Origin of the sequence: Candidatus Pantoea formicae, assembly GCF_011752625.1 — a bacterium.
In the GTDB taxonomy this organism is placed as follows: domain Bacteria; phylum Pseudomonadota; class Gammaproteobacteria; order Enterobacterales; family Enterobacteriaceae; genus Pantoea; species Pantoea formicae.
Map to the genome: position 1 here is coordinate 57,672 of NZ_VWXD01000002.1, position 56,761 is coordinate 114,432.

A 56,761-nucleotide genomic window follows, 5' to 3' on the forward strand; every position below is an offset into this window, starting at 1 on the left:
TGCGATGCCAGCGCCTCACCGGCTTCTTTACCGTAGCCGTGCACCACGTTAATCACGCCTGGTGGCACCAAATCTTTGATCACTTCCATAAACAGCGTAATCGACAGCGGCGTTTGCTCTGCCGGTTTCAACACCACGCAGTTACCGGCACCTAATGCTGGCGCCAGCTTCCACGCCGCCATTAACAGTGGGAAGTTCCACGGGATGATTTGCCCCACCACGCCCAGCGGTTCGTGGAAGTGGTAAGCCGCAGTGAATTCATCGATCTCAGCCGCCGTCCCCTCTTGCGCACGCACGCAGCCAGCGAAATAGCGGAAGTGATCGACGGCCAGCGGCAGGTCTGCAGCCAGCGTTTCACGTACCGGCTTGCCGTTATCCCAGGTTTCGTTGACCGCGATATATTCCAGTTTTTCTTCCAGACGATCGGCGATTTTCAGCAGCACCAGCGAGCGAGCCTGCGGTGAGGTTTTGCCCCAGGCATCAGCGGCCGCCTGTGCGGCCGCTACGGCGTTATCGATATCGGCCTTATCGGAACGCGGAAACTCACCAATGGTGGAGCCATTGATCGGTGTGGTGTTGACGAAGTAGTTACCGTTCACCGGCGCAACAAATTCGCCGTTGATAAAGTTGCCATAACGCGATTGCAGAGTGATGAGAGAACCTTGTTCTCCCGGAGCAGCGTAACGCATGGTGTTTCTCCTTGCGGGACAGAGTGGCGAATAACAACTATGAAACCTGTTATTAACATTGATCGATCAATGTCAGCCTGTCAGATCGCACGGTTGGAAACTGTGACCGCGCCGAAGGAAAATCCTGGGATTGTAGGTTTGAGATTTAGCAGAGGTGTTAAACCAAGGTTGTCATTGAAAGAAAAGCATTCGTCAGAACAGTTTTCGGTCATACATAAATGGCAACCCTTCGACGATCGTGCGGCATTTTCGGTCGCCATAAATGGCAACCCTACGACCATTGTGCGGGACTTTCGGTCACCATAAATGGTAACCCTACGACTAACGTGCACGGTTTCGGTTGTCATACATGCCAACCCGAACGTCCTCGTGCACGATTTTCGTAGGGTGCGCATTTATGCGCATCTGAAATACGCGAGAACCTCCCGCTTCGCTGCGGATAATTCCGAGTTTTAGCCCGAATGAAGCGAAAAGCGAAACAACCGCGCTGAATAAGGTCAATATGAAACAGGACACTAATCAGGAGAAAGAGATGTTGGCTTCAGCCCTGACGTTAATGCGCGCCAAAGCGAACTTTGTTCAACAATTTATTCGGAACCCGCGCAAGATGGGCAGCATCACGCCCTCTTCTGCCGCGCTATGCCGTACCATGTGCGATGCCGTCAATTGGGACCACAGCCTGCGCGTGGCTGAACTAGGAGCAGGTGACGGTGTGCTGACGCGTCACATCCTGGCGAGGATGTCTCCACAGGCTCAGTTAGACGTGTTTGAAATTAGCCCGGAACTGGTTAAGAACCTGCGCGGCTGGACTGATCCGCGCATGCAGGTACGCGCCTGCTCCGCCGAGTATCTGTCCGGCGAATATGATGTGATTTTTTCCGGGTTACCGCTGTTATCCCTGCCACCGGATACCCGCGAAGCCATCCTCAGTGCGGTGCATGATGTGCTGGGCCCGCGTGGTGTATTTGTGCAGTTCCAGTACACCTCGCTCACCCAGCCGACACTGTCACGCTACTTCACCTGGCAGCGTCAACGGGTGCTTAAAAACATGCCGCCCGCGTGGGTTTATCGCTGCACCCGGCACTACGCGCCCTGAGCTTGCACGCGCGGCTGCGGCCGCGTTTGCCGCCAGAATCGGCGCAACAGTTCGCGCGACCAATCCTCTCCACTCACTTCTGCACCATCATCACCGATGCCAGCCGGTAAGCAGGCTGTCATGATGTCACGGGTGAATTCCGGGTGAAACTGCACGGAGAGTACCTGCGGGGAGTAACGCAAAATCTGGCAGCTATCGAGATCAGAACGCGCCAGTACCTCGGCGTGCGGCGGCGGTGTGATTACCGACTGGCGATGTGAAAGCCACGCCTGAAACGTCTCGGGCAACGGGGCTAACCAGGGATCGCGGCTCGTATTGTGCGTCAGCGTTTTTAGACCGCGCTCCCAGCCATTCGGGTTATCACCCACTTTGCCACCCAGTGCATACGCCATCAGCTGGTGCCCGTAACAGACCCCAAGCAACGGCAGTTCAGCCTCAAGCGCGCCGCGAATCCATGCGGCGGTGCGCTCACTCCAGTCGGCGTGATCGGTCACCATCGCCCAAGAGCCGCTGAGGATTGCACCGCAGACACGATCAAACGCCGGGAGTTCTTCACCCAGATGGGGACGCACAATCACGTAGTCTTCAGGCAGCAATTGCAGCGCATCAATAAACCAGACGGGTTGTTCACCAATTTGCGCCACAACCTGTGGGGGTGGCACTTCGAGTTGAATCAGAGCAAGAGGTAACGCGCGGGTGTGTATCATTCCGAATTCATTCCTTAACGGAGTCAGCTTTCGGACATCCACTTTGACAGGAAATCAGTGACCTGTCTTATTTTTTTCCTGCATAAGCTCATGCTGTATTGAAAAAAATTTTGCACAATGTCACAGAAGTGCACGGCTTCGTGCCATGATTAGCCAGTGATAACTCCCCCCTTTCATGTGAAGGATAACATTGTGGCAGTGCGGCATTTCTTTATGGTTCTGATGGTGGTCTCCATCTGGGCGTTCAATAACGTTGCGGTGAAGTGGGGATTACTGGAACTTCCACCGCTGTTTCTTACCTGGATGCGTTTTGTCGTCGTGGCGATTGTCTTGGTGCCTTTCTGTCGCATCACGCGTGAACAACTGCCGTGGCTGCTCACTCTCGCCTTCACCTTTGGCTTTATGCACTTCTCGTTGCTGTTCGTCGGCATGCGCTATACCGATGCCGGAACCGGTGCAATCGTGGTGCAACTGGGTACGCCGATTGCCATGCTGCTGGCGATGCTGGTGCTGAAAGAGAAGCTTCGCTTAGTGCAACTCTTTGGTATCGCCGTCTCGCTAAGCGGTGTTGCAGTGTTGTCAGGCAGCCCAACCATTCCCGCATGGTGGGTGCTGTGCATTCTGCTGTGCAGTGCCTTTGGTTGGGCCATCAGCAATATGATCGTCAAGAAATCACCGCCGATTAAGCCGCTCACGCTTACCGGCTGGATCTCGTTTCTCGCCGTGCCGATTGTCGGTGCCGCCTCCTGGCTCACTGAGTCGCAGCAGTTTTATGCACTGAGCCATGCCGGCTGGCGTGGTTGGTTTGGCATTCTGTATAGCGCGCTGGCCTCATCCATTGTGGCCTATACCCTGTGGTACGCACTGCTGAAAAAGTACAACGTCAATCTGATCATGCCCTACTCCTTACTCACCCCCGTGTTGGCGGTATTAATGGGTGTGCTGGTACTGGGTGACAGCATGAACAGCTTTAAGATTCTTGGGGCTTCACTCGTAGTGTTAGGCACTGCCATTGCAGTCATCAATCTCCGTAACTTACGTATGCACGCGCGTTTTCCTCGGTTGCGTCGCCGTTAAATCGACTCTGCTATGCTTGAGTCTCGCGCGTTTTCCGGAGACTCATTATGGATACTCAATCTGCTGCCGCGTTATGGCAGCAACTGTGGCAGGGATTGCGGGGTGCGGATCAATGTCCTGCACTCACCTTTCTCCAGGCCGACACCTTCTCCTCGGCTTTTGCCGTCAGCGAATTGGCCGCCACCAGCATCGGGCTGGCGAGCCAGGCACTGAGCGATTTACTCGGCCAATCGACTCCGGTTAGCGTCAATGTGCGACTCGCCTCGCGTTGGTTTCAACACAGCCTAACGCCGCTCAATCGCCCACCAGCAGCGTTGTGGGACCCCTTCGCCGGCGATTACGTCACCACGGATGGTTGGATCCGTCTGCACACTAATGCGCCGCATCATCGTGCGGCGATGGAGCGGGTATTGGGACAGCAGGCCGATCGCAGCGCACTCGCGCATGTCGTCGCAACGTGGCAGGCTGCAGCGCTCGAACAAACGGTGGTCGATGCAGGAGGCTGTGCTGCACAGATGCGCAGCGAACAGCAGTGGCAACAACATCCGCAAGGCATGGCGGTTAACAGTGAAGCACTCATCGCCCAGCAGGCCACTGGAGAGGCACCCACCCCCGGCTGGGCGCTGCCCACGGCACGCCCTCTGCTAGGCATACGAGTACTGGATCTCACGCGTATTATTGCCGGCCCGGTGTGCACTCGCTTTCTGGCCAGCCTCGGCGCAGAAGTGTTACGCATCGATCCCTTCGGCTGGGAAGAACCCACGCTGGAAGAGGAAATGACCTGCGGTAAACGTTGTGCCCGGCTTGACCTGAAATCCAAAGCGGGACGCGAGCAGTTGTGTGACCTTATCAAACATGCTGATGTATTGGTGCATGGCTATCGTGCCGATGCGTTAGCGAAGCTGGGGTTGGATGCTGACACACGGCGCTTACTCGCGCCCGGTTTAGTGGACGTGAGCCTCAATGCGTGGGGCTGGAGCGGCCCGTGGCGGAATCGGCGTGGCTTCGATAGCCTGGTGCAAATGGGCTGTGGGATCGCAGAACGCGGTAGCGTCTGGCAAGGCAACAACAAGCCCACCCCGTTACCGGTACAGGCGCTCGATCATGCCACCGGCTACATGATGGCGGCCGCCGTGCTGGAGGGTTTGCGCCAACGACGTGAGAATCATGTGGGCTGGCAGGCGCGTTTGTCTTTGGCACGCACCGCTCGACTGTTGCAACAGCACGGCGCTGCGCCTCAGCAGCCACAAACTGGAATTCACTCGCAGCAAGATGATGTAGTTAGCACCATTGAGATTAATGCATGGGGAATTGCGCAGAGGTTGCGTGCCGCTGCCTATGTGCCCGGCACGCCAATGATCTGCGCCACGCCGGGCGTAAAGCTCGGCAGCAGCGCAGCCAGTTGGTAATTAAGCTTTTTCGTCGTCGCCTTCGTTCAGCTCATCGTACATGGCCTGAATAGCTTCACGGCTTAACGCTGCCAGCGTACGGTAAAACGCGCTGGTGGCGTGCGCTTCTACTTTCCCGAGGAACGCACCGCACCATGGCAGCAGATAGTCGTCGAACAGCGCCAGTTGTGCAGCGGACTCATCCTCCGCTGACTGATCTTCCAACCAAGAGGCGGCCAGCAGCAGCACGCCAAAGTGATCGGCAGGTGCCTCGCTTAACGGCATACCCCGTGAAGTCAGGAACGCACGGATCTCTTCCTCTTTCGGTCCGTTTGGCCACTGCGATGCGTAAGGCGGCACGCTGCATTCGCTCCCCACAAACAGCGCATTGTAATCAGACGCCAATGCCTGTGGATCGCTATTCTGCTGCAAACGCGTCAACAGCTCATCCTGCTCCAGCGGCCACTGGTCTTTCAGCTTGCCTTCACGCAGCACGGTGAATAGCGGCACTAACAGCGGATCTTGTGGCTGGCGGTTGAACAGCGAGCCGATGACGCGACAGAGAATGGAAAACTCATTCATGCAACAGAATTCCTTGAGGCAAAAAGTTAAAAGTCTGCAAATTCAGCAATATGCTTGCCAGTACGCTGTTCGAGGAAATCGAGCAGACGGCGTGGCGTGACATTTAACACGCGATCTTCTGGAAAATCCACCTCGCGCGTAATACGGATGCAGTGTTCAAAGTGACCCAGCGTGAAGGCGGTATGTGAATCAGAGCCAAAGGCCAGGCGCCCGCCCGCATCACGCACCGCTTCGGCTATCGCGCGGCAGTTCGGTTCACTACCGGGGCGTGAATGGGTAAAGGAGGAGTTGTTAATCTCCAGCGCGACATCATAATGCGCGGCCGCTTCCGCAATCGCACGGATATCAACGGGAAATTTTGGATTGCCTGGGTGAGAAATAATGTGCACCAACCCACCCGCCATTGCCGCAATCATCGCTTCTGTGTGATGGGCCTTGTCACGTGGCGCGTAAACTGGCTCGTGGAAACCGGCCACAATCAAGTCCAGCGCATCCAGCATCGGCCCACTGCAATCAATCTCACCCTGCTGATTTTTGATGTTGGCTTCAATGCCACGTAACACACCCACGCCATCAATCACGCGCGGCCAGATGCGCATATTAACGAAGTGCCAGTAGTGCGGTGCATCGGCCATATCCGGGCCGTGATCGGTGATAGCAAACAACTTCAAGCCATTCTGTTTCGCCTGCACCACATAATCATGCAGTGTGCTGTAAGCGTGGGTACTGGCAACGGTGTGCATATGCAAATCGACGGGATACATCCTCTTCTCCTGACACTAAGTGAATTAATAACCGCGCTGACGATCGACCAAGCCATTCGGCATTTGTCCTTGCTCCAGAGCAAGTATGGCACCCGCCATATAATCCATCGACTCGGCTGGTAACGTCATAGCTGCAGTATGTGGCGTTATTGTGACATCTGGATGAGACCAAAGCGGGTGATCCGTCGGTAAGGGTTCGGTCTGGAACACGTCCAGCGCCGCACCCGCCAACTGGCCGCTGTTGAGTGCCGCCAGCAGATCCGCTTCCACCACGTGTGCGCCGCGCGCCAGGTTGAGGAAGAAGGCCCCACGCGGCAACAGGCTCAACAACCGCTCATCAATCAGATTGGTGGTTTCCGGTGTGGTAGGAAGCAGGTCAATCACGACTTGGGTGCCATCCAGAAACGCGTCCAGCTGTTCACGTCCGTGGAAAGCCTGTACACCGTCGATGGTTTTCGGCGTGCGGCTCCAACAGCGCAGCGGGAATCCCCACTGACGTAAGCTTTCCAGCACGCTACGCCCTAACACGCCCGCGCCCAAGACACCGATCGTAAAGTGTTCACGCTCACGATCATCCAGAGGCAACCATTGCGCTTTTTCTTGCAGTTGCCGATATTCGGCAAAGCGGCGGAACCAACCCAGCACACACCAGTTAGCATACTCCTGCATCTGAAGAGCCATGCCGGTGTCTTCGAGACGAAACAGCGGAATATCATCGGAAAGCATATCTGGGTGCGCACGCAGCTGCCCAAGAATCTCATCCACGCCCGCCCCCATGGCAAACACCGCTTCTAAAGAACGCCCCGCCAGCATCTCGGTAGGCGGTGAACGCACGATGGCGTAATCCGCTGGGGCATTATCCCCCGGCTGCCAGTGGCGCACAGTGACGTGTGGCAGACGCTGACGCATGCCGTCGATCCAGCTTTGCGGGTTAATTGAGGGGTGATACCAGATGATTTCCATACTGCTCTCCTTTTTTCCCTTCAGACTCAGGCAAATGCCGGTTAAGGGCAAGTAAAAACCTTAGGGTTTGTACAATCTCTTCGGTGATTAATTCCGAACGCTTCACATTTCCGCCGCCTTAGGGGGATAAGCGGCAGATAAGCGACTAAAGTTGTTTGTGTGGTCAATGCGTTAGCACGCCACCTTTTCGGACAAGGAGAAAAACCGATGATAAAAAATGTCGTATTTACGCCCTCGCGCCTGACCTTTTTATTGAGCGCTGCCCTGCTGGCCGGTTCCCCCATCGTGCAGGCTGCAGAGGATAGCCGTATGCTCAGCAGCCAACCGCAGCCGCCCGATATTCGCTTAGGGCCACTCTTTGATGCTGTGCAGCAGGCAAAATTTTATCCGGACCAAAAAACCTTTGCCGATGCGGTGCCAAAATACAATCCGTCCTCGATTTTGGCCGACTGGCAGATGCAAAAAAGCCAGCGCAACTTTGACTTGAAGCACTTTGTCGATGCCAATTTCACTCTGCCCAAAGAGCAGGATAAATATGTGCCACCTGCGGGGCAGAGCCTGCGCGAGCATATCAACGGTTTATGGCCGGTGCTGACCCGTTCCACACCCAGCGCCAGCCAATATGATTCGCTGCTGCCGCTACCAAAACCTTATGTGGTGCCGGGCGGGCGTTTCCGTGAGGTCTATTACTGGGACAGTTACTTCACCATGTTGGGTCTGGCAGAGAGCGGACACTGGGATCGCGTTCAGGATATGGTGGACAACTTCGCGACCGAGCTCGACAAATATGGCCATATCCCGAACGGCAACCGCAGCTATTACCTCAGTCGTTCTCAGCCGCCGTTCTTCAGTTTGATGGTGGATTTGTTGGCGACGCATAAAGGGGATGAGGTTTATCGTCAGTATCTGCCGCAGTTGCAAAAGGAGTATGACTACTGGATGGCAGACAGCGATAAAGTGGCTGCCGGACAAGCCAGCAAACGCGTGGTCAAGCTAAGCGATGGGACGGTGCTGAATCGCTATTGGGATGATCGTGATGCCCCGCGCACCGAATCCTGGCTAGATGACGTCACTACCGCCAATAAGGCACCGGATCGCAACAAACAGCAGGTGTATCGCGATTTACGGGCGGGTGCCGCATCCGGTTGGGATTTCAGCTCTCGCTGGTTCACCGACGCCCATAATTTGGCGTCGATTCGTACCACCCAACTCGCCCCCGTTGATCTCAATAGTTTGATGTTCCATCTTGAGCAGGTGTTGTCGAAAGCCTCGAAGCTGGCGAATCAGGACGACCAAGCCAAACAGTTTGCTAACGATGCGGAGAAACGTCAGGCAGCGATTAACCGTTATCTGTGGAACGAAAAACAGGGCTGGTATGCGGATTACGACTGGCAGAAGAAACAGATTCACCCGCAGCTTACAGCAGCAACGCTGTTCCCACTCTATATGCAGGTGGCGAGTGAAAAACAAGCCGATCGCACCGCGGCAGCCGTCGAGAAACAACTCTTGAAACCGGGCGGCCTGGTGACCACCACCGTCAATAACGGCCAACAGTGGGATGCACCTAATGGCTGGGCACCGCTGCAGTGGGTGGCGGTTGAGGGGCTGGAGCACTATAAACAGCCGAAGCTGGCGCAAGAGATTGGTCAGCGTTTCCTGCAGAACGTGCAAACCACTTATGACAAAGAACACAAGCTGGTTGAGAAGTACGTTGTGGAAGGCGCACAGCTCGGCGGGGGTGGTGGCGGGGAATATCCTCTGCAGGACGGTTTTGGCTGGACCAATGGCGTGACGCTCAAGCTGTTGGACAAATATTGTCCGAAAGATAAGACCTGTAACAACGCCAGTGATATTCCCAATCTCCCAGCATTGAGTGCAGGGAAATAACGTCGTGGCATTTTCGGCATCAAAGGCATCTTAAACCGTCACTTCCAGCCTGCTGATTCTGGAAATGCCTGTTTATCACTTTCGTGAAATGCATTCTAGGCGGCTCTTGGGCCGCCTGATTAACCGCATATCTTGTTAATTTTTCTCACACCCTCTCAGTCTCAAATTTACATCTTGAAACACACCCTACTTAAAGATAATAATTCTCACTCTAATATCGATTCCTATTTTTACACTTGTGGCGGTATCGCATCCAACATCGCCACTTATACTGCTTCCAGTTAAAGGATTACAGATGTCGCTTTTCACCCTCAGTCGTGGCCGCGTGCTTTGCGCCTTAGCTTTAGCCCTACCCGCTGCTACCTTCGCCGAAGATTCCTTGGTCGTGACCGCTCAACCTCAAGAGAGCGCTAACTCACCCACACAGGGCTATCTCGCGACGCACAGCAGCGGTGGCAGTAAAACCGATCAGCCCTTGATCACGACACCGCAGTCCATCTCGGTCATAACGCGCCAGCAAATTGAGGATCAGGGTGCGCAGGATTTGAATCAGGCGCTGAACTATACGCCTGGTGTATTCACCAACTTCGGCGGTGCAGCAACGCGTTACGACACCATTGCGCTACGCGGTTTCCATGGCGGCGATGTTGATAACACCTTCCTTGATGGCCTGCGCATCATGAGTGACGGGGGCAGTTTCAATATCCTGCAAGTGGACAACTGGTTCCTTGACCGTATCGATGTGATCAAAGGCCCCTCTTCCGCGCTTTATGGCCAGACGGTGCCTGGCGGGTTAGTCAATCTGGTCAGTAAGCGTCCACAATTCGCCGAAGAGGGTCATTTCCGTCTCTCGACCGGGACTAACGCCACCAACAGCGCCGCTTTTGATTACACCAACGCCATTAATGATCAATGGGCATTCCGCCTGACCGGCATCACGCGTAACAGCGACACGCAATACGATCATACGCGTGAAGAGAAATATGCCCTTTCGCCACAGTTGCAATGGCAACCCAGCGAAGACACCAGCCTGCTATTGCGTGCCTATCTGCAAAAAGATCCTTCCGGCGGTTATCACGGTTCGGTGCCCGCTGACGGGACGCTCTACAGCCACAATGGGCGCAAGTTGAGCGACAGTTTTTACGAGGGCGACAGCGCACTCGATCAGTTCAAGCGCAACGAACAGATCTACAGCTATGACTTCTCCCACCGCTTCAGTGATGTCTGGTCGTTCACCTCCACCGCCAGTTACAGCCATTCGAATGTCGATCTCGATCAGGTATATCAAATTGGCTGGAATGCGACTCAGCCTGATTTGCTGACCCGCTACTACTCCGGTGAACGCTCATCACTCAGTGCATGGGCCAACGACAACCGCCTGCAAGCCGATTTCGAGACCGGTGCGGTACAACATCGGGTAATTTTGGGCGCTGAATATCATCGCTACAAAAACGATCTGAGTAAGGCCAGCGGATACGCCAGTTCGCTGAATCCATGGACCGGCGAAACCGTTGGCACCATGGCGGATTACAGCTGGTCGGAGTCCACCCGCCGCTACTATCAAACCGGTCTCTATTTGCAGGATGAGTTGCAACTGGATCGCTGGCATCTGGATCTCTCTGGCCGCTATGACCGCATCGTGTCGAATAACGGCACCAGCCGCCGTCAGGACGATCACATCAGCGGGCGCGCTGCACTGCTGTATGCCTTTGACAGTGGCATCTCGCCGTATGTCAGTTGGAGCCAAGCGATTACCCCAGCCTCACTCACCGATCCCTACGGTAACCAGCTGAAACCGACAACTTCCGAGCAGTACGAAGCGGGGGTGAAATACCAGCCGGTGGGCACACGGGATATGTACTCGATTGCCGTGTATGACCTGACGCAGAACGATGTGGCTAACCGCAACGTCCTCGACAGCACCTTTACCCCATCAGGGAAAGTGCATTCACAAGGGATTGAACTGGAAGCGCGCAACCAGCTGACACCTCGCTTGAGCACCATCGCCGGTTATACCCTCAACCATCTGCGCTTTAAGGACTCGGTGGACGGCAACGACGGCCATACGCCATACGTCACTCCCAACAGCATGGCTTCGTTCTGGGGGCATTATCAGTTTGATTACGGTTTGAGTGCCGGAGCGGGTGTGCGTTACATCGGTAAACAGTGGGCAGATAATGAAAATACCACTCGCCTGCCCTCCGTCACGCTGTTTGATGCCTCGGTCCGCGCCGATCTGGGCGCGTGGACTTCACAGTTGAAAGGTGCTTGGTTACAGGTCAATGCCAACAACCTGACGGACAAAAAATACCTCACGGCCTGCTATGGCACGGGATATTGCTATCGCGGCGCCGAGCGCACCGTTATGGCGACCGTCGGTTACGATTTTTAATCGCGCATAAAAAAATCCGCATCCTGGCAGGATGCGGATTTCATTAAATCAGAGTGCGCTGTCAGGTTCGCACTTTGCGGTAAACCCACAGCACCACGATGGCACCAATCACGGCCACGACAAAGCTACCGAAGTTGAAACCGTCAACTTTACCAAAGCCAAACAGGGTACTGATCCAGCCGCCGACCACCGCACCCACAATACCCAGCACGACGGTGATAATAAATCCGCCACCATCTTTACCTGGCATGATCCATTTAGCGATAATCCCGGCAATCAGACCAAAAATAATCCATGAAATAATACCCATGTACTGCTCCTTACGTTATGAATCAAGGTGTTCACTGCGGTAAGTATAGTCGGAGATTTTCACTCTGCCTGGTGAGCGCAACGGTAAAATAATCGTTAGCAGGCTAAAGCTTTTTACCGCCAAGCCGATAACAAATCGATGGCATTGGCACTCGTAAAATAACAATCGGATAAGTGGAGCAGGATGTGAAAGAAGCCGATAAAGAACAATACCTCAAACGCGGCACGCTGGCAGTTCTTAACGTGATGAAGGATCTGTTACGTTATCAGACGCCCCTTATGGTTAATTTTTCTCGCGGCCAATTTATTAGCCGCTTACTCGCTGCCGATGAAGAACAGGTTGTCTTCGATCTTGGCAGCAATGCGCTGGATAATGATTTAGCCCTGCAGAGTGGCGAAGTGAATATCGCCGCCGAAACGCAAGGTGCCAAAGTTGAATTTGGTTTGACCGGATTACAACGCATCGAATTTGAAGGCTTACCCGCTTTTGCCGCCCCGTTACCTGAGCTGCTTTGGCAGATTCAGCGTCGTGAATTTTTCCGCGTCAGCGCGCCGATGGAACCCGCCTTCTACTGCCACAGTGAGTGGCCGGATGGCAGCAAAGCCCGTTTTCGTTTACAAGATCTCTCGCTCGGTGGAGCTGGCGTGTTGCTGGATGAAGCTTTGCCTGAAGGGTTAAATCGCGGTGACACCTTTAAGAAGTTGCGGGTAGAGTTAGGCGAATATGGCCACTTTGAAGTGACGGCGCAACTGCTGCACATCGGTGAACGCAGCACCATTACCAGCAAAAATGAGACCCGCACCACGCCGCGTCTGAGCTTCCGCTTTACCGCTATCGAACCGGTACAGGAGCGCCAGTTGCAGCAGGTTATCTTTGCACTTGAGCGCCTGGCGCGCGACAAGGCGAACCGTTTTCAGTAATGCATCAACCCCGCAGTTTGACATAAGGTCGCCATTAATGGCGACCTTACGGGGTTCGGGGGATATTTTTGTAGGGTGCGCATTCATGCGCACCTGGAAAACAGATTCAGTGCGGTTGAAAACGACACCGTGCCACCGCATCCAACCAGCCGCGATAATTCTCCTGCATGATATCCGCACGCTCACTGCGTGGCTCAATCACACTGCCGCCCTGTAACGCCTGCATTTCACTGCCCTGCTGCCACCAGCCCAATAAACGCCCGGCCAGTAAGGCTGCACCCAACGCAGACACTTCTGCCGTTGGCGCTCGCTTGAGCGGCCGCTGTAATACATCGGCCTGCAACTGCATCAGCCAACTGTTCTCCGTGGCCGTGCCATCGACGCAGAGTGCGGGAAGCTCTACACCACTGGCCTGCTCCATGGCGAAGAAGACATCCGCTATCTGGAAGGTGATCGACTCCAGTGCCACGCGTGCTAACACGTCTGGCGTGGCGGCATCCGTCAGACCGCACACCATGCCACGCGCTTTCAAATCCCACCAAGGTGCGCCCAGCCCAGAGAGTGCGGGGACAAAATAGATGCCCTGATTGTGTTCGCTACGCTGTGCCATGGCGGTGAGTTCACGCGGATCGCTAATCCCCAGCATCCTGCCCAGCCATGCGGCACCGGAGCCGGTATGCGTAATGTTGCCCTCAAAGGCGAAACGCAGGGTGCCATCATGCCAGGCCACTGTGGTGCTGAGGCCATTTTCGGTCAGCAGCGGCGTTGCCATCGACATCATCAAAGATGATCCAGTGCCGTAAGTGGCTTTCACCACCTCCGAGTTGCCGCTGCGTTGTGCCTGCAAAGCAGCGTGGGAATCACCAATACGCGACAAAATTGGCGTGCCGACTTTCAGACCAGGAATATCGTTTACTGCGACGACGCCCTGTGCGCTGGCAGAGGGAACAATCTGCGGCAGTGCGGCGCGTGGAATATGGAACAACGCCAATAACTCATCTTCCCAGTCACCGCTGTGCAGATTGTAAAGCTGGGTGCGCGCGGCATTGGCGTGGTCTGTGACAAAGGTTTCGCCCGCGCTCAACTGCCAGCCCAGCCAGCAGTCAACCGTACCGATGCAAAGCTCACCGGCTTGCGCACGCGACAGGCCATTCGGTAGTGCCGCCAGCATCCCGGTGAGTTTGCCAGCCGGGAACATCGGGTCAACGGCCAGTCCGGTTAAGCCGGTAATTCGAGGCGCTTTTCCTGCCATTCGCAGATCGCGGCAAAAAGCCTCAGAGCGACGATCTTGCCAGCTCACCAGCGGAGTCAGCGGCTGGCCATCACGGCGCTGCCAAATCAGCACCGATTCACGCTGGTTACTGATCGCCACAGCCGCCACGTCTGCGCCAGCACACTGCGCCAGACAGCTCGCCATCGCCTGTTTTACTGCCTGCCAGATCGCCAAGGGATCTTGCTCGGCCAATCCCGGTTGCGGGTGCGCCAGCGTCAGTGGCTGGCTGCCACGTGCGACCACCTGCCCAGCCTGATCCACCGCGATCGCTTTGGCATTGGTGGTGCCTTCATCTATTGCCAGTATCAACGGACCCGCCATGTTTACGCTCCTGCACACATGCGCACTGCACTCTTCACCACGCTGGCGGCATCAATGCCGTGATGAGCGCGCGTTGAAGCGCGGTCACCCGCTATCGCGTATTGACCATCTGGAATGCCCAAGCGCAGCAAAGGAATGCCGCAACCACCTTCGGCCAGCACTTCTGCCACCAGACTGCCGACACCGCCGTTGACGTTATGTTCTTCCACGGTAATGACGGCGGAATAATGATTTAGCAGTTCTTGCAGCCGTTGGGTATCACAAGGTCGAATTGATGGTATGGCGATCACACCTGCGCTAATGCCCTGCTCCTGAAGCTGCTCGGCGGCGTGCACCACCTCATGAACCGTTGAGCCCATCGCCACCAGCGCCACCTCTTTGCCTTCGCGCAACACGTCAATTTGGCCCGGAAGGAACTGGTAGCTTTCATCGTGCAGCTGCGGCAGATCTTTACCATCCAAGCGGATATAGACCGGCCCAACATGTGCCAGCGCGTAATCAATGATCTGGCGGCACTCTACCGGGCAAGATGGGGCATAAATCTCGATATTGCCGAAGCCGCGCATCACGGCAATATCATCGATACTGTGGTGAGTGCTGGCGAGAGGGCCGTAGCTGGCACCGGCATTCAGACCAAACAATTTGACGTTGGTATTGTTGTAGCAAACATCGACTTTAACTTGTTCGTTGGCGCGCGAGATGAGGAATGGCGCAGCATTACAGGTCACCGCCACTTTGCCACCAATCGCCAGTCCCGCCGCGGTGCCCACCAACGTCTGCTCGGCAATACCGACGTTAATCAACCGATCCGGGAAGGCTTTGATGAAGGGCGCGATTTTAGCGGTTGAAGTGGAGTCTGCCACCACGGGCACCAAATCGACGCCACGATTGACGGCATCAATAAACGCTTCCACCATCACTGTCGCCAAATGTTTTGCATTACTCATCTTTCAATTCCTCCAGTGCCAATGCGATCTCTTCCCCTTTTGGCACACGGTGATGCCACTCTGGCTTACCCTGGATAAAGGAGATGCCAAAACCTTTTTCGGTATGCGCGACGATGACCTGCGGCTTACCGTTACGCGGTAAGTTTTCCAGCGTTTCCACCACGGATGCCATGTCGTTGCCGTTACACTCCGTGACCTCTAATCCGAATGCGCGCCATTTATCGGGCAGCGGATCGGTATTCATGATGTCGCGCGTGTGACCAGCCAGTTGCAGCTTGTTCTTGTCATTGATAATCACCAGGTTATCCAGGCCGTAATGCGCAGCCACCAGCGCGGCCTCCCAGTTACTGCCTTCTGCCAACTCACCGTCACCAGTGACGACAAAAATGCGGCGATCGCTGTTGTCTTTCTTCGCCGCCAGTGCAATGCCGACCGCCACCGGTAAACCATGGCCCAGCGCACCGGTATTCAATTCGACGCCCGGCGTTTTTTGGCGCACCGGATGGCCAGGCAGATGCGAATCCGAGTGCTGATAGGTCGGCAGCCAATCGGTCGGGAAATAGCCCGCTTCAGCCAGCACGCAGTAGTAACCGCCGACCGCATGGCCCTTGGACTGGATATAAATGTCACGCTGCGGATCGTTAGTGCGGTCTGGGGCGCAGTTAAGAATGCGGAAATAGAGCGCAGTGAGAATTTCCACCTGAGAAAGGTCGGCACCTGTGTGTCCACCTGCCGGGCTACCCGCATTGAGCTGAATGATGCGGCGGCGTACGGCGCGAGCTTTCGCTGCCAAATCCGCAACCGAATACTTGAAAGGATTCATAGACACCTCTGAATTTTAAAGCGTTATTGAATATATATTCACACCTGTTAAAAAAATGAGTTTTAACCTTTGGCTTCCCCCTCTTCGATCAATGCCTTCTGCGCCACAACAGCGGCCTTCTGCTGCATACGGCTCTGCATTTGATCGATAATCACCGCCACGATGATCACAATGCCTTTGATCACCATCTGCCAGAATTCGCTGACGCCCATCATGATCAAACCATCGGCAAGGAAGCCAATGACGAAAGCCCCAACCAGCGTACCCAAAATCGTGCCACGACCACCGGCCAGCGACGTGCCACCCAGTACCACCGCGGCAATTGCGTTCATTTCAAACGAGGTACCGTTGGCGGGATGGCTGGCGACCAGCTGTGAAGAGACGACGATGCCCGCAATCGCGGCACAGAAACCAGAAATGGTGTAGACCCAGATTTTCACTGACTTCACTTTGACGCCGGAGAGCTCAGCCGCACGTTCGTTATCGCCAATCGCGTAAACCTGACGGCCAAAGGGTAAACGGCGGGCCACATACGCAATCACCAACGCCAGCACCACCATCATCCAGATGGCCCAGGGTAAGCCGAGGAAGTAGCCCGCACCAATCTTGTCAAAACCGGTGTTACCGAGTTGCGGATTGCCCTGCAAGCCGGGGAAAGTTTCCCCCCCTGACGTGAGCATCGCCGCACCGCGTAAGATATACATGGTGCCCAGCGTACAGATGAAGGGTGCCACGTTGTACTTGGTGATGATCCAGCCGTTAACGGCACCAATAAGCCCACCTATCACCAATACCAGCGGCACAATCACCCAAACACTGGGAAAAATAGCGATGCCAAACATCGGCAAGACAATGCCTTTGGTGATCAGCCAACCGGCAATCATGCCGCACAGACCCAGCGTGGCACCAATCGAGAGATCGATACCGGCCGTAATGATGACAAAGGTGATACCCAACGCCAGAAATGCGTTGATGGCGATGTGTTTCACCATGATCACCATGCTACCGACCGCAAGGAAATCCGGTACGGTGATCGCAAAGAAACCGACAATCAGAAACAGTGCGATAAAGGTGCGGAGTTTTAACAGCAGCAGAATCAACCCTTCGCGTGAGTTGAACGCTTTGCCAGGTGAAGCGAGCGCCATCGCGCCTTGATTTTTCATGTTCAGAATCCTTGTGCGCTTGCTTTAACCAGTGCCGCCTCTTCCGCTTCGGCGCGCGGGAGATCGGCGGTTAATTTGCCACCCGACATCACCAGAATGCGATCGGCGACAGCCATGATTTCTTTGAGATCGGAGGTCGAAAACACCACGGCAATACCCTGTTCAGAGAGCCGCACCATCATGCGAAACACCTCCGCTTTGGCGCCTACATCGATGCCACGACTCGGTTCATCCAGCAGCAGTAACCGTGGATTGGTCAGTAATGAGCGGCCAATCACCACTTTCTGTTGGTTACCGCCACTCAGTGCGCTGATGGCCACTTCAGGTGAAGAGATTTTGATCGCCAGGTTACCGACCGTGCTGGTCACGGCTTCGCGTTCGGCCTGCTCAGAAATCACGGTGCGATGCGACAAGCGGCGCCATAAACTGGCAATGGTGAGATTGCTCGCCACCGACGAAACCGGAAAGATGCCCGCCCGCTTGCGATCTTCCGGGACCAGACTCATGCCCATACGAATACGCTCCGCGGTCGGCAGACGCGTTGGCAGGGGTTTGCTGTCGAGCCACAGTTTGCCGAGGTAGTTACGCTGGCTACCGAGCAGGCATTCAAACAATTCGGTGCGTCCGGCTCCCATCAGGCCATAAATGCCGACGATTTCTCCGGCGCGCACATGGAAACTGACATCGTCAACCAACGTGTTACCGGTTGGACTGACACAAGTGATGTGCTCGGCTTCCAGTACCGCAGCACCAAACTGGCGATCGAGCGGCAGGAAATTACTGACCGGTTCACTGCCGAGCATTTCCCGTACGATCCACGGCACATCAATGTCGCTGACCTTGGCTTCAGCCTGAAACCGCCCATCGCGCAGAATGGTGATGACATCACCAATCGCCATCAGCTCTTCTAAACGATGCGAAATATAGATGATTGAGACACCCTGACGCGTCAGTTCACGGATCACCCGGAACAGGATCTCCACTTCGGTTTTACTCAACGCGGAAGTGGGTTCATCAAGAATCAGGATGTCGGCGTTTTCCGCCAGTGCTTTGGCAATTTCCACCAACTGCTGCTGACCCACTTTCAAGTTGCCGACCTTCTCATCGGGCGATATCGGCTGATCGAGGCGTTGCAGCAAGGCCGCGGTGCGGCGCTTCTGCTCAGCCTCGTTAATCGGACGAATTCCGCTTTGGATTTCTCGCCCGAGAAAAATGTTCTCCGCCACACTGAGGTTCTCAAACAGGTTGAGCTCCTGATGCACCATCCCAATACCATGGTGAGCGGCGTCTCGTGTGCTGCTAAAGGCCACCTTTTGCCCGTTCAGGAACATCTCACCGCTGGTGGGCTGCTGTACCCCCGCCAGGATTTTCATCAGCGTGGATTTGCCTGCGCCGTTTTCACCGATGATGACGTTCACTTTGCCGCGCCACACGCGGTAGTCGACGCGATCCAGCGCCAGCGTGCCGGGAAACAACATCGACATCTGGTTAGCCTGCAGGATGATTTCATCACTCATCATGGATTCCCCTGCTGCAACTGGATCGCCACCACATCATCTACCTGATTGGATGACATACTCACTGCCAGTAACGCCTGCACCGGTTTGCCTACCCAGCTCGCATCCACCGACGGGAGCTGCTGTACCGCATGGCGGTTCAACGCTTTGGTCAACTGCGCGTACTGCACCTGGTTAGTAAACTCTTCAAAGCGGTAACCCGCCGCATCACGAATGGCATTACTGCGCAACACCGGGCCAATCAAGACCTTGACCGGCTTGCCGTTGATGCTGACCGTCAGACTGCGCTCACGATCGTTGCTGTTATCAAATGCGGTAACCGTTCCGCCCGCACGCACAAAGACGCTTTCGCTGGTACCGGCTTTCACGGTGTGGCTTTTCGTTTCCATATCCGCCCAGCTCAACGACTGCTTTTCGGCCGGCTCTTGTACCCGAGTGGCCCAGCTCGATTCCGCAATCTGCTGTGGCGTCTGGTTGCTGTAACCCGGTTTGGCGTTAGGATCCTTCGGCATGATGGGATTGCCGTTTGCATCGAGATCCACCACGGTGCAGGCGGCTAACATCAGCGTCATGAGCGCAACCACCAGCCCGCCAGTTGCTTTTCCCTTCATGCCGACCTCCGTCTTATTTTGCCAGGTTGAAGTTTTTCAGCTTCGAGGCGTTGCTGCTGTCAATCAGCACGCAATCCATCAGCTGTTTCTCTTCTTTCTGCGCTTTGCCGTTTTTCAGGTAGTAGTCCACCTGCTCAACCGCCATTTGCGCTTGCGCCCAGCCGGGTTGCAGCACCGTGGCTTTGATGTTGCCTTTGTTGAGGATGGAATCACGGGTGTAATCACTGCCGTCAAATCCCACCACGATAACGTTGGTTTTACCGGCGGCTTTCAGCGCAGCTTCCGCACCCAGCGCCATGGTGTCATTACCGGATATCACACCGCCGATATCGGGATTTTTCTGCAGAATGGTTTCCATACGGCTAAAGGCTTCGGTCTGGCTCCAGTTGGCGCTCTGCTGTGCCACCATTTTCATGTCTGGGTAATCATCCAGCACATCGTGATAGCCCTGTGAGCGCACACCCGCATTGGTATCGGACTCTTTACCCAGCAGCTCTACGTAAGTGCCTTTGCCATTGAGCAGCTTGGCGAATTTCTCCGCGCCGAGCTGAGCACCCTGGTAGTTGTTGGAGACGATTTGCGCTACGGCCACGCCGGTTTTGTTGATTTCACGGTCAATCAGGAAGGTGGGGATACCTGCGTCTTTGGCTTTCTGCACCGGGCCAACCGTGGCATCGGCACCCGCGTTGTCCAAAATGATGGCTTTCGCTTTACGCGCAATGGCGGTTTCAATCAGCTGATTTTGCTTGCTAACGTCATCATCGTGCGACGCCACCAGAGTGGTGTAACCGAGCGCTTTGGCTTTTTCCTGTGCGCCATCCGCTTCGGCTTTAAAGAATGGATTGTCGTGTGAAGGTGTGATGATGGCGATCAAGCCTTTATCTGCAGCCAGTGAAGCCGCTGATGCCAACATCAGTGAAGCCAGTAGGGTAACTTTGAGTACAGATGCTTTCATTGATTTTTCTCCGCCTGAATATATATTCAATTGCGATTTTATATGCATAATGACTATGCGCTGGCTTCTTGAGCACGTCCATCGCCCGATCCTGAAAAAGCGAAAACGATCACAAAATGTTCTGCGTTGTTATTTATGACAGGCTGATTAACAATACCAGGCAGGTTAAGAGAGAGAAAAAACCATGGCAAAACAGGATGAACAGCGGCTGATGGTGAAAATCGCCACGCTGTATTATGTGGAAGGCATGAAGCAATCCGACATTGCGCAGCTACTCAAGCTGTCACAGTCTTTTGTGTCACGCATTCTGAACAGGAGCGTAAAAGAAGGTGTGGTAAAGATCAGCGTGGTGCCACCTGCTAATGTGTTTCCCGAACTGGAGAAAGCCATTGAGCAGCAGTATCAGCTGCCACAGGTGATCGTGGTGGACGTTCCCGATCAGGCTTCGGCGCTTCAGATCAAACAGGCGATTGGCTCAGCAGCCGCGCACTACCTAGAAACCCGCCTGCGCGCCGATGAATTGATTGGTATTTCGTCATGGAGCGGCACCATCCGCGCCATGGTTGATGCATTACATCCTCTCAGCGCCCCCTGCAAAGGCGTGATTCAATTATTGGGAGGCGTGGGAGCTAACGGCAACGTGCAGGCGACAATCTTGACGCAAAACCTCGCAGCCCTTTTGGACTGCCCAGCCTGGCTACTGCCCTCACAGTCGATTGAACACTCTGTGCAGGATCGCCAGCGTTTATCCGTGAACCCTGACGTGGCCGTGGTGCTGGAAAAATTTGATCAAGTGGACCTGGCGATTGTCGGCATTGGCGATCTGGAACCCTCCGCTTTACTCCGCAATTCTGGCAACTACTACGATGAAGAGATGCTACGCACCCTCGCGGAGCGTGGCGCGGTGGGCGATATCTGCCTGCATTACTTCGATGCGCAAGGCAAACCGGTGTTAAGTGCGGAGGAGGACCCGGTGATTGGCATGGAGCTGGCACAGGTTAAGCAGTGTGCGCAGGTGGTCGCGCTAGCGGGGGGTAAAGAAAAAGCGCAGGCCATTCGCGGTGCTTTACTTGGTGGTTATGTGAAAGTGTTGATTGTTGATTACCCAACGGCGCGGTTACTGGTGTAGCGATGGGATTTATCGCGCGTGCGTCAAGCAATGCTGTTGCTGACAGACGCGCAATAAATTGCTCCGCCACGAACCATCAACCAATGGTGCGATAAGCCGTTGTAACCTTCCACAAGTAGCGCGGTGCTTGCGCCGCCGGGTGTTTATCCTGCACGTGCTGATAGAACTCTTCTGGCGACATCGAATTAATCATGGCAATCGCCCGATCACGATTACGTGAGAACGTGCGCAGCAATGCACCAGCACCGTTGGCGTAAGAGACGATAGTGGCATAACGCATTGTCAGTGGGTTGCGAATCCCCGCCAGTTCCGAATCTTGCAGCAACTTCAGGTATGCAGCACCAATATCGATATTCTTCGCGGGATCGCGTAACTCTGACGAGGTGGGCTGACCGTGACGACCTTGCGTACGATAGACCGCACGGCCTGCGGTCGAGGCCTTAATCTGCATCAGTCCCACCGCATTTGACCGGCTGGTCACGGTAGGATTTCCTCCCGATTCGACACTAATAATGGCGCTGATCAGCTTCTCATCAACACCATAATGACTGGCGGCATCTTCGGTAAACAGTGACCATGCATCATTCACTTTCGACGGCGGTGCCTGGGTTAATGGCGTATTTTTCTCCGGCACTACCGTTTTTTCTGGCTCGCTGGCACAGCCTGCAAGCAACAGCGCAGATAGCATAAGTAGTCGAATTTTCACTGATTTTTGGTTCCGCAATAAGGTTGGCGCAAGCTATCATACCTGGCGCAGCGCAATGCAAAATTACCGTTTATCCTAAATAAGTAAAAAACCTTGTGCTGTCGTGACATCAGTTGCGGAATTCGCCATCATCGGCAGGCCACTTTAAATCAGGATGAACGCTATGCTCGCCCCCCGCTCAATCCGTCTAATTGCCCCTTCTGGCTATTGCCACAACCAAGATGCGGCCCAACGTGCCGTCAGCCGTTTACAGGCGGATGGGCATGAAGTTGAGAATCTATCAGCGATAACACGTCGTTTTCAACGCTTTGCGGGCGAGGATGCAGAACGGCTCAATGATGTGAATCAATTAGCAAGGCTGACCACCTTGCCCGACATCGTTTTAGCGGTGCGCGGCGGATATGGCGCAACCCGACTGCTGGATAAAATTGATTATGTCGGCCTGCAGCGTCAGTTGCTTAACCAACCTGTCGCGCTGTGCGGACACAGTGATTTCACCGCAATACAGCTAGCACTCTTGGCACAAACCGGGCTGATCACCTTCAGTGGGCCGATGCTGGCCGGCAATTTTGGCGCGGAGACTTTATCTGAATTTACCCTGTCACACTTTTGGCAGGCGCTCACATCACCTACAGTGAATATAGGCTGGCGCAGCCACAGTCCTGATAGGGGCCGCTGGCAAGGCACCCTTTGGGGGGGCAATCTGGCAATGATCTGTTCTCTGATGGGTACGCCATGGATGCCGCAAATTGAAGACGGTATTCTGGTGATCGAGGATGTGAATGAACATCCGTTCCGCATTGAACGCATGCTCATTCAGCTGCAGCAAAGCGGTATTCTGGCGCGCCAACGAGCCATTATCACCGGCAGTTTTACCAGCACATCGCTGTCGGCCTATGACAACGGCTTTGATTTTGCCACCGTCTGGCAGCGCTTGCGCGACGAGTTTCATATCCCGGTCATTAGCGATTTGGCATTCGGCCACGATGCCGACACCGTCACACTGCCGCTGGGTTCCCGTGCTACCTTACAGCTCGAACAGGGCGAAGCTCAACTCGCCTTCACCGGCCACCCGACAATGCGCTAACGTTTTGCCGTAGGAGACCGACATTGAAGCCACTTTACGAAGATTTGTGGATCTCGACGCCGGAATTCCCCGCTGAAGAGACCGCAAGCGATTTGATGATGCATGGTTTCATGCTACGCCACCCCCGTGGCAATTTGCTGATTGGCCGCGTGGAGCACCCACTCGACCATGAGTTTCTCAACGATGCAGGTGGCGTTATCCGCCACTACTTCACGCATGCACATGAAGCCGCGGCCGGTGCTATTGCGATACAACAGCGTTTTAGCAGTGCGCTGTATTGTCATAGCCGTTCACTGGGTGCAGTCAGCTTGATCATCGAACCGGATGAAACCTTCACTCAGCAGGAAACCCATTTCGGTGATTTTCATTTGCTCCCCACGCCCGGCCACACCCCCGGCAGCAGCAGTTTTCTCTACCACTCGCCGCTTGGCAGCACTTATCTGTTTGTCGGCGATACGCTGACCTGCGATTACAATCGTTGGATCAGCGTGTTGGTGCCTGAGAGCAATCCACTGGAGCTACAACAGTCGTTGGAGCTTTACCGCACACTTCGTCCCGATGTCGTGCTGATGAGCACCACTCGTGGTCACCTCTCTTGGGCAAAAGTGGATTTACAGAGTTGGTTGGCGGCAATTGATGAAGCAGAGCAGTCGCCGTTGGACCTACGCCAGCAGCAACTGATTTGATGACCATGGGTGTCAGGAGTTCGGACGCTGGCTATCGTCGTAACGCTCCAGCGAGAGGATTTCTGCATCACGTTTTTCTGTGCGGGCACAGGGTAGCAGTTTATTGCTGTTGGCATAGACGAAGAAAGTGTCGTCATTATTCTTGTTCACAATCAGCTGATCGCCATTGCGGAAACGGGTTATCGCCACTTTATCACCGCTTTTCAGGCTGGTGCGCTGTTGCCCAGCTGCTACCTGAAAATGGCGTTTAGGCCACATTAATGTGCTCAAACCATAATTGGCGCGGGAAACGGTCATCGTCGGGCGTCCGGGACAGGTGATTTGAAATTGAGTTTCGCTCCAGGCTGGCGCGATCTGACACGCCATCAAGCCAACGGCAATAGCTATCGCCTTCATTGGTTTCTCCGCTGAGGTTAGATAATGATTTCATTGGAATTTTGTGGAAAGCGTAACACAGAATGGTGAAGTGTGAGGTTTAATGGCCCGCCAGTTGCGGGCCTGAAAAGACTTTTCGCTGAACGCTGTTAATTAATCGAGTTCATATCTTTGATTTGATTGCGGTTTATCTGCTGCTCTTTGCCATCAATATCTTTGTAAGTAATCATGCCGGTATCTTCATCGACCTTAGGTTTGCCTTGCACCACAATGGTCTGGCCATCGGTGGTATGTAATACGTGGTCAGATGCACAGCCCGCCAGCAGTAGGCCGAGGCTAAAAGTACCAATCAAAAATAATGTCTTTTTCATCTCATCCTCCTTTTGGATTCACTGTCAGGTTTAGCACAGGCAGCAGGAAAGTGAACCAGGAGAAAGATGAATACGTCAAGACGCAACAGCTGCGCTTCAGCCGATTTCGACTGAGCAGCAGCGGGATTGCATGGATTTTTCACCACAAACGGATGATAAAAGGAGGATTGGAACGGACTACTCTGCTGCGACCTGAGCGGCCACCAGCATTAACGCCAGACCCGCATCTTCCGGGTCGAAACGTTGCATAACGTCTTGCAAGGCCGCTACGCAGTTCATGACCTGCTTTTTCTTGTCGGCTTCTAATTTATCAATCGCGTGTTGAAGAATCATTAAACTGGCTTCTTCTTCTCTCATAGATCTGCCCTTGTTTTGCTTACCTGATGCGCAACGCTGGCAAGAATAACGTTTATCTGCTACCAAAGTCACCCCTTTACATTCTTACCGCTTAACGATTAAGCAAATGGCAAATGGGAAGCGGCGCCAGACCTGCTATGATCAGCATATCCGTGCGCAGTTGCGGACCACTGCAAACAAGGGAACGAACCAGGACAGGATCATGTTGCGAAACACAGCGCTATTCACCCTCTTATTGTTACTGGCTGGCTGTAGCTCAACGCCGAAAGGCGTCGATTGCCCCGGCGAGGTGTCGACCATTTACGGACAACCTATGGGTCAGACGCAGGCGCGCATTTTTGATTTAGTTAACGCCTTTACCGTAACCCGTGATGGTGTCGCGGTTAAAAGCGGCACCTTGCACTCCAGTGACCGCTTTCAATATGTACCCTCTGCCGTGACTTCCGAGGGCTTTACGGCTCAGCGTCTGTCAGATAAGCAGTTCCGTCTGATTAACCCTTATCAAAACACCATGATTACCTGGACGTGCCCTTAAACGTGCTTAGCCGTGCAAGATGGTTTATTGTCAGGTTTCCTCACGCTGTGGATCTGCATCATGGAAAAGAGTCTGGATAATAACGGCTATATCGAGTTCCCCTTTCCGGCCACCACCAATGCTGATGGTTCGGTGAACCCATGCGGCTTTGACCTCACGCTACAAACTGAACGCATAGATGAGATCAAAGCGGTGCAACATTCCGAAAATTTGCGGCGTTTACTGGAAGAGGTCAACCTGCAGGAGGGCGTATTTATGACGCTGGCCTGTGACTGGCAGCAGCGCGAAGACGGCGTGTGTGGGTTTATTGATATTGCCTTTCGTCCAGCGCTTTCCAGCGGCAGCAGCGAGGAAACACAAAGTCTGGACCAGGCTTTTGAACTCTATCTTGGCCGCCAGGAGAAACAGCACAGCATGCAAGCCGGAACCTTGGTGAATTATGCGCGCGCGGTGTTGGACTGGGGTTGGTCGCCGTTACATCAACGCCATATGCGCTATGAGAAAGTGACGGTTCGCTATTATTGCCAGCAGGCTGAAGATGCCGAGTGGTGTTTTGACCATCTGCGCCACTTTTTGGTGAGCTGGTATCCTGCCTACCGCGGCAAAGCTTAAAACGGCCCGTGATCGCTAAGGCTTGACCAGCCTGATCGCATGCTCCAGCATCCGCTGTTCATCACGCTCATCATGGTTACGGTGGTGACGAGTACGCTGCAACAGTTGGGCGATCTCCGCCCTCTTGGTCTCATGGCCGCATTCGGAAAGAACAATCACGGCGTCACCAATCACCCGGCAAACTTCATCGTAATCGTCCTCGTTCAATACATCGCGCTTCATTTTTCCTCCTGCTCTGAAACCCCGGCATAAACACGCTTTTAATTTGTGCCTGACTCTTTCAAGCCTGGCCTAAAAATCTATTCCTGCAAACGGCTGTTACAACCTACTCAGGTTGTGGGTTGATGGTATGCCTTTCTCTTACTACGCTGAAACCTAATATTCATCACCAATAGGGAGTCAATATGACTGACAAAGCGGAAGCTAAATTGAATGAAGCAGCGGGCGCAGTAGAAGAAAAAATCGGGGAATGGACCGGCTCTCGTAAACATCAGGCCAAAGGTGCCGCGCGTCGTTATCCCGCGCAAGCCAGTTATGCTGTGCAGGATGCAGCAGACTGCGTGGTCAAATCGGTTCGTGACAATCCAGCGACTGGCCTGGCGGTAGCGGCCAGCATCGGCATTATTGTCGGTTTCTTGCTCGGCAGGAAATAATCCAAAACGCGGCCGTTTGGCATCATGCCAGTGAGTTAAGGTCCTGTTCGAATGAGGCTGTCATGTTCTTAAAATGGCGGCCTTTTTTAATGTGCGCGGGTGGGGATGTTGGTGCGGGCCCCAGCACCTCTGCTGCTGCCGGGCCGTCCTCGCGCCGCTGCGCGGTGCCTTCGGCTGCAACATTGTGCCGGCCGGAACGTTCGGGTACGGCCGTCCTGGCCTACCCGAACTGCCTGTCGCATCCCTGCGCCTGGCTCCTGGCACAACGTCTCCGCCTCAGCGCTGCGAATAGCCCTTGCAGCATCAGAGGCGCTGTGGCCTCAGACATTGTGCCCTTTGCAGAAGCAAAGGCGATGTGGTCTGAGACACGGTGCTCTTTGTGGCAGTAAAAGCACTATTGCCTGAAGCAGCGAGCCCTTTCAAACAGCGTACACGGATGTTAGCAAGCAGGCTGGTGCCGCTCTGGGGATGGCATTTCGCAGCGCTGAACGGAATGAGGAAGCCAGGAGAGCCAGCATGGATGCTGGCGAAAGGTGCAGCCGGGACAGGGAAAGTCCCGTCTGCGCCGGTCCGTCAGGCGGACGAGTGAAGTGAAGGTACCGCGTCAGCGGCGCGAGGACCGCCAGCCCCAGAGCGGCACCAGACTGCGCTATCACCTGTACCGCCAGCCTCAGAGCGGCACCAGACTGCGTTATTACCTGTACCGCCAGCCCCTGAGCGGCACCAGACTGCGTTATCACCTGTACCGCCAGACCCTGAGCGGCACCAAACTGCGTTATCACCTGTACCGCCAGACCCTGAGCGGCACCAGACTGCGTTATCGCCTTTACCGCCAGCCCCAGAGCAGCACCGGACAGCGTTATCACCAGATGCTTAACTGACTCAAACAGCGTTATGACTACATGTTTAACTGGCGAGTCTTAGGCCGCTTTAGTCCCACGTTCTCTATTGTTGGTGCCCGACATCGTCCAGCCGCTCCTGAATGTGCTCATCCGGCGTTTCCGCCACATCAGCAGTGCTGTTGTTCACATCCAAAGAACGCCCATGGTGACTCGAAAGGTTGAGTGGCTCGTTGGGTAATTGCGCACAGCTTCCAAATGACACCAGCAAAAAGAACCATGCAGCTAACGACGTCTTTCCCATCTTTACTTCCACCCACACTGTATTTAGTCGCGCCAGATTGCCTGACAGAGTGCAAATTAGCGTCAGTGCTGCGCAAAGCTGTGTGGGCAGATGTGAGCAATCAGGCTTGAGAACGACGCGCTTTGTAACGTGCCACCATTGTCATCAGCGCTTGATAAATCAGGCCGGCGTATAAACTTTTTACCACCGCCATAGTGATCGCTTCCCCCTGCGCATGCCATGACATAAACCACATGAAAATGCCCCATAACACCGAGAACAGCAGCCAGCCTTTAACGAATTTGATCACACCCTGCATACCACCTCCTGAATCAGAAGCGCTGAAGATAACGGTTTCATCGCTAAAAGACACGGTAGATCGCCGCTGTATGTTATCTGTTTCAAAGTTTTGCTAAGTGTGTTGCTGTTTGCCTGCCAGTTGTAGAAATTGCGCACTTGTCGCATACAGCGTGCAGTCAGATTGTGTTTGAATTCCCGCCAACGTTGTCAGGCATGTGGTTGAGATGAAATATTTAAGCGATATCCAGAAATTTATTGAAAGCAATACCCTGTTATCAACCACCTTTAGTCTGCTGTTGTTGGTGATAGCCGGCATGGTGACCCATCTGATCTGCAAGTTTTTTGTGGTTAAAGTGGTGCGCAAAGTGTTTTTCAGCACACACAAAAAGCAGGTTCCGCTGGATAAAGACGTACGACTCTCTGAAAAATTGTCCAACTTTATCCCCGTTATCACGGTGTATTACCTGCTGCAGTTCATGCCTGACTTGCCTGAACATTTGCTCATCGCGATCAAAACCATCTGCGGCATCCTGTTTTTTGTCTATCTGTCGTTGTTTTTTACAGAAGTACTGGAGATCGTTAATAACTCCTATTCGCGCAAATCGAAACGTAAAAACCATTCGATCAAAGGTTATATTCAGGTCGGCAAAATCCTGGTGCACATTATTTCAGCCATCATGATTCTGGCCATCATGTCGAATAAGTCGCCAGTGATTATTATCTCCAGCCTTGGCGCGGTGGCTGCCGTATTGATGCTGGTGTTTCAGCACACGTTATTATCTTTAGTGGCGAATATTCAGGTGTCGTCAAATGACGTTTTGCAACTGGGTGACTGGATTGAAATGCCGGATAACGGCCTGAGCGGCGAAGTCATCGATATTGCACTGCATACCATTACCATTCGCAACTGGGATAACACCCTTTCGCGCATTCCCACCAAGAACTTCCTGACTGAAACCTACACCAACTGGCAGGCGATGTTCTCATCCGGGGCGCGCCGTATTATGCGCAGTTTCCATCTCGACCAGACATCCATCCGCTTTATCGATCAGGAACTGGTGCAGCAGATGAGCCAAGTGCGAGGGGTCAATGAACAGCTTTCAGCACTGATGGATGGGCGTGATAGCAGCGTAGTCGGCGACCGCTGGTTTGCCGAGAACGGCATTACCAATCTGACCGTCTTCCGGAAATACCTGACGGCATGGTTATCACAACGAGATGATATTAAGAAAGACATGTACATCGTTGTACGCGCGATGAAACCCTCGCCAGAAGGTTTGCCGGTAGAAGTGTACTGCTTCACCTCTTCGGTGTTATGGGTTGATTACGAGGACTCACAATCGGCTATTTTCGAATATATCTACGCGATTCTCGCCCCATTCTCGTTGCGGACCTACCAGCACCCCACCGGTAATGATTTTTGGCGGCTGTCGCAGCAGCGGCAACCATCGACAACCGCTAACGAGAGTGGCAACACTTAATCATGCAAAACAGGAGCGCTTGCTCCTGTTTTTCCTCTGATTCAGATAAACGGCTGCGGTTTTTTCCCTCCCTCTCTTCTGTTAAGATTCCCGCCAATTAGCGTCATGATTTACATATGGCATTTCATCGTTGCGCCACATCAGTGATGACATATCCTCAGTGGAGTCATCGTAATAATTTAATTAATTGTCAGGATTGAACTGACCTTCAATGATGCTCAAAATTTTCGCGCAATACTCCTCCATAGGCGTAATCAACACGCTGATTCATTGGGCGCTGTTTGGCATGTTATATGCCCTTGGTGCAACTCAATCGATAGCCAATTTTTTTGCCTTCTGCGTTGCTGTGACCTTCTCTTTTTTCGCCAATGCTCGCTGGACTTTTAACTCGCAAGCAACGGGCTTGAGATACCTGCTTTATGTTCTGTTCATGGGCGCACTTGCGTTGGGGGTAGGCAGGGCGGGTGATTTTTTTGCCATTAACCCAATCGTTACCCTGATTGTTTTCTCTCTGGTCAGTTTGATTGCCGGATTTCTCTACTCTCGCTTCATCGTATTCAGGATTAAAAAGTGAAAATTTCTCTTGTTGTCCCTGTCTTCAATGAAGAGGACGCCATCCCCCTTTTTTATCGCGTCGTTAAAGAAAAACTCAACGAATATGATGTTGAGATACTCTTTGTCAATGATGGTAGCAAAGACGCCACCGAACGCATCATCAATGCCCTATCGGATGCGGACCCCAGCGTCAGAGCGATTAATTTCGTGCGCAATTTTGGTAAAGAAGCCGCACTTGTGGCGGGCCTCGAGCACGCTATTGGCGATGCAGTAATCCCTATTGATGTCGACTTGCAAGATCCGATCGAAGTCATTCCCGCTCTGATTGGCAAATGGCAGGAAGGCTGGCCTGTTGTACTGGCCAAACGCAGCGACAGAAGCAGCGACACTAATTTCAAACGCAAAACAGCTGAATGGTTTTATCATCTGCACAACAAGATCAGCCATCCTAAAATTGAAGAGAACGTGGGTGATTTCAGGCTTCTCTCCCGTGAGACGGTTGAAAACATAAAGCAGTTGCGGGAGAGAAATCTTTTTATGAAAGGTCTTCTCAGCTGGGTTGAAAGTGACGTCGCTATTGTTGAATATACCCGTTCGGAGCGCGTTAACGGCCAAACGAAATTTAATGGCTGGAAGTTATGGAATCTGGCACTTGAAGGCCTTACCAGTTTCTCAACGTTTCCTCTCCGTATTTGGACTTATATCGGTTTCACTGTCGCGGCACTGTCATTTCTTTATGGCTTATGGATGATTGTCGATAAGCTGGTATGGGGAAATCCCGTTGCGGGTTACCCTTCCCTGTTAGTTTCTATTCTTTTCCTCGGCGGCGTGCAATTAATCGGTATCGGTGTGCTTGGTGAGTATATTGGTAGGATTTACATTGAGAGCAAGAAAAGACCTCGTTATTTAATTAAAAATACCAAAGGGAATAAGCAATGCTAAACTCGCCACAATCGCAAAAACTCACATGGATAGGTATCACACTCTTTACGCTTGCGGCCTCTTGTTTTCTCACGTTCCGCTATTTTCCCTATGAGCCCGATGTAGCAAATAGCCCGATTGTGTGGCGTGCCTTCCTGAGTGAAGGCTTCAGCGTCTTCCGCGACTGGTTGCCAACGCCGGACAACTGGTATTTTACCGTTTACCCCATCAATTTTATTTTTTTCACGCTGCTGTCGAGCGATGGGCGCTTTGCACTGACATTATCCAGCGCATTCTTTGTTTTTCTCACGCCGCTTATCATTGCTGCCATCAATAACAACGCCAATAGAAGTCATACTTTTATCTTAGCGCCGATCTTGATTGTGGGCTTGCCGGCTTATTGCTACATCAGCGGGTTTATCGCGCACCCGTTCTCGCATTATTCCACTCAGTTCTTTGGCGTGCTGGTGTTTGCCATCAGCTTCTTTAATTTGCATAAACAATCGATACCCAGAGTCGTATTGTATAGTTTCATCTCAATATTGTCGGCAGTATCAGACCCTTGGTTTGCCGCCACATTCTTTCTACCACTTTTGCTGGTGCATTTTTATTTCTCATGGAATAAAACCATCAGCAAAAAGGCGACAATTATTTTTCTGATCGCGTTTGTTTTCACCATGATCCATGCGGTGCCGCGTTGGTTACATATTCCTGTCCAACGATTCACGCTAGTACCCGTAGAGCAATGGCTGATCAATGCAGAATGGACAGTTCATATCCTCGGCCGTGGCCTGAACTTGTTCTTTGTGGACAACAATCTTGCTTATATTGCTTCATTGATCATCTGGGTGGCACTGTTCCTGCATGCCGTAGTCATCTGTTGGAAGCAAAACGAGAAAGCGCGTTTTATCGCCCTGTTTGCTTTTTTAAGCATCGCAGCAATTATTACTTCGTTTATTATTGGCTACGACATGCCTTATGAAGGGAGCGCACGCTTCTTTGTTAATACCTATTGCTTTGTGATGATGGTGGTTGTTCTGCGACTCTCTTTTAAAAGAGATATTTTTATCGGCTGCGTTTTAGCCCTGTTTTTATCCTCTTCAGGCTATTCTTACTATCAACACACCTCCCCCTTTGCAGATAGTGAAAAACAAACCCAGGCTTATATCGATTTCCTTGATAAAAACGACCTTAAGTTTGGTTACGGTGATTTCTGGAAGCTATCCAATAACGTCAACTGGATGGCTGAGGGGCATATTCATATTACGCCGGTGCTCTGGAGAGACAATTATCAGATTATGTCCGACAGTTCACGTGGACAGACACTGCGTTCCTGGTTAAGCGATGCGTTTATTGCGCAATCCCCTGAACGCCAGTTCGTCTCGATTCCAGCGATTGCAACGGCAGATAAAGACAGTGAAGCCAACCAGCGGTTAGCTGCTATACGTCAACAACTCGGGGACCCCGATGAAGTCCAGACTTTCGCGGATATGACCTTCTATATTTATCATCACAGAATTACTTTTCAGTGATGTAGATTTATTCCAATAAAAAACGGGAGCCGTAGGCTCCCGTTATGCATTCTGCCTGAGGGCAAATTACATGTTCGCGATGATCGCGTCGCCAAACTCTGAACATTTCAGCAGTTTAGCGCCATCCATCAGACGCTCGAAGTCATAGGTCACGGTCTTAGCAGCGATTGCGCCTTCCATGCCTTTAACAATCAGGTCTGCGGCTTCGAACCACTCCAGGTGACGCAGCATCATTTCTGCCGACAGGATGACTGAACCTGGGTTCACTTTATCCTGACCAGCATACTTAGGTGCAGTACCGTGAGTTGCTTCGAACAGTGCGCATTCGTCACCGATGTTTGCGCCTGGTGCGATACCGATACCACCAACCTGTGCCGCCAGGGCATCAGAGATGTAGTCACCGTTCAGGTTCATACAAGCGATAACGTCGTATTCTGCTGGACGCAACAGGATCTGCTGCAGGAAGGCGTCAGCGATCACGTCTTTAACGATGATTTCTTTGCCGGTGTTTGGGTTCTTGAACTTCATCCATGGGCCGCCATCGATCAGCTCGCCGCCGAACTCTTCTTTCACCAACTGGTAGCCCCAGTCTTTGAATGAGCCTTCGGTGAACTTCATGATGTTGCCTTTGTGAACCAGGGTCAGAGAATCACGATCGTTGGTGATAGTGTACTCAACCGCAGCACGCACCAGACGTTTAGTGCCCTCTTCAGAGCACGGCTTCACGCCGATACCACACTGCTCTGGGAAGCGAATTTTCTTCACGCCCATCTCTTCACGCAGGAACTTGATCACTTTATCAGCTTCTGGCGTGCCCGCTTTCCACTCGATACCTGCATAGATATCTTCTGAGTTTTCACGGAAGATCACCATGTCGGTATCTTCTGGGCGTTTAACCGGGCTAGGAGTACCGGTGTAGTAGCGAACCGGACGCAGGCACACGTACAGATCCAGTTCCTGACGCAGCGCAACGTTCAGAGAACGAATACCGCCACCGACTGGGGTAGTCAGCGGGCCTTTGATGGCAACGCGGTATTCTTTGATTAAATCGAGGGTTTCTTGCGGCAGCCAGACGTCCTGACCGTAAAGTTCTACTGATTTCTCACCAGTATAAATTTCCATCCAGGAAATTTTACGCTCACCGTTGTAGGCTTTCTTCACAGCGGCATCAACCACTTTCAGCATTACAGGGGAAACGTCAACGCCGATGCCATCACCTTCGATATAAGGAATGACTGGGTTATTCGGAACGTTCAGTTTGCCCTGATCCAGGGTGATTTTTTGACCTTCCGCCGGAACAACTACTTTGCTTTCCATCAACCTCTCCTTCGAGCGATTTTTTGTTAATGATTTGTAAGATGCGGCTCAATACTACTTGAATATTTCCGCTACGCCAATCACCGTAGTTTCGCGTTATAATGCGCTGATTGTTTCTAACTGCAAAGACCATGCGAAAAACTTCCCAACGAATTCACCAGGATAAAGGCTCTAACGCCGCAGCACGCAAGCCCGTGCGCCGTGTTACACGCCCGAAAGGGCCACGCCGCGTCATACTCTTTAACAAACCTTTCGATGTGTTGCCGCAATTCAGCGACGAGGCGGGGCGCCGCACGCTGAAAGATTTTGTGCCCATTAGCGATGTTTACGCCGCAGGCCGCCTCGACCGCGACAGCGAAGGTTTGATGATACTGACCAACGATGGCGCGTTGCAGGCGCAACTGACTCAGCCGGGAAAACGCACCGGAAAAATCTACTATGTGCAGGTGGAAGGTGCGCCGCAGGAATCAGATTTATCCCCATTACGCAACGGTGTGACCCTCAACGATGGCCCCACCCTGCCTGCAGGCGTGGAGTTAGTCACTGAACCAGAGTGGCTCTGGCCGCGCCAACCGCCGATCCGCGAACGTAAAGCTATCCCCACCACGTGGTTGAAAATCACTTTGTATGAGGGGCGTAATCGCCAGGTACGACGCATGACCGCGCATATCGGTTTCCCGACATTGCGCCTGATTCGCTTTGCGATGGGTGAATACCAGTTGAACGATCTCGCACCCGGCACATGGCGTGATATCAGCACCGAGGTCTAAAATATTTAATAACTTTTGGTTAACAATTTCGGAGGAAGGATGTTTAAACCTCATGTAACGGTGGCCTGTATTGTTCAGGCGCAGGGTGAGTTGCTGGTGGTCGAGGAGCGTGTTCACGGTCGCATTACCTGGAACCAGCCTGCGGGACATTTGGAAGCGGATGAAACGATTCTAGAAGCAGCTCAACGCGAGCTCTTTGAAGAGACCGGGATCGACGCTAAACCAGAGTACTTCCTTGGCGTGCAGCAGTGGATTGCCCCTGACGATACACCTTTTGTGCGTTTCCTGTTTGGTCTTGATCTGGCCGAAAAGTGTGACACTTCACCGCACGACCGTGACATCGATTGCTGCTGGTGGTTGCCGCCAGAGCAGATTCTTACAGCCAATCGGCTGCGTTCACCCCTGGTGGCCGAAAGCGTGCGTTTGTGGCAACAGGGTGCGCGTTATCCGCTGGAGCTGGTTGCGCCGTTCCAATGGCCTTTTCATGAGGGTGCGCGCCCGGCTTCGGCATGATAGAATGCGCCGCCTGTTTTTATCGTAATTAAGAGTGCGTCATGTCTGACAACAGCCAGAAAAAAGTGATCGTCGGGATGTCCGGCGGCGTCGATTCTTCCGTATCCGCCTGGTTACTGCAACAGCAGGGCTATCAGGTTGAGGGCCTGTTCATGAAGAACTGGGAGGAAGACGACGGCGAGGAATATTGCACCGCTGCAGATGATCTGGCTGACGCACAAGCCGTATGTGACAAACTCGGCATCAAACTCCACAAAATCAACTTCGCGGCAGAGTACTGGGATAACGTCTTTGAACACTTCCTGGAAGAGTACAAAGCGGGCCGTACGCCGAATCCCGATATTTTGTGCAACAAAGAGATCAAGTTCAAAGCCTTCCTCGAGTTCGCAGCAGAAGATCTCGGTGCAGACTTTATTGCCACTGGACACTATGTCCGCCGTGCTGATGTTAATGGCACTAGCCAGTTGCTGCGCGGCCTCGACGGCAATAAAGACCAGAGCTATTTCCTCTACACCCTGAGCCATGAGCAGATTGCACAAAGCCTGTTCCCGGTGGGCGAACTGGAGAAACCGGAAGTTCGCCGTATCGCCGAAGAGCTCGATCTCATCACCGCGAAGAAAAAAGATTCCACCGGTATCTGTTTTATCGGCGAGCGTAAATTCCGCGACTTCCTTGGCCGGTATCTGCCCGCTCAGCCAGGCGAAATTGAAACCGTTGACGGTGAAATCGTGGGTGAACATCAGGGCCTGATGTATCACACCCTCGGCCAGCGTAAAGGCTTGGGCATCGGCGGTCGTAAAGAGAGCAATGACGATCCTTGGTATGTGGTGGATAAAGACGTGGCACGTAATCGTCTGATTGTTGCACAAGGCGGCGATCATCCACGTTTAATGTCCGTTGGCCTGATCGCGCAACAGTTGGACTGGGTGGATCGCCAGCCACTCAGCGCACCACTGCGCTGCACGGTGAAAACCCGTTATCGTCAGACCGATATTCCCTGCGAAATCACTCCGCTGGCTGATAACCGAATTGAAGTGCGTTTTGACGAGCCAGTTGCGGCCGTCACGCCAGGCCAGTCGGCCGTGTTTTATCTGGGTGATGTTTGCCTTGGTGGCGGCATTATTGAACAGCGCCTGCCATTGGCAGAAGGCTAAGGTCGGCGCTGCCGACGCGATGACAGGAGTTAAGCGTGGCTAAGAACTATTATGAAATTACGCTTGCGCTGGCGGGCGTTTGCCAGGCCGCGCATTTGGTGCAGCAGTTAGCGCATCAAGGCCATTGCCATAGCGCCGCGTTAACGGTGTCACTACGCAGTTTGTTAGACCTCAATCCCGGCTCTACGCTGGCGGTGTTCGGCAACGATGAAGCCAATCTTCACCTGGGGCTAGAGACACTGATGGCGGTGTTGAATACTGGCAGCCGACAGGGTGCCGGTGCGGAACTGACACGCTACACCCTGAGCATGATGGTACTGGAGCGTAAGCTTCACGGTAACAAGTCGGCTCTTAATACTTTGGCACAGCGCATTAGCCAGCTTGATCGTCAATTAGCGCACTATGAACTGGAATCAGAAACCATCACCAGCGCCATGGCGGGTATTTATGTGGATGTGATCAGCCCACTTGGCCCACGTATTCAGGTCACCGGTTCGCCGCAGGTATTACAAAATTCGCAAGTGCAGAGCAAAGTACGCGCCACCTTGTTGGCCGGTATTCGCGCTGCCGTGTTATGGCAGCAGGTTGGCGGTGGCCGCCTGCAGTTGATGTTCTCGCGCCAGCGTCTGCTGCGTGAAGCCAAAACCATTTTATCCCGGTTGGGCCCAGCGTATTAAACGCCGCCCTGCCCTAATTTGTTAACGATTCAGGAGTTGCACTGATGGAATTATCCTCTCTGACCGCCGTCTCACCTGTCGATGGCCGTTATGGCGATAAAGTCAGCCCGCTGCGCGCCATTTTCAGCGAATACGGTTTGCTGAAATTCCGCGTTGAGGTTGAAGTTCGCTGGTTACAGAAACTGGCTACGACCGCAGAGATCAAGGAAGTTCCTGCATTTGATGCTGACGCAAACGCTTTCCTTGATGCTATTGTCGCCAATTTTTCAGAAGAAGACGCGGCGCGCATCAAAACCATCGAACGCACCACCAACCACGACGTTAAAGCGGTTGAGTACTTCCTGAAAGAAAAAGTGGCCGATGTCCCTGCGCTGCACGCGGTATCTGAGTTTATCCACTTCGCCTGTACTTCTGAAGATATCAACAACCTGTCACATGCGCTGATGCTGGAAACAGCACGCCGTGATGTCATTGTGCCATTCTGGAACAAAATCATTGATGCGGTGAAAGGTCTGGCGCACGAATATCGTGATATTCCGTTGCTGTCACGTACCCATGGCCAGCCTGCCACCCCTTCTACCATGGGTAAAGAGATGGCTAACGTCGCTTACCGTATGGAACGTCAGTTGCGCCAGTTAGGCAAAATCGATGTGTTGGGCAAAATCAATGGCGCGGTCGGTAACTATAACGCCCACATCGCGGCCTACCCAGAAGTGGATTGGCATCAGCTGAGTGAGCAGTTCGTGACCTCACTGGGCATTACCTGGAACCCTTACACCACCCAGATCGAGCCGCACGACTACATCGCAGAACTGTTTGATTGCATCGCGCGTTTCAACACCATCCTGATCGACTTTGACCGTGATATCTGGGGTTATGTTGCCCTGAACCACTTCAAACAGAAAACCATCGCTGGCGAAATTGGTTCATCCACCATGCCGCACAAAGTGAACCCGATCGACTTCGAAAACTCCGAAGGCAACCTTGGTCTGGCTAACGCTGTGATGCAACACCTGGCGAGCAAACTGCCGGTTTCACGCTGGCAGCGCGATCTGACCGACTCCACAGTGCTGCGTAACCTCGGTGTGGGTGTAGGCTATGCGCTGATCGCCTATCAGGCGACCCTGAAAGGCATCTCAAAACTGGAAGTGAACCGCGATCGTCTGCTGGACGAGCTGGATCATAACTGGGAAGTGCTGGCCGAACCGATTCAGACCGTGATGCGCCGCTATGGTATTGAAAAGCCTTACGAGAAGCTGAAAGAGCTGACCCGTGGCAAACGCGTTGATGCCGCAGGCATGCAGGCGTTTATCGACGGTCTGGAAATGCCGGAAGAGGAAAAAGTGCGTCTGAAACAGATGACACCTGCCAACTACCTCGGTCGTGCCATTCAGATGGTTGATGATCTGAAGTAATTTCCCTTACACAGGCGCGATACCCCGCGCCTGTGTTGTTATGCTGTTTAGTTCGCTTCGCATATACTTTTGCCATCATCACTGAGTTTGAAGGTAAGGAAATACTATGCGTGTTCTGGTTGTGGAAGATAATGCCCTGCTGCGCCATCACCTCGCCGTGCAATTGCGTGAGATGGGCCATCAGGTTGATGCCGCAGAAGATGCGAAAGAAGCCGATTACTTCCTTCAGGAGCATATCCCAGACATTGCACTGGTTGATTTAGGTTTGCCGGATGAAGATGGCATGTCCTTGATCCGCCGCTGGCGCGGTGATGCGATTCGTCAGCCAATTCTGGTGCTAACGGCTCGCGAAGGCTGGCAGGCAAAAGTTGAAGCGCTGGAAGCAGGCGCGGATGATTACGTCACCAAACCTTTCCATATTGAAGAAGTCGCTGCGCGACTGCAGGCACTGATGCGCCGCAACAGCGGACATGCCTCGCAGATTATCTCTATGCCTCCATTCCAGGTTGATCTCTCTCGCCGTGAAGTGACGGTGAATGATGCACCAGTAAAACTCACTGCTTTTGAATACACCATCGTGGAAACACTGATCCGCAACGCTGGAAAAGTCGTCAGCAAAGATTCTCTGATGCTGCAGCTTTATCCCGATGCCGAACTGCGCGAGAGCCATACCATTGATGTTCTGATGGGCCGCCTGCGCAAAAAAATTCTCGCGCTCCATCCGACCGAAGTGATAAACACCGTGCGCGGCCAGGGCTATCGCTTTGATCTTTGATTGATGAATTGGTTACGCCGTCAACGCCCCTTCTCTTTACGCGCCCGATTTTTGCTGGCGACAGCGTTCATCGTGCTGTTTTTGTCACTTTCCTACGGCATGGTGGCCGTTGTCGGCTACGTAGTAAGCTTCGATAAAAACACCTATCGTGTGATGCGCGGCGAGAGCAATCTGTTCTTCACGCTCGCCCAATGGCAAAACAACAAGCTCACCATCGCTCAGCCCGAGCGAATGACGTTAAATTTCCCCACGCTGGTGTTTATCTACGACGAACACGGAAAATTGTTGTGGCAGCAGCGTGATGTCCCCGACATCCGTAAGAATATCCGGCGTGAATGGTTGCTGAAGCCTGATTTCTATGAGATCGACACCACCAACCGCACCAGTCTGGCCGCCATCGGTAATAACTCCGAAGTCAAAGAGCGGCTGCATAAGTTGGATAGCGACAGCAATGACACCTTTACTCACTCCGTTGCCGTCAACCGCTACGACGCCACCACCAATTTACCGGCATTGACAATCGTGGTGGTGGATTCGATTCCACAGGAGCTACAGCACTCCGATGTGGTGTGGTCGTGGTTCAGCTACGTGCTAGCGGCTAACCTGCTGTTGGTGATCCCGCTGCTATGGTTAGCCGCGCACTGGAGTTTGCGCCCCATCGGTCATCTCACTTCACAGGTACGTGAGCTTGAAACCGGTCATCGCGAGAACCTTGATGATAACCCCCCACAGGAGTTACGCAGCTTAGTGCGTAACCTCAACCTGTTGCTCACCAATGAGCGACAGCGTTATACCCGCTATCGCACCACCTTATCCGATTTAACGCACAGTCTGAAAACGCCGCTGGCGGTGCTGCAAAGTACCTTGCGCTCGTTGCGCGGTGGCAAAGAGTTCACCATTGAGCAAGCCGAACCGGTGATGCTGGAACAGATCAGCCGTATTTCGCAGCAAATTGGTTACTACCTGCACCGTGCCAGCATGCAGGCCGATCACAACCCATTGCAGCGCGATCTGCATTCCGTTTCGGCATTACTCGACAGTCTCTGCTCCGCGCTCAATAAGGTTTATCAACGCAAAGGGGTGGAGATCACCCTGGATATTTCGCCAGAACTCACCTTTATCGGCGATCAAAATGACTTTATGGAAGTGCTGGGTAACGTACTGGATAACGCCTGCAAATACTGCCTCGAATTTATTGAGGTCAGCGCACGGCAAACGGATAAAGCGTTACATCTGTTTATCGACGATGACGGCCCTGGCATCCCAGAAAGCAAACGCGACCTGATCTTCGTGCGGGGTCAGCGCGCCGATACGTTACGTCCCGGTCAGGGCTTGGGTTTAGCCGTGGTACGAGACATCCTCGAGCAATATGCCGGCCAGGTGATTGCGACCACCAGCCCACTCGGCGGTGCGCGTATGGAAGTGATTTTCCAGCGTCAGGAAGTTGAACATCACCGCGAGTAGAAAGGACGCCGGGCTGTTATACTTGCCTGCATTCATGGCCCTAACCGGAACACCTCGTATGGACTATCAGCTCGATATCAACTGGCCCGACTTTATTCAGCGCTACTGGCAAAAACGCCCGGTGGTGCTCAAGCGTGGTTTTAAAAACTTCATTGATCCTATTTCTCCTGACGAGCTTGCTGGTCTGGCAATGGAAAACGAGGTGGATAGCCGCCTTGTCAGCCATAACAATGGCAAATGGCAGGTTAGCCACGGCCCGTTCGAAAGCTACGATCATCTCGGCGAAAGCAACTGGTCACTGCTGGTTCAGGCGGTTAACCACTGGCACGAACCTTCCGCCGCGCTGATGCGCCCTTTCCGTTTTCTGCCTGACTGGCGCATTGACGATTTGATGATCTCCTTTGCCGTGCCTGGCGGTGGCGTGGGGCCTCATTTCGATCAGTATGATGTGTTTATTGTGCAGGGTACCGGACGTCGTCGCTGGCGCGTGGGCGAAAAAGTCCCGATGAAACAGCACTGCCCTCACCCCGATCTGCTGCAGGTTGAACCTTTCGACGCCATCATCGACGAAGAAATGGAACCGGGTGACATTCTTTATATTCCACCAGGATTCCCGCATGAGGGTTATTCGCTGGAAAATGCGATTAACTATTCAGTCGGCTTCCGGGCCCCCAATGGCCGTGAGCTGATCAGCGGTTTTGCTGACTATATGCTGGCACACGAGCTGGGCAGCTATCGCTTTAGCGATCCGGATGTCCCTTCCCGCGATTGCCCATCGCAGATCCTGCCATCTGAAGTGGAAGGGATTCATCAGGTGATGTTGGATGTCATCAATCAGCCAGAACAGTTCAATCAATGGTTTGGTGAGTTTATTTCTCAATCTCGCCACGAGCTGGATATCGCACCGCCGGAACCACCCTACCAACCTGATGAGATTTACGATGCATTGCAACAGGGTGATGCGTTGACACGCCTTGGCGGATTGCGCGTGCTGACATTGGGTGATGCGGTGTTTGTGAATGGTGAACGTGTCGCATGCAGCCATCCGGAAGTGCTGGCAGCGCTGGCGCGCAGCCAGGTTCTGACGCTGGAAGATTTTGGCGATGCGCTGGATGATCCTTCGCTGCTGGCGCAGCTTGCCGCCTTGGTGAACAGCGGATATTGGTTCTTTGGTGAGTAACGCATAACGTGTCATTGCACAACATGAGGGCGGCGCGACTTGTCACGCGATCGATAAGCGGCTGCGTTGCTGCCCCATGTGCAATAAATGATGCCGTGACAATACGTGTTAATAATAAGGCCTGCTAAGCAGGCCTTATTATTACGCTTTCTTCTCTGCCGCCAGTGCCGACAAGCGAACAATCACCTCTACCGCCTGCGCCATCACATTCAGTGACGCGAATTCATGTTTACCGTGATAGTTGTAGCCACCGGTAAAGAGATTGGGGCAAGGCAATCCTTTCCATGACAGTGCAGAACCATCGGTACCACCACGAATTGGTTTCACCACTGGCTCAATGCCGCAATCACGAATCGCTTGCAGTGCCAACTCGATAATTTGTGGGTGGGGTTCAACTTTTTCACGCATGTTGCGGTAACTGTCGCTGATCTCCACTTGTACCGAGCAGTCGTTATGCAAGCCTTTGCTGATGCGCTGACCAATCTCTTCCAGCAACTTTTTACGCTGTTCGTAACTGTCGGTGTCAAAATCCCGAATCAGATACATCAATTCAGCGTGTTCGACCGTACCTTTAATGGTGTGGAGATGGAAGAAACCTTCATAGCCATCGGTAAACTGCGGTTTCTCTTTCGCCGGCAATTCAGCGTGGAAGCGCATCGCCAGATCCAGCGCATTGACCATGACGTTTTTCGCACTGCCAGGGTGGACATTATTGCCGGTGATTTTGACCATCGCCGTCGCTGCGTTGAAGTTCTCGAACTCAAATTCGCCAAGATCGCTGCCGTCTACGGTATAAGCCCAATCTGCTGCAAAACCTTCCACATCGAAATGTGAGGTACCACGGCCAATTTCCTCATCCGGCGTGAACGCCACGCGAATCGCACCGTGTGGAATATCCCCTTTTGCCAGACGCGCCATCGCGGTCATGATTTCAGCCACACCCGCTTTGTCATCAGCACCGAGCAATGTTTTACCATCGGTGGTGATCAGCGTGTGTCCAATCAATTTGTGCAGGATCGGGAACATTACGGGCGACAGAATCTCATCGCCATTACCCAAGGCAATGTCACCCCCGCGATAGTTTTCAATAATCTGCGGATTGACGTTCTTGGCGGTGAAATCGGGAGAGGTGTCCATATGCGAGATGAAGCCAATCACCGGGGTCGGCCAATCAACGTTGGCGGGCAAAGTGCCCATCACGCAGCAATGATCGCTGAGGGAGACATCCACAAACCCCAGTGCGATCAGCTCTTCCTGCAACTGACGCGCCAACGTCCACTGTCCTTCACTGCTTGGCACCTGTCGCGCCTGCGGTTTTGACTGAGTTTCTACTGCGACATAACTGAGAAAACGCTCAAGTAATTGATCCATGTGTCATCCCTCTAAAGAACCTGCGTTATTATCATGGCGCTTGAGCCGCGCCATGTTGCGTCAAATCATTATCCTTCAGGTTAGCGTTCTCAGCGCGAATTGCTTAACCAGTGACAAAGTTACTTATACAGCCCCTGCAAAAACGTATGGACAAACTCCGGCACCACCTCACTGGCTAAACCGTACTGACTTTCCGCGAACTCGTTGCCGACCTGGCTCGGCTCCAGATTCAGCTCAACGGTGTGCGCGCCGTGCAATTTGGCTTCATGAACAAAGCCAGCAGCCGGATAAACGTGGCCAGAGGTGCCAATAGCAATAAACAGATTCGCTTTTTCAATTGCTTGGTAAATCTCTTCCATGCCTAATGGCATCTCGCCGAACCACACCACATGGGGGCGCAGTCTTGCCGGGAATTGACAGCAAGTACAGCGATCGTTCTCGGTGACATCCTCTGACCAATCCAGAACCTGGCCGCTGCTCTCACAACGCACTTTCAGCAGTTCACCGTGCATATGCAGCACACGCTGGCTGCCTGCACGCTCATGCAGGTTGTCGATATTCTGCGTCACCAGCAGGAAGTTATCCCCTAATACCTGCTCCATCTCCGCCAGCGCTTTGTGCGCCGCGTTAGGCTGGATTTCAGACTGTTGCAGCTGGCGACGACGCGCATTGTAAAACGCTTGCACCATCGCAGGATCCCGCTGGAAACCTTCGGGCGTAGCCACATCCTCTACCCGATGCTCTTCCCACAGCCCGTCAGCTGCTCGGAAGGTACGGATCCCCGATTCAGCAGAGATCCCAGCACCGGTCAGTACCACTACGCGCGGTTGCGGATGCGCAGCCAGTTCAGCTTTGCGATCGCGTTCAAAGATGCGCTGGCGAAAGCGCTGGTGCACTTTGCGGCGGTTTTTCTTGTCGCGGGCGAGTCGTAGGCGGCGGCGCGGTATGCGCATAAAGGCTCCTTAATCTGCGGCGGTTATGGCCGCACGTCGGGTGTTTTGTACGGGTTAATGGTTCCCGATAATAGCGGCTACGCATGACGGCTGCATGCCACAGACGCTTAAAATGTGCGCAGCCGCGAAAGCGGCTGCGTTTTTATCCTTACTGACCACTGAGTACGCGAGCAGGATCGATACGGCTGGCACGTCGCGCCGGATACCAACTGGCGATCAAACTGAGCACAATCGCCGTCACCAGTACGGAAATCACATCAATCCAATGCAACTCCGATGGCAGGAAATCAATAAAGTAGATATCCCCCGCCAGCAACTGATGGCCGGTAAGATGCTCCAGCCCACGCACGATCGGCGTCAGATTGAGCGCCACCAGCACACCCACCACCACGCCGCTGATGCTGCCGAGCAATCCGGCCAGCAAGCCATACCAGATAAAAATGGCGCGGATCAGTCCATCTTTAGCACCCAACGTGCGCAGCACCGCAATATCACTGCTCTTGTCTTTCACCGCCATCACTAACGTGGAGACGATATTGAAACAGGCCACGCCAATCACCAGCACCATCGCCAGATACATAATCGCGCGTATCATCTGGATATCGCGGTACATGTAACCGTAAGTGCCAATCCAGCTTTTAATGTAGACATAAGAGTGCGTCACTTCACCGGCATCGCGAACCAGTTTTTGTGCCTGGAACGGATCGCTCATCTTCAGCGCAATGCCGCTGACGCTGTCACCCATATCGAGATATTTCTGTGCATCCGCCAAGGGCACCAGCGCCAGGCTGTGATCCAGCATCCCGCTGAGTTGCAGAATGCCCGACACCTGCAGCCGAATACGCTTCGGCTGCAGCAGCTTATTTTCACCGTCGTTATTGGGGATCATGATGGTGATCCAATCGCCCTGCTTCACGTTAAGCGATTTCGCAATGCCGCCACCAAGGATGATCTGCTGTTTATCCGCGCCGAATTGCTGCCACGCATCGCCATCGACAAAGCTCGGTAAAGCGCTCAGGCGTGATTCCTGTTGTGGATCGACACCTTTTACTTGCAGCGCCTGCATCTTCGCGCCGCTCTCAATCAAGCCGGTGAAGTTAACGTAAGGCGCCGCTGCTGCAATGCCGGGCACCTTTTCAATCGGTGCAATCATCGGCTGCCAGTTGCGGAATGGCTGATTAACCGGCTCGATTTCTCCGTGCGGTACCACGGCCAAAATGCGCTTGTTCAGCTCGCGCTCAAAACCGTTCATCGCACTCAGACCAATAATCAATACGGCGACACCGAGGGCGATACCAATGGTCGAGATGATGGAGATCAGTGAGACCATGCCACCGCGCCGCCGACCGCGACTAAAGCGCAGCCCAAGCAGCAGGGATAATGATGAACCCATCAGATTGCTCCCAGCGTCAGATGCTCGCTCAGTTGACCGTCGCGCATCTCCATCTGGCGATTGAGACGTTTAGCCAAGTTCAGATCGTGCGTCACCACCAAAAATGCAGTGCCCTGCTGCTGATTCAGCTCACCCAACAGTTTGAAAATCGCATCGGCGTTACGCGCATCCAGGTTACCGGTCGGTTCATCGGCCATCACCAGGCGCGGACGGTTCACCAGCGCACGCGCAATAGCCACACGCTGACGTTCACCACCCGACAGCTCAGAAGGACGATGTGCGGCGCGTTTTTCCAGTCCTACCGCTGCCAGCATTTCCAGCGCGCGCGAGGCAGCTTCAGCTTTCGCAGTTTTGCCAATCAACAACGGCATCGCCACATTCTCTAACGCCGTGAAGTCGGGCAATAAATGGTGGAACTGATAGATAAAGCCCAGTTCGCGGTTGCGCAGTTCGGCTTTAGCGGCAGAAGACATGGCATTCAGTGATTTGCCATCAAACACCACATCACCCGAAGTGGGCGCATCCAGGCCACCCAGCAGATGCAGTAAGGTACTTTTACCCGAACCGGAGCTACCAACGATGGCCGTCAGTTCGCCTGGCTGCAGGCTAAAAGCCACATTGCGCAGCACATCGGTCTGCACGCTGCCTTCCTGATAGCGTTTGCACAGGTCACGACACTGCAACAAAGGGGTATTACTCATAACGTAAAGCCTCAGCGGGTTGTACGGCGGCAGCGCGCCATGACGGATAAAGGGTAGAGAGCAGCGCAACGATCATTGAGACCAGCGCAATAGTGACCACCTGCCAGACGTTGATATCGACTGGCAGCGCCGCGCCATCAAGGAACAGGCCAATTACCGGCATCAAATTGTTAAGCTGGCTGGCGAGCAGCACACCGAGCAGCGTACCCAGCAACGTGCCGATAATGCCTGCACTGGCGCCCTGCACCATAAACACCGCAACGATCTGTCGGCGGGTTAAGCCCTGCGTTTGCAAAATCGCCACTTCGCCCTGCTTTTCCATGATCAGCAGACCTAAGGAGGTAATAATGTTGAATGCGGCCACGGCAATGATCAGGCTGAGCAGCAGCCCCATCATGTTTTTCTCCATGCGCACGGCCTGGAACAGATCGCCCTTGCGTTCGCGCCAGTCTTTCAGGATTAGTCCATCCGGCAGTTTCTGCTCGCTAAAGGTATCCACATTGAGCGGTTTTTCCAGCCAGAGACGCCAGCCCGTGATGTTCCCCAGCGGGTAGCGCATTACGCGCGATGCGTCCTGCTGATTCACCAGAATCTGGTAGGCATCAACTTCACTGTTAGCAGCATAGGTGCCCGCCACCGTGAAGATACGCTGACTCGGCAGGCGTCCAACCGGCGTGAATTGGCTCACGGTAGGCACCATCAGACGCAGTTGATCACCGCGTTTAACGCCCAACTGCGAGGCCAGTTGCTCACCGAGGATCACATTGTATTGACCCGGTTGCAGCACGCTCTGCTGAGTATTGACGAGGTAAGGCGTCAGAGGATCTTGTTCATCAGGATTGATGCCGAGCATGACACCCACAGAGACGTTGCGCGCACTCTGCAGCACCACATCTGCCGTAGTGAGGGGAGCCATACGCGTCACGCCCTGCAAGTTAAGGTTCTGCGCGGGGATCTGCTGCGGATTGATGCTGCCTTTGTCACTGGTGACCAGCGCTTGCGGCATCAGGCCGAGGATATTGCCTTCCAGCTCGCGCTCAAAGCCGTTCATCACTGACAGCACGGTCACCAACGCCAGCACGCCGAGCGTGATACCAATGGTTGAGAGCCAGGAGACGAAGCGACCAAAGCGGTCTGAGGCACGTCCACGCATGTAGCGCAAACCGATGAATAACGCGACTGGTTGATACATGAGATCCGTCTTGGCAGTTGCCTGAAAATAAGTAATGGGATGATAAAGGAGCCGTCTGCTTTATGAAACCTCTAACCCTCTGAGTCTGCGGCAAAGTTGCGTCGAAATACGTCACGATCTGCGGCAATGCATAAAATTGCGACAAAATAATGATACTAATTGTGCGTTTATTAGGCAGTCACTGGGGTAGACTTTTGATATGTCGTTTATTTGCACCGCAGTCAGCCCAAAATAATTCGTGCTGTGGCAAGGCGGCAAGCCTGTGAATCCCAGGAGCTTACTGGAGTAAGTGACGGGGATAGACTTTTAAGATGTCGTTTATTTGCACCACAGTCAGCCCAAAATAATTCGTGCTGTGGCAAGGCGGCAAGCCTGTGAATCCCCAGGAGCTTACTGGAGTAAGTGACTGGGGTTAGCAGGTGCAGCCAACGCCGCCACAGCGCGAAGTATGAAGGGCGAGGAGGATCACCCCATGTTCAGATTTCCGAAGGGCAGTATTGTAAAACACAAATCGGGAGAAATCAGAGGCGAGATCGTGAACGTCTTTGAACAGGGAGATGCGCCAACCGGCTATTACGTGAAGTGGGACGACGGCAATCACAGCTACCATCTGGAGAAAGAGCTGTCATGGGCTAACGTCGATCGTCCGCGTATGCACTACACACAGCAATCAAGTAAGTGACTGTTCCCCAATAATTCAAGGCGCCGTTCCACGGGTTAAAGCCGCAAATCAAATCACGTGGCAAGGAAATGAAACTCCAGTCACTCACTGAAGTAAGCCCAAAATAATTCGTGCTGTGGCAAGGCGGCAAGCCTGTGAATCCCCAGGAGCTTACTGAAGTAAGTGACTGGGGTTTGCAGGCGCAGCCAACGCGGCCACCGCGCGAAGTATGAAGGGCGATGAGAAATAGCACCGCGACAGATGATCCTCAAGGCGGATTATGGAATGATAACGCCCTGGAATCCAAGGAGAGAATGTCGAGTCCTTATGTCGGAACAGCGTCGTTATACCCTGCCTGCTAAAGCAGGCGATCATCGTCAGCTCGGCGAACTGGTGGGTGCCGCGCAAGCGGTTGAGTGCGCCAGTATTACTGAACGCCATCCTGGCCCGGTGTTGATGATTACACCGGATATGCAATCTGCCCTGCGTCTGCAGGAGGAGATTCGTCAGTTTACCGATCTGCCGGTCACCAATCTCGCCGACTGGGAGACGCTGCCCTACGACAGTTTCTCACCGCATCAGGACATCATTTCCGCTCGTCTCTCTACCTTGTATCAACTGCCCAACCTGACGCGTGGCATGCTGATTATGCCGGTCAACACGCTGATGCAACGCGTTTGCCCACACAGTTTCCTGCACGGCCATGCGCTGGTGATGAAACAGGGACAAAAACTGTCGCGTGATGCGTTGCGTGACCAGTTGGAGCAAGCCGGTTATCGTCACGTTGACCAAGTCATGGAACACGGTGAATATGCCACACGCGGCGCCTTACTTGACCTCTTTCCGATGGGTAGCGATCAGCCTTATCGTATTGATTTCTTTGATGACGAAATCGATAGCCTGCGTCTGTTTGATGTCGACAGCCAGCGTACACTGGAAGCCGTCGAGGCGATAAATCTCCTGCCCGCACACGAGTTCCCCACCGATAAAGCCGCGATAGAGCTGTTTCGCACTCGCTGGCGTGAAATTTTTGATGTGCGACGCGAACCAGAACACGTTTATCAGCAGGTGAGCAAAGGCACGTTACCTGCGGGTATCGAATATTGGCAGCCCCTGTTCTTTGAACAGGAGCTGCCGACGCTCTTTAGCTATCTGCCCGCCAATACGCTGGTATTGAACAGTGGCGATCTCCACAGCAGTGCGGATCGTTTCTGGCAGGACGCCAATGCACGCTATGAGAATCGCCGCATCGACCCTATGCGCCCACTGCTGGAACCAGCCACCTTGTGGCTGCGCCCGGATGCATTACTCGGCGAACTCAAAGCCTGGCCGCGCATGCAGCTCAGCAGCGAAACGCTGCCAGAAAAAGCCGCCAATACCAATCTTGGCTATCAACCGCTGCCTGAATTGACAGTTCAGGCCCAGGCCAAAGCGCCACTCGATCTGCTGCGCCAGTTCATGGAACAGTTTGATGGGCAGATCATTTTCTCGGTGGAAAGTGAAGGCCGCCGTGAAAGCCTGCAGGAACTGCTGGCGCGCATCAAACTGCGTCCGCATCCCATTGAGCGCTTTGAAGAAGCCGCCAAACAATCACACAGTTTGATGATTGGTGCCAGCGAGCGTGGCTTTATTGATAGCGCAGGTCATCGTGCATTGATTTGTGAGAGCGACCTGCTGGGTGAGCGTGTTAGTCGTCGTCGCCAGGATAATCGTCGAACCATCAATCCCGATGTGTTGATCCGCAACCTGGCCGAGTTACACCCCGGCCAGCCGGTGGTGCATCTGGAGCACGGCGTGGGTCGCTACATTGGCCTGACGACGCTGGAAGCGGGCGGCATTGTGGCGGAATACCTGATGCTCTCCTATGCGGGCGATGCCAAGCTTTACGTACCTGTATCATCACTGCACCTGATCAGCCGCTACGCGGGTGGCGCAGACGAGAATGCCCCGCTGCACAAACTCGGCAGTGATGCCTGGTCACGCGCGCGCCAGAAAGCCGCTGAGAAAGTGCGCGATGTGGCGGCTGAACTGCTGGATATCTATGCCCAGCGCGCAGCCAAAACCGGCTTCGCCTTTAAGCACGATCGCGATCAGTATCAACTGTTCTGCGAAGGCTTCCCGTTTGAAACCACACCGGATCAGGGCCAGGCGATTAACGCTGTGCTGAGCGATATGTGCCAGCCGCTGGCAATGGACCGCCTGGTATGCGGTGACGTGGGCTTTGGTAAAACCGAAGTGGCGATGCGTGCCGCCTTCCTCGCGGTGGAGAATGCCAAACAAATCGCCGTGCTGGTGCCTACCACCCTGCTTGCGCAGCAACATTATGATAATTTCCGTGACCGTTTCGCCAATTGGCCGGTGCGCATTGAGATGCTGTCACGCTTCCGCAGCGCCAAAGAGCAAAGTCAGGTACTGGAGCAGGCACGTGAAGGCAAAGTGGATATTTTGATCGGCACACATAAGCTGCTGTCAAACGACCTGAAATGGCACGATCTCGGCCTGCTGATTGTCGATGAGGAACACCGCTTTGGGGTACGCCATAAAGAGCGTATTAAAGCGATGCGCGCGGACGTTGATATCCTGACTCTGACTGCCACGCCGATCCCACGAACGCTGAATATGGCGATGAGCGGCATGCGCGATCTGTCGATCATTGCAACACCGCCCGCGCGACGTCTGGCGGTGAAAACCTTTGTGCGTGAATACGATAGCTTAGTGGTGCGCGAGGCGATACTGCGTGAAATCTTGCGTGGTGGTCAGGTTTACTACCTGTATAACGACGTCGAGAATATCGAAAAAGCGTCACAACGTTTAGCGGAGCTGGTGCCTGAAGCCCGCATCGCCATTGGTCACGGCCAAATGCGCGAGCGCGATCTGGAACGGGTGATGAATGATTTCCACCACCAGCGCTTTAACGTGCTGGTGTGTACCACCATTATCGAAACCGGTATTGATGTGCCGAGCGCCAACACCATCATCATTGAACGCGCCGATCACTTCGGTCTGGCACAGTTGCACCAACTGCGTGGCCGTGTCGGTCGTTCGCATCACCAAGCCTACGCCTGGCTGCTGACGCCACATCCCAAAGCCATGACAACCGATGCACAGAAACGTCTGGAGGCCATCGCCTCTCTGGAAGATTTGGGCGCAGGCTTTGCGCTGGCAACCCACGATCTGGAGATCCGTGGTGCCGGTGAACTGTTAGGTGAAGATCAGAGCGGCCAGATGGAGACTATTGGCTTTACGCTGTATATGGAATTGCTGGAAAACGCCGTCGATGCACTAAAAGCCGGACGCGAACCCTCGCTGGAAGATCTCACCAGCAACCAGACCGAAATCGAGCTGCGCATGCCTGCGCTGCTGCCGGATGACTTTATCCCCGATGTAAATACGCGTTTGTCACTCTATAAACGTGTTGCCTCCGCCAGTGACGAGCAGGAACTGGCGGAACTGAAGGTTGAGATGATCGACCGTTTTGGCAAGCTGCCGGATGCAGCGCGAAATCTTCTGGATGTGGCAGGTTTACGTCTGGTGGCGCGAGAGCTGGGCGTGCGTAAAATTGAAGCCAGTGAGAAAGGCGGATTCTTCGAGTTCGCGCCGCAGAACCATGTCGATCCCGGCTGGTTGATTGGCTTGCTGCAAAAAGATCCTAAGCAGTGGAAGTTGGATGGCCCAACCCGTCTGAGATTCACCCGCGATTTGGAAGAGCGTAAAGTGCGGATGGAGTGGGTGCAGAGTTTTATCAGCGAACTGGCGAAGAATCGGGTTTAGCGTCCTCAGTCGCATCAAACGTCGCGCAGCAATCCATTGCGCGTCTGAACGCAACATTGTCGCTGTTGGAACACGAGATAAATCTCCCCTCCGGTTTAAACCATAAAAAAAGCGCCTTACGGCGCTTTTTCCTTTACTGCTGCTGTGACGTGTCTTTGCCCAATTAGGCCTGATTCGAATTCAGGATCAGCTGACCATTACGATCGAGCGGAATGCGGGTGCCAGGGTCATTCTCCATGCGGATTTTGCCCTGCTGGTCGCCTATTTTATAGGTCACATCATAACCCAGCATTTTTTCCTGTTTGTCATAGACGGTTTTGCAACGCTGCTCGTTGGTGGTGTAGGTATCACGATCTTGCAGTGCCCCTTGCACCTGGTTACCACCGTAACCGCCCGCCAGCGCGCCCGCTACCGTTGCGACATCGCGCCCACGACCGCCACCAAACTGGTGACCGAGCACGCCGCCCGCCACTGCACCCAGTACCGAACCGGCGATGCGGTTCTCATCCTGTACCGGACGACGATGCGTTAACGTCACGTTGCGACACTCCTGTCGCGGTTGTTTAATGCTCTCTTTGATCGGCGTCGCCGAGAGAACCTGTGCATACTGCGGGCCGCGATCAAAGACATCCATGCTGGCGACGGCGGCCACACCTAATGCTGCTGCCACGCCGATACCGATACCCGCTAACATTGATTTATTCACAGGAATGTCCTCCTGAATGTTGTTACCGCGCATTCCTGCCGCTACCCAATCCTGAGTAGCCGAGGCATAACCGGCGTGCGCGCCGCGCCGTGTTTGTGGATATAAGTTTTACAGATGGCCCGTAATTGCAACATCAGATTAATGGAGGAAACGCAGCGGAAAGCCGTCAGGGCCAGTTTTTCGGAGAGTTCTGAGAGCAGCTGAAATACCGCCGTAACCTTAAGCTGAATTATCGTTTTTCAGGGAGTTACGGCAGGTAAAGGGGCATCGGGCGGCCTGTTACCGCCCGTCAATCATCAGTGCAGCTTGAGGCGCGGACGCAGCACGCGGTTCAGGCTACCCACCAGCATCATCAGGCCAGTTTTGAAATATCCGTGGAGCGCAATCTGGTGCATACGATATAGAGAGATGTAGACAAATCGCGCAATGCGCCCTTCGACCATCATCGATCCACGCATCAGATTCCCCATCAGGCTACCGACCGTGGTGAAGCGCGACAGTGATACCAGCGAGCCATGATCTTTATAGACGTAAGCTTTGAGCGGCTTGCCTTTACGTTGCGCCAGAATGTTCTCCAGCGCCAGTGAGGCCATCTGATGCGCTGACTGCGCACGCGGTGGCACAAAACCACCACTCGGCAGTGCACAGGAGGCACAGTCGCCAATCGCGTAGATGTCATCATCCAGCGTGGTTTGCAGCGTATCTTTGACCACCAACTGGTTGATACGGTTAGTTTCCAGCCCACCGATCTCCTTCATGAAGTCCGGTGCTTTAATACCCGCCGCCCACACCATCAGGTCAGCATTGATAAATTCGCCGCCTTTGGTATTCAACCCCTCTTCTGTGGCACTGGTAACCATGGTTTGCGTGAGAACACGCACACCCAGCTTGGTCAGTTCTTGATGCGCCGCCGCAGAAATACGCGGAGGTAAGGCAGGCAGAATCCGCTCACCGGCTTCCACCAGCGTCACGTTCAGTGATGAGCTATCAAGGCCTTTGTAGCCATAGCTATGCAGTTGCTTCACCGCGTTATACAGCTCTGCCGACAATTCAACGCCGGTTGCACCGCCGCCGACAATCGCAATATTCACTTTTTCCAGGCTACCTTCGCTGGCGGAGAAGCGCAGGAACAGGTTGAGCATTTCATTATGAAAACGACGCGCCTGATGCGGATTATCCAAGAAGATACAGTGATCCTTAACGCCTGGCGTACCGAAATCATTTGAAGTGCTGCCCAGTGCAACCACTAAACGGTCGTAGGCCATTTCACGTTCTGGTACTAACAATTCACCGTTACTGTCACGAATCTCGGCCAATTGCAGGGTTTTGTTTTCACGATTAATTTGCGTCAGCGATCCCAGCTGAAACTGGAAGCCATGGTTACGCGCATGCGCCAGATAACTCAACGCATCAATACCTTCGTCCATTGAACCGGTTGCGACTTCATGCAGCAGCGGCTTCCACAGGTGACTGTGGTTGCGATCGACGAGAATGATCTCGGCTTTCTTGCTGCGGCCAAGCTTATGACCGAGTTGCGTTGCCAGCTCTAAGCCGCCAGCACCACCGCCAATAATGACGATTTTTTCCATAGATGTAGTCAAAAAGACCCCCTCAAAGTTGTAAACCAATAGTTAATTAATGGTTACTAAAAACCTTAATAAACATAGGGTTGGCGACGTTTAAATCGCGAGCTGAGGGCAGAATATCACGGCGCTATCGACAGATCATAAGAAAATTGATGTACATCAATCTTTCAACAGCATTATCAGAATGTTACACATTTTGTGCGCCGCATCACGCGGCGCTGAACGGCTCAGGCAAGGGTCTTAAACGCTTTAATACGTTGCAGATGTGGTGAGATGTTTTTGAATTTATGGCCGGCTTCTTCGTCCCACACAATCTCATAGAAAGGATGTAACTGCGCGGCACTACGTTGGTTGTCGAGCGCTTCGTCATGGCGCGACAGAATCGTCAGACAGCGATCGCGGTTTTTCTCACGGAAATCGCTGACACATTTGGTGGCGATATCGAGGTACTCTTCCGGGCGATCAATCTTGCCTTCCATGTTCTCAAACGGGAACAGATTTGGATTGAAGATCACTTGCCGCATGCCGCACAGGAAACCAATGCGCTCGGCCCAGTAGCCACCCAAGCCCACACCACAAATCAGCGGGTGCGCGTCGCCTCCTTGCTGTAATAGCTTGTCGCACTCTTTCAGCAGGAACTGCATGTCATGTTTAGGGTGAAGCGTGCTGTAACTGACAAGTCTGACATCCGGGTCAATAAACTGCAGTTGCAGCACTTTTTCATGGTTGCCCGGACTGTTGGAATCAAAACCGTGCAGATAGATGATCATGATTATCCTCAGCGTGGATTGAAATCCGGGCAGCGGCGTTTATCTGCCCGAAGCTTTATGCGCCAGCCAGCGATCCTGCAATGCGCTGAGCTGGTGATGATTCTGCTTCCAGCGCTCGCTCGACTGTAGAGCCTGACGCGTGAAACGACCTTGATGGTATAACTGCGTGACACGCTCCGCCTGGATCGGCGTCAAGTTATCCAACACACTAATCGCGCCTTCGCGCTGATTACACACCAGAATCATGTCGCATCCGGCATTCAGTGACTGCTGTGCGCGCTCAGCATAGCTTCCCATCACCGCTGCACCCTCCATTGACAGATCGTCGGAGAAAATCACGCCCTTAAAACCGAGTTCTTTGCGCAACACCGTTTGCAACCAATAGGGCGAACCGCTCGCGGGTAAAGGATCGATCTCAGTATAGATAACATGGGCGGGCATCACGGCATCCAGCAGTTGCTCATCAATCAGCTGCTTGAAAATGGCCATGTCGTGCTGACGCAGCGTTGCGGCATCGCGCGGATCGCGCGGCGTCTCTTTGTGCGAATCCGCACTCACCGCACCGTGACCGGGGAAATGTTTGCCCGTGGTTTTCATCCCCGCTTCGTGCATGCCATTAATGAAGCGACGTGCCATCTGCAATGCAATCGCCGGATCCTCATGGAATGCGCGATCGCCAATCGCCGCACTGATGTGGCCGATATCCAGCACGGGCGCAAAGCTGATATCAATGTCCATGGCAATCATCTCTGCCGCCATCTGCCAACCCGCCTGCTGAGCGACTTCACCCGCGGTATGGAGATCGTGCAGAGCGGCAAAAGATTGCATGGCAGGCAGCTTAGTGAAGCCATCGCGGAAGCGCTGCACGCGCCCGCCTTCCTGATCCACGGCCACCACCAGACGATGACGAGAGGCGGCACGAATTTGACGCACCAGCTCAGCTAACTGCTCCACGTCGTGAAAGTTTCGGGCAAACAAAATCAACCCACCTACCAGAGGATGCTGCAGAATCTCTCGCTCTTCGGCGTCAAGTTCATAGCTTTCCACATCCAACATCAGTGGGCCTGGGGTATTCATGGTCATGTTTACAATCCTGAGTTAAAGATCCTGCCAGCTGGATCGGGCCAGCTGCTGCAATGTAGGGTCATGGCTCTGCTCGGCGCGCAGCTGATACCAGCTTGCCATCAGCAGTTGAAGCCAGGGCTGCCAGCGGCGCATCTGCCGCGTTAGCACTTTTTCATTGAGCTGGTTTTGTTGCGCATATCCGGCAATCCAGTCCCATTCGTGTTCCCCATCGACCGCGCAGAGCGCCGCAAGTTCCAGCGCCACATCACCATCAGCCGCGTATTCCCAGTCGATCAGGCGCAATCCATGAGGCGTGGCAATCAAGTTACCCGCGTGGATGTCCATATGCACAGGGGCGAGGCGTAAGGGGTGAGGTTCACCTTGCTTGAGTAAACGCCGCAGACGGTGCTGCCAGCGCCAGTGGCGTTGCTGGCACAGCTGCCAATAGCGCTGTAACAGTGGTGTGAGCCGAAGACGATAGCCTGTCAGCGGCTGCTGATGTAGACGCTGCAACAACGCC

The 56,761-nt window shown here is 53.6% G+C and carries 58 protein-coding genes (2 of these 58 only partly in view); 26 read left to right on the top strand and 32 right to left on the bottom strand.

What is annotated here, in order from left to right:
* A protein-coding gene (gene exaC / locus F3J38_RS04880; protein ID WP_160832521.1) for an acetaldehyde dehydrogenase ExaC crosses the window boundary here: on the bottom strand, positions 1-689 show its start. The gene continues 832 nt to the left of window position 1, outside the view; 689 of the gene's 1,521 nt are visible here — the first part of the coding sequence; it begins with the start codon at positions 687-689; its stop codon lies off the left edge, out of view.
* A 532-nt stretch (positions 690-1,221) separates the two neighbouring features.
* Between exaC and F3J38_RS04885 the strand changes: the two genes are divergently transcribed.
* Positions 1,222-1,785: a class I SAM-dependent methyltransferase gene (locus F3J38_RS04885; RefSeq protein ID WP_167137033.1), complete on the top strand. Its 564-nt coding sequence runs from the start codon at positions 1,222-1,224 to the stop codon at positions 1,783-1,785.
* Here F3J38_RS04885 and F3J38_RS04890 read toward each other — a convergent pair.
* Positions 1,773-2,492 carry a glutamine amidotransferase gene (locus tag F3J38_RS04890; protein ID WP_167135707.1) on the bottom strand — a complete coding sequence of 240 codons (720 nt, stop codon included), beginning with the start codon at positions 2,490-2,492 and terminating at the stop codon, positions 1,773-1,775. The two genes, F3J38_RS04885 and F3J38_RS04890, sit on opposite strands and share 13 nt — an antisense overlap.
* A 192-nt stretch (positions 2,493-2,684) precedes the next feature.
* On the opposite strand from F3J38_RS04890, the gene F3J38_RS04895 reads away from it, so the two are divergent.
* Both F3J38_RS04895 and F3J38_RS04900 read left to right on the top strand, forming a co-directional pair.
* Positions 2,685-3,569: a DMT family transporter gene (locus tag F3J38_RS04895; protein WP_167135710.1), complete on the top strand. Its 885-nt coding sequence runs from the start codon at positions 2,685-2,687 to the stop codon at positions 3,567-3,569.
* Between the two features lie 47 nt (positions 3,570-3,616).
* Positions 3,617-4,978, top strand: a complete 1,362-nt coding sequence (locus F3J38_RS04900) for a CoA transferase (RefSeq protein ID WP_167135712.1) — start codon at positions 3,617-3,619, stop codon at positions 4,976-4,978.
* Here the strand turns inward: F3J38_RS04900 and F3J38_RS04905 are convergent, their stop codons facing one another.
* Genes F3J38_RS04905 through ghrA form a run of 3 tightly spaced genes read right to left on the bottom strand, consistent with a single transcriptional unit; the run spans position 4,979 to position 7,266 of the window.
* Complete coding sequence (locus F3J38_RS04905; protein ID WP_167135714.1) at positions 4,979-5,539, bottom strand: TorD/DmsD family molecular chaperone; 561 nt, start codon at positions 5,537-5,539, stop codon at positions 4,979-4,981. It abuts the gene before it with no gap.
* 26 nt (positions 5,540-5,565) lie between these two features.
* A complete protein-coding gene (locus F3J38_RS04910; RefSeq protein WP_034821944.1) occupies positions 5,566-6,303 on the bottom strand; it encodes a phosphatase in 738 nt (245 codons plus the stop codon).
* A 24-nt stretch (positions 6,304-6,327) separates the two neighbouring features.
* On the bottom strand, positions 6,328-7,266 hold the full coding sequence (gene ghrA / locus F3J38_RS04915; protein WP_167135716.1) for a glyoxylate/hydroxypyruvate reductase GhrA: 939 nt from the start codon (positions 7,264-7,266) through the stop codon (positions 6,328-6,330).
* Positions 7,267-7,473: 207 nt separating this feature from the next.
* Between ghrA and treA the strand changes: the two genes are divergently transcribed.
* On the top strand, positions 7,474-9,153 hold the full coding sequence (gene treA / locus F3J38_RS04920; protein ID WP_167135718.1) for an alpha,alpha-trehalase TreA: 1,680 nt from the start codon (positions 7,474-7,476) through the stop codon (positions 9,151-9,153).
* Between the two features lie 295 nt (positions 9,154-9,448).
* The gene (locus F3J38_RS04925; RefSeq protein ID WP_167135721.1) at positions 9,449-11,545 is read left to right on the top strand and encodes a TonB-dependent siderophore receptor; all 2,097 of its coding nucleotides are present in this window, start codon (positions 9,449-9,451) and stop codon (positions 11,543-11,545) included.
* Positions 11,546-11,606: 61 nt separating this feature from the next.
* Here the strand turns inward: F3J38_RS04925 and F3J38_RS04930 are convergent, their stop codons facing one another.
* Complete coding sequence (locus F3J38_RS04930) at positions 11,607-11,855, bottom strand: GlsB/YeaQ/YmgE family stress response membrane protein (RefSeq protein ID WP_167135722.1); 249 nt, start codon at positions 11,853-11,855, stop codon at positions 11,607-11,609.
* A gap of 185 nt (positions 11,856-12,040) precedes the next feature.
* Here F3J38_RS04930 and F3J38_RS04935 point away from each other — a divergent pair, with 185 nt between their 5' ends.
* Positions 12,041-12,775: a flagellar brake protein gene (locus F3J38_RS04935; protein ID WP_167135723.1), complete on the top strand. Its 735-nt coding sequence runs from the start codon at positions 12,041-12,043 to the stop codon at positions 12,773-12,775.
* 106 nt (positions 12,776-12,881) lie between these two features.
* Here the strand turns inward: F3J38_RS04935 and F3J38_RS04940 are convergent, their stop codons facing one another.
* From F3J38_RS04940 to F3J38_RS04970, 7 genes are all read right to left on the bottom strand, one after another.
* On the bottom strand, positions 12,882-14,369 hold the full coding sequence (locus F3J38_RS04940; RefSeq protein WP_167135724.1) for an FGGY family carbohydrate kinase: 1,488 nt from the start codon (positions 14,367-14,369) through the stop codon (positions 12,882-12,884).
* A gap of 2 nt (positions 14,370-14,371) precedes the next feature.
* Positions 14,372-15,316: a transketolase family protein gene (locus F3J38_RS04945; RefSeq protein ID WP_167135732.1), complete on the bottom strand. Its 945-nt coding sequence runs from the start codon at positions 15,314-15,316 to the stop codon at positions 14,372-14,374.
* A complete protein-coding gene (locus F3J38_RS04950) occupies positions 15,309-16,139 on the bottom strand; it encodes a transketolase (protein WP_167135733.1) in 831 nt (276 codons plus the stop codon). Before F3J38_RS04950 ends, F3J38_RS04945 begins: the two co-directional genes overlap by 8 nt.
* A gap of 62 nt (positions 16,140-16,201) precedes the next feature.
* Positions 16,202-17,302 (bottom strand): ABC transporter permease, encoded by a 1,101-nt coding sequence (locus F3J38_RS04955; protein WP_167135735.1) that lies wholly within the window; start codon positions 17,300-17,302, stop codon positions 16,202-16,204.
* 2 nt (positions 17,303-17,304) lie between these two features.
* Positions 17,305-18,819, bottom strand: a complete 1,515-nt coding sequence (locus F3J38_RS04960; protein WP_167137036.1) for a sugar ABC transporter ATP-binding protein — start codon at positions 18,817-18,819, stop codon at positions 17,305-17,307.
* Entirely contained in the window at positions 18,819-19,430 is a 612-nt protein-coding gene (locus tag F3J38_RS04965) for a DUF2291 family protein (RefSeq protein WP_167135737.1), read from the bottom strand. The genes F3J38_RS04960 and F3J38_RS04965 overlap by 1 nt, the downstream gene beginning before the upstream one ends.
* Positions 19,431-19,443: 13 nt before the next feature.
* Positions 19,444-20,385: a D-ribose ABC transporter substrate-binding protein gene (locus tag F3J38_RS04970; RefSeq protein WP_167135738.1), complete on the bottom strand. Its 942-nt coding sequence runs from the start codon at positions 20,383-20,385 to the stop codon at positions 19,444-19,446.
* Between the two features lie 184 nt (positions 20,386-20,569).
* Here F3J38_RS04970 and F3J38_RS04975 point away from each other — a divergent pair, with 184 nt between their 5' ends.
* Entirely contained in the window at positions 20,570-21,514 is a 945-nt protein-coding gene (locus F3J38_RS04975) for a sugar-binding transcriptional regulator (protein ID WP_167135740.1), read from the top strand.
* Between the two features lie 76 nt (positions 21,515-21,590).
* Here F3J38_RS04975 and emtA read toward each other — a convergent pair whose 3' ends face one another.
* Positions 21,591-22,220, bottom strand: a complete 630-nt coding sequence (gene emtA, locus F3J38_RS04980) for a membrane-bound lytic murein transglycosylase EmtA (protein WP_167135742.1) — start codon at positions 22,218-22,220, stop codon at positions 21,591-21,593.
* A 163-nt stretch (positions 22,221-22,383) separates the two neighbouring features.
* On the opposite strand from emtA, the gene ldcA reads away from it, so the two are divergent.
* Both ldcA and F3J38_RS04990 read left to right on the top strand, forming a co-directional pair.
* Complete coding sequence (gene ldcA / locus F3J38_RS04985; protein ID WP_167135744.1) at positions 22,384-23,307, top strand: muramoyltetrapeptide carboxypeptidase; 924 nt, start codon at positions 22,384-22,386, stop codon at positions 23,305-23,307.
* A 23-nt stretch (positions 23,308-23,330) separates the two neighbouring features.
* Positions 23,331-23,993, top strand: coding sequence for an MBL fold metallo-hydrolase (locus tag F3J38_RS04990; protein WP_167135746.1), 663 nt, complete (start codon positions 23,331-23,333; stop codon positions 23,991-23,993).
* Positions 23,994-24,005: 12 nt separating this feature from the next.
* Here F3J38_RS04990 and F3J38_RS04995 read toward each other — a convergent pair whose 3' ends face one another.
* The 3 genes from F3J38_RS04995 to F3J38_RS05005 form a co-directional block, all read right to left on the bottom strand.
* A complete protein-coding gene (locus F3J38_RS04995) occupies positions 24,006-24,389 on the bottom strand; it encodes a hypothetical protein (protein WP_167135748.1) in 384 nt (127 codons plus the stop codon).
* A gap of 128 nt (positions 24,390-24,517) precedes the next feature.
* A complete protein-coding gene (locus F3J38_RS05000; RefSeq protein WP_167135749.1) occupies positions 24,518-24,739 on the bottom strand; it encodes a YgdI/YgdR family lipoprotein in 222 nt (73 codons plus the stop codon).
* 177 nt (positions 24,740-24,916) lie between these two features.
* Positions 24,917-25,096 (bottom strand): hypothetical protein, encoded by a 180-nt coding sequence (locus tag F3J38_RS05005; protein ID WP_084935367.1) that lies wholly within the window; start codon positions 25,094-25,096, stop codon positions 24,917-24,919.
* A gap of 202 nt (positions 25,097-25,298) precedes the next feature.
* Between F3J38_RS05005 and F3J38_RS05010 the strand changes: the two genes are divergently transcribed.
* Positions 25,299-25,631, top strand: a complete 333-nt coding sequence (locus tag F3J38_RS05010; protein WP_167135751.1) for a hypothetical protein — start codon at positions 25,299-25,301, stop codon at positions 25,629-25,631.
* 60 nt (positions 25,632-25,691) lie between these two features.
* Positions 25,692-26,243 (top strand): hypothetical protein, encoded by a 552-nt coding sequence (locus F3J38_RS05015; RefSeq protein ID WP_167135753.1) that lies wholly within the window; start codon positions 25,692-25,694, stop codon positions 26,241-26,243.
* 15 nt (positions 26,244-26,258) lie between these two features.
* Here F3J38_RS05015 and F3J38_RS05020 read toward each other — a convergent pair whose 3' ends face one another.
* Positions 26,259-26,465, bottom strand: a complete 207-nt coding sequence (locus F3J38_RS05020) for a DUF2767 family protein (protein ID WP_167135754.1) — start codon at positions 26,463-26,465, stop codon at positions 26,259-26,261.
* A 182-nt stretch (positions 26,466-26,647) separates the two neighbouring features.
* On the opposite strand from F3J38_RS05020, the gene F3J38_RS05025 reads away from it, so the two are divergent.
* A complete protein-coding gene (locus tag F3J38_RS05025; protein ID WP_034822005.1) occupies positions 26,648-26,896 on the top strand; it encodes a DUF883 family protein in 249 nt (82 codons plus the stop codon).
* Between the two features lie 419 nt (positions 26,897-27,315).
* On the opposite strand, the gene F3J38_RS05030 is transcribed toward F3J38_RS05025, so the two are convergent.
* The 3 genes from F3J38_RS05030 to F3J38_RS05040 form a co-directional block, all read right to left on the bottom strand.
* On the bottom strand, positions 27,316-27,762 hold the full coding sequence (locus tag F3J38_RS05030; protein ID WP_167135756.1) for a hypothetical protein: 447 nt from the start codon (positions 27,760-27,762) through the stop codon (positions 27,316-27,318).
* Between the two features lie 79 nt (positions 27,763-27,841).
* Positions 27,842-28,039, bottom strand: coding sequence for a hypothetical protein (locus F3J38_RS05035; RefSeq protein ID WP_167135758.1), 198 nt, complete (start codon positions 28,037-28,039; stop codon positions 27,842-27,844).
* A gap of 100 nt (positions 28,040-28,139) precedes the next feature.
* On the bottom strand, positions 28,140-28,337 hold the full coding sequence (locus tag F3J38_RS05040) for a DUF6404 family protein (RefSeq protein ID WP_167135760.1): 198 nt from the start codon (positions 28,335-28,337) through the stop codon (positions 28,140-28,142).
* A gap of 205 nt (positions 28,338-28,542) precedes the next feature.
* Here F3J38_RS05040 and F3J38_RS05045 point away from each other — a divergent pair, with 205 nt between their 5' ends.
* The 4 genes from F3J38_RS05045 to F3J38_RS05060 all read left to right on the top strand — a co-directional run bounded on the left by F3J38_RS05045 (position 28,543) and on the right by F3J38_RS05060 (position 32,807).
* Positions 28,543-29,799 carry a mechanosensitive ion channel family protein gene (locus F3J38_RS05045; protein ID WP_167135762.1) on the top strand — a complete coding sequence of 419 codons (1,257 nt, stop codon included), beginning with the start codon at positions 28,543-28,545 and terminating at the stop codon, positions 29,797-29,799.
* 214 nt (positions 29,800-30,013) lie between these two features.
* Positions 30,014-30,373 carry a GtrA family protein gene (locus F3J38_RS05050; protein ID WP_167137040.1) on the top strand — a complete coding sequence of 120 codons (360 nt, stop codon included), beginning with the start codon at positions 30,014-30,016 and terminating at the stop codon, positions 30,371-30,373.
* A complete protein-coding gene (locus tag F3J38_RS05055; RefSeq protein ID WP_167135764.1) occupies positions 30,370-31,296 on the top strand; it encodes a glycosyltransferase family 2 protein in 927 nt (308 codons plus the stop codon). The genes F3J38_RS05050 and F3J38_RS05055 overlap by 4 nt, the downstream gene beginning before the upstream one ends.
* Positions 31,290-32,807, top strand: coding sequence for a hypothetical protein (locus tag F3J38_RS05060; protein WP_167135766.1), 1,518 nt, complete (start codon positions 31,290-31,292; stop codon positions 32,805-32,807). Before F3J38_RS05055 ends, F3J38_RS05060 begins: the two co-directional genes overlap by 7 nt.
* Before the next feature lie 66 nt (positions 32,808-32,873).
* Here the strand turns inward: F3J38_RS05060 and icd are convergent, their stop codons facing one another.
* A complete protein-coding gene (gene icd, locus F3J38_RS05065) occupies positions 32,874-34,124 on the bottom strand; it encodes an NADP-dependent isocitrate dehydrogenase (protein ID WP_039330638.1) in 1,251 nt (416 codons plus the stop codon).
* Positions 34,125-34,255: 131 nt separating this feature from the next.
* Between icd and rluE the strand changes: the two genes are divergently transcribed.
* The 8 genes from rluE to F3J38_RS05105 all read left to right on the top strand — a co-directional run bounded on the left by rluE (position 34,256) and on the right by F3J38_RS05105 (position 42,072).
* Positions 34,256-34,894: a 23S rRNA pseudouridine(2457) synthase RluE gene (gene rluE / locus F3J38_RS05070; RefSeq protein WP_167135768.1), complete on the top strand. Its 639-nt coding sequence runs from the start codon at positions 34,256-34,258 to the stop codon at positions 34,892-34,894.
* A 39-nt stretch (positions 34,895-34,933) separates the two neighbouring features.
* The gene (locus F3J38_RS05075) at positions 34,934-35,407 is read left to right on the top strand and encodes an NUDIX domain-containing protein (RefSeq protein ID WP_084935345.1); all 474 of its coding nucleotides are present in this window, start codon (positions 34,934-34,936) and stop codon (positions 35,405-35,407) included.
* A 41-nt stretch (positions 35,408-35,448) separates the two neighbouring features.
* On the top strand, positions 35,449-36,561 hold the full coding sequence (gene mnmA / locus F3J38_RS05080) for a tRNA 2-thiouridine(34) synthase MnmA (protein WP_167135769.1): 1,113 nt from the start codon (positions 35,449-35,451) through the stop codon (positions 36,559-36,561).
* Positions 36,562-36,596: 35 nt separating this feature from the next.
* Positions 36,597-37,238 (top strand): high frequency lysogenization protein HflD, encoded by a 642-nt coding sequence (gene hflD / locus F3J38_RS05085; RefSeq protein WP_167135771.1) that lies wholly within the window; start codon positions 36,597-36,599, stop codon positions 37,236-37,238.
* Between the two features lie 44 nt (positions 37,239-37,282).
* Positions 37,283-38,653 carry an adenylosuccinate lyase gene (gene purB / locus F3J38_RS05090; RefSeq protein WP_167135773.1) on the top strand — a complete coding sequence of 457 codons (1,371 nt, stop codon included), beginning with the start codon at positions 37,283-37,285 and terminating at the stop codon, positions 38,651-38,653.
* A gap of 106 nt (positions 38,654-38,759) precedes the next feature.
* On the top strand, positions 38,760-39,428 hold the full coding sequence (phoP, locus tag F3J38_RS05095) for a two-component system response regulator PhoP (protein ID WP_167135775.1): 669 nt from the start codon (positions 38,760-38,762) through the stop codon (positions 39,426-39,428).
* A 3-nt stretch (positions 39,429-39,431) separates the two neighbouring features.
* Positions 39,432-40,892, top strand: a complete 1,461-nt coding sequence (gene phoQ / locus F3J38_RS05100; RefSeq protein ID WP_167135777.1) for a two-component system sensor histidine kinase PhoQ — start codon at positions 39,432-39,434, stop codon at positions 40,890-40,892.
* A 58-nt stretch (positions 40,893-40,950) separates the two neighbouring features.
* Entirely contained in the window at positions 40,951-42,072 is a 1,122-nt protein-coding gene (locus F3J38_RS05105; protein ID WP_167135779.1) for a ribosomal protein uL16 3-hydroxylase, read from the top strand.
* Positions 42,073-42,213: 141 nt separating this feature from the next.
* Here F3J38_RS05105 and pepT read toward each other — a convergent pair whose 3' ends face one another.
* From pepT to lolC, 5 genes are all read right to left on the bottom strand, one after another.
* Complete coding sequence (gene pepT, locus F3J38_RS05110; RefSeq protein WP_167135781.1) at positions 42,214-43,443, bottom strand: peptidase T; 1,230 nt, start codon at positions 43,441-43,443, stop codon at positions 42,214-42,216.
* Positions 43,444-43,562: 119 nt separating this feature from the next.
* Positions 43,563-44,396, bottom strand: coding sequence for a Sir2 family NAD+-dependent deacetylase (gene cobB / locus F3J38_RS05115; protein ID WP_167135783.1), 834 nt, complete (start codon positions 44,394-44,396; stop codon positions 43,563-43,565).
* A 148-nt stretch (positions 44,397-44,544) separates the two neighbouring features.
* Positions 44,545-45,789, bottom strand: a complete 1,245-nt coding sequence (gene lolE, locus F3J38_RS05120; RefSeq protein ID WP_167135785.1) for a lipoprotein-releasing ABC transporter permease subunit LolE — start codon at positions 45,787-45,789, stop codon at positions 44,545-44,547.
* Entirely contained in the window at positions 45,789-46,490 is a 702-nt protein-coding gene (lolD, locus tag F3J38_RS05125; RefSeq protein ID WP_034822051.1) for a lipoprotein-releasing ABC transporter ATP-binding protein LolD, read from the bottom strand. The genes lolE and lolD overlap by 1 nt, the downstream gene beginning before the upstream one ends.
* Positions 46,483-47,682 carry a lipoprotein-releasing ABC transporter permease subunit LolC gene (lolC, locus tag F3J38_RS05130; protein ID WP_167135786.1) on the bottom strand — a complete coding sequence of 400 codons (1,200 nt, stop codon included), beginning with the start codon at positions 47,680-47,682 and terminating at the stop codon, positions 46,483-46,485. The genes lolD and lolC overlap by 8 nt, the downstream gene beginning before the upstream one ends.
* Before the next feature lie 472 nt (positions 47,683-48,154).
* On the opposite strand from lolC, the gene F3J38_RS05135 reads away from it, so the two are divergent.
* Both F3J38_RS05135 and mfd read left to right on the top strand, forming a co-directional pair.
* On the top strand, positions 48,155-48,364 hold the full coding sequence (locus tag F3J38_RS05135; protein WP_084935324.1) for a hypothetical protein: 210 nt from the start codon (positions 48,155-48,157) through the stop codon (positions 48,362-48,364).
* Positions 48,365-48,670: 306 nt separating this feature from the next.
* Complete coding sequence (gene mfd / locus F3J38_RS05140; protein WP_167135788.1) at positions 48,671-52,114, top strand: transcription-repair coupling factor; 3,444 nt, start codon at positions 48,671-48,673, stop codon at positions 52,112-52,114.
* Positions 52,115-52,277: 163 nt separating this feature from the next.
* On the opposite strand, the gene F3J38_RS05145 is transcribed toward mfd, so the two are convergent.
* From F3J38_RS05145 to thiK, 5 genes are all read right to left on the bottom strand, one after another.
* Positions 52,278-52,820: a glycine zipper 2TM domain-containing protein gene (locus F3J38_RS05145; protein WP_034822117.1), complete on the bottom strand. Its 543-nt coding sequence runs from the start codon at positions 52,818-52,820 to the stop codon at positions 52,278-52,280.
* 296 nt (positions 52,821-53,116) lie between these two features.
* Positions 53,117-54,421 carry an NAD(P)/FAD-dependent oxidoreductase gene (locus F3J38_RS05150; protein WP_167135790.1) on the bottom strand — a complete coding sequence of 435 codons (1,305 nt, stop codon included), beginning with the start codon at positions 54,419-54,421 and terminating at the stop codon, positions 53,117-53,119.
* Positions 54,422-54,633: 212 nt separating this feature from the next.
* Entirely contained in the window at positions 54,634-55,176 is a 543-nt protein-coding gene (ycfP, locus tag F3J38_RS05155; RefSeq protein WP_167135792.1) for an alpha/beta hydrolase YcfP, read from the bottom strand.
* 39 nt (positions 55,177-55,215) lie between these two features.
* A complete protein-coding gene (gene nagZ, locus F3J38_RS05160) occupies positions 55,216-56,259 on the bottom strand; it encodes a beta-N-acetylhexosaminidase (protein WP_167135794.1) in 1,044 nt (347 codons plus the stop codon).
* Positions 56,260-56,274: 15 nt separating this feature from the next.
* Positions 56,275-56,761, bottom strand: partial view of a thiamine kinase gene (gene thiK, locus F3J38_RS05165; RefSeq protein ID WP_167135796.1) — the 3' portion only. It continues 329 nt past the right edge of the window; 487 of the gene's 816 nt are visible here — the last part of the coding sequence; its start codon lies beyond the right edge, outside the window; it ends in the stop codon at positions 56,275-56,277.

What these genes read in the sequence shown, in the direction of transcription:
- F3J38_RS04955 (WP_167135735.1), bottom strand. Translation starts at nt 17,302, where the DNA reads ATGAAAAATCAAGGCGCGATGGCGCTCGCTTCACCTGGCAAAGCGTTC.
- cobB (WP_167135783.1), bottom strand. Translation starts at nt 44,396, where the DNA reads ATGCGCATACCGCGCCGCCGCCTACGACTCGCCCGCGACAAGAAAAAC.
- F3J38_RS04970 (WP_167135738.1), bottom strand. Translation starts at nt 20,385, where the DNA reads ATGAAAGCATCTGTACTCAAAGTTACCCTACTGGCTTCACTGATGTTG.
- F3J38_RS05025 (WP_034822005.1), top strand. Translation starts at nt 26,648, where the DNA reads ATGACTGACAAAGCGGAAGCTAAATTGAATGAAGCAGCGGGCGCAGTA.
- F3J38_RS04975 (WP_167135740.1), top strand. Translation starts at nt 20,570, where the DNA reads ATGGCAAAACAGGATGAACAGCGGCTGATGGTGAAAATCGCCACGCTG.
- F3J38_RS05040 (WP_167135760.1), bottom strand. Translation starts at nt 28,337, where the DNA reads ATGCAGGGTGTGATCAAATTCGTTAAAGGCTGGCTGCTGTTCTCGGTG.
- F3J38_RS04885 (WP_167137033.1), top strand. Translation starts at nt 1,222, where the DNA reads ATGTTGGCTTCAGCCCTGACGTTAATGCGCGCCAAAGCGAACTTTGTT.
- F3J38_RS04945 (WP_167135732.1), bottom strand. Translation starts at nt 15,316, where the DNA reads ATGAGTAATGCAAAACATTTGGCGACAGTGATGGTGGAAGCGTTTATT.
- ghrA (WP_167135716.1), bottom strand. Translation starts at nt 7,266, where the DNA reads ATGGAAATCATCTGGTATCACCCCTCAATTAACCCGCAAAGCTGGATC.
- ldcA (WP_167135744.1), top strand. Translation starts at nt 22,384, where the DNA reads ATGCTCGCCCCCCGCTCAATCCGTCTAATTGCCCCTTCTGGCTATTGC.
- pepT (WP_167135781.1), bottom strand. Translation starts at nt 43,443, where the DNA reads ATGGATCAATTACTTGAGCGTTTTCTCAGTTATGTCGCAGTAGAAACT.
- F3J38_RS05045 (WP_167135762.1), top strand. Translation starts at nt 28,543, where the DNA reads ATGAAATATTTAAGCGATATCCAGAAATTTATTGAAAGCAATACCCTG.
- mfd (WP_167135788.1), top strand. Translation starts at nt 48,671, where the DNA reads ATGTCGGAACAGCGTCGTTATACCCTGCCTGCTAAAGCAGGCGATCAT.
- F3J38_RS05005 (WP_084935367.1), bottom strand. Translation starts at nt 25,096, where the DNA reads ATGAGAGAAGAAGAAGCCAGTTTAATGATTCTTCAACACGCGATTGAT.
- purB (WP_167135773.1), top strand. Translation starts at nt 37,283, where the DNA reads ATGGAATTATCCTCTCTGACCGCCGTCTCACCTGTCGATGGCCGTTAT.
- F3J38_RS04905 (WP_167135714.1), bottom strand. Translation starts at nt 5,539, where the DNA reads ATGAATGAGTTTTCCATTCTCTGTCGCGTCATCGGCTCGCTGTTCAAC.
- F3J38_RS05105 (WP_167135779.1), top strand. Translation starts at nt 40,951, where the DNA reads ATGGACTATCAGCTCGATATCAACTGGCCCGACTTTATTCAGCGCTAC.
- icd (WP_039330638.1), bottom strand. Translation starts at nt 34,124, where the DNA reads ATGGAAAGCAAAGTAGTTGTTCCGGCGGAAGGTCAAAAAATCACCCTG.
- lolC (WP_167135786.1), bottom strand. Translation starts at nt 47,682, where the DNA reads ATGTATCAACCAGTCGCGTTATTCATCGGTTTGCGCTACATGCGTGGA.
- F3J38_RS04890 (WP_167135707.1), bottom strand. Translation starts at nt 2,492, where the DNA reads ATGATACACACCCGCGCGTTACCTCTTGCTCTGATTCAACTCGAAGTG.
- mnmA (WP_167135769.1), top strand. Translation starts at nt 35,449, where the DNA reads ATGTCTGACAACAGCCAGAAAAAAGTGATCGTCGGGATGTCCGGCGGC.
- lolD (WP_034822051.1), bottom strand. Translation starts at nt 46,490, where the DNA reads ATGAGTAATACCCCTTTGTTGCAGTGTCGTGACCTGTGCAAACGCTAT.
- F3J38_RS04965 (WP_167135737.1), bottom strand. Translation starts at nt 19,430, where the DNA reads ATGAAGGGAAAAGCAACTGGCGGGCTGGTGGTTGCGCTCATGACGCTG.
- F3J38_RS05135 (WP_084935324.1), top strand. Translation starts at nt 48,155, where the DNA reads ATGTTCAGATTTCCGAAGGGCAGTATTGTAAAACACAAATCGGGAGAA.
- F3J38_RS04950 (WP_167135733.1), bottom strand. Translation starts at nt 16,139, where the DNA reads ATGAATCCTTTCAAGTATTCGGTTGCGGATTTGGCAGCGAAAGCTCGC.
- phoP (WP_167135775.1), top strand. Translation starts at nt 38,760, where the DNA reads ATGCGTGTTCTGGTTGTGGAAGATAATGCCCTGCTGCGCCATCACCTC.
- F3J38_RS05020 (WP_167135754.1), bottom strand. Translation starts at nt 26,465, where the DNA reads ATGAAGCGCGATGTATTGAACGAGGACGATTACGATGAAGTTTGCCGG.
- F3J38_RS04900 (WP_167135712.1), top strand. Translation starts at nt 3,617, where the DNA reads ATGGATACTCAATCTGCTGCCGCGTTATGGCAGCAACTGTGGCAGGGA.
- F3J38_RS04940 (WP_167135724.1), bottom strand. Translation starts at nt 14,369, where the DNA reads ATGGCGGGTCCGTTGATACTGGCAATAGATGAAGGCACCACCAATGCC.
- F3J38_RS05035 (WP_167135758.1), bottom strand. Translation starts at nt 28,039, where the DNA reads ATGGGAAAGACGTCGTTAGCTGCATGGTTCTTTTTGCTGGTGTCATTT.
- F3J38_RS05000 (WP_167135749.1), bottom strand. Translation starts at nt 24,739, where the DNA reads ATGAAAAAGACATTATTTTTGATTGGTACTTTTAGCCTCGGCCTACTG.
- phoQ (WP_167135777.1), top strand. Translation starts at nt 39,432, where the DNA reads ATGAATTGGTTACGCCGTCAACGCCCCTTCTCTTTACGCGCCCGATTT.
- F3J38_RS05015 (WP_167135753.1), top strand. Translation starts at nt 25,692, where the DNA reads ATGGAAAAGAGTCTGGATAATAACGGCTATATCGAGTTCCCCTTTCCG.
- ycfP (WP_167135792.1), bottom strand. Translation starts at nt 55,176, where the DNA reads ATGATCATCTATCTGCACGGTTTTGATTCCAACAGTCCGGGCAACCAT.
- F3J38_RS04925 (WP_167135721.1), top strand. Translation starts at nt 9,449, where the DNA reads ATGTCGCTTTTCACCCTCAGTCGTGGCCGCGTGCTTTGCGCCTTAGCT.
- F3J38_RS04960 (WP_167137036.1), bottom strand. Translation starts at nt 18,819, where the DNA reads ATGAGTGATGAAATCATCCTGCAGGCTAACCAGATGTCGATGTTGTTT.
- nagZ (WP_167135794.1), bottom strand. Translation starts at nt 56,259, where the DNA reads ATGACCATGAATACCCCAGGCCCACTGATGTTGGATGTGGAAAGCTAT.
- F3J38_RS04995 (WP_167135748.1), bottom strand. Translation starts at nt 24,389, where the DNA reads ATGAAGGCGATAGCTATTGCCGTTGGCTTGATGGCGTGTCAGATCGCG.
- F3J38_RS05010 (WP_167135751.1), top strand. Translation starts at nt 25,299, where the DNA reads ATGTTGCGAAACACAGCGCTATTCACCCTCTTATTGTTACTGGCTGGC.
- treA (WP_167135718.1), top strand. Translation starts at nt 7,474, where the DNA reads ATGATAAAAAATGTCGTATTTACGCCCTCGCGCCTGACCTTTTTATTG.
- F3J38_RS05060 (WP_167135766.1), top strand. Translation starts at nt 31,290, where the DNA reads ATGCTAAACTCGCCACAATCGCAAAAACTCACATGGATAGGTATCACA.
- F3J38_RS04910 (WP_034821944.1), bottom strand. Translation starts at nt 6,303, where the DNA reads ATGTATCCCGTCGATTTGCATATGCACACCGTTGCCAGTACCCACGCT.
- F3J38_RS05050 (WP_167137040.1), top strand. Translation starts at nt 30,014, where the DNA reads ATGCTCAAAATTTTCGCGCAATACTCCTCCATAGGCGTAATCAACACG.
- F3J38_RS05075 (WP_084935345.1), top strand. Translation starts at nt 34,934, where the DNA reads ATGTTTAAACCTCATGTAACGGTGGCCTGTATTGTTCAGGCGCAGGGT.
- F3J38_RS04930 (WP_167135722.1), bottom strand. Translation starts at nt 11,855, where the DNA reads ATGGGTATTATTTCATGGATTATTTTTGGTCTGATTGCCGGGATTATC.
- rluE (WP_167135768.1), top strand. Translation starts at nt 34,256, where the DNA reads ATGCGAAAAACTTCCCAACGAATTCACCAGGATAAAGGCTCTAACGCC.
- lolE (WP_167135785.1), bottom strand. Translation starts at nt 45,789, where the DNA reads ATGGGTTCATCATTATCCCTGCTGCTTGGGCTGCGCTTTAGTCGCGGT.